This is a genomic window from Pseudomonas fluorescens (genome assembly GCF_000967965.1).
Classification (GTDB): Bacteria; Pseudomonadota; Gammaproteobacteria; order Pseudomonadales; family Pseudomonadaceae; genus Aquipseudomonas; species Aquipseudomonas grandcourensis.
In genome coordinates this window covers 57,046-105,334 of the sequence record NZ_LACC01000004.1, presented here as the reverse complement: position 1 = coordinate 105,334, position 48,289 = coordinate 57,046, and the positions used below count along the sequence as shown (strand labels likewise).

At 59.9% G+C, this 48,289-nt stretch carries 48 protein-coding genes and 1 riboswitch; of the genes, 37 read left to right on the top strand and 11 right to left on the bottom strand.

Features of this window, described 5'->3' with window-relative positions; genetic code table 11:
* Nucleotides 1-429: 429 nt before the first annotated feature.
* Nucleotides 430-1,719, bottom strand: a complete 1,290-nt coding sequence (gene gltA, locus VC35_RS02865) for a citrate synthase (RefSeq protein ID WP_007977501.1) — start codon at nucleotides 1,717-1,719, stop codon at nucleotides 430-432.
* A gap of 364 nt (nucleotides 1,720-2,083) precedes the next feature.
* Here gltA and sdhC point away from each other — a divergent pair, with 364 nt between their 5' ends.
* The 12 genes from sdhC (at nucleotide 2,084) to VC35_RS02805 (ending at nucleotide 16,570) form a co-directional block, all read left to right on the top strand.
* Entirely contained in the window at nucleotides 2,084-2,458 is a 375-nt protein-coding gene (sdhC, locus tag VC35_RS02860) for a succinate dehydrogenase, cytochrome b556 subunit (RefSeq protein ID WP_032829628.1), read from the top strand.
* A complete protein-coding gene (gene sdhD, locus VC35_RS02855; protein WP_046037653.1) occupies nucleotides 2,452-2,820 on the top strand; it encodes a succinate dehydrogenase, hydrophobic membrane anchor protein in 369 nt (122 codons plus the stop codon). Before sdhC ends, sdhD begins: the two co-directional genes overlap by 7 nt.
* Before the next feature lie 3 nt (nucleotides 2,821-2,823).
* Nucleotides 2,824-4,596 carry a succinate dehydrogenase flavoprotein subunit gene (sdhA, locus tag VC35_RS02850; protein ID WP_046037652.1) on the top strand — a complete coding sequence of 591 codons (1,773 nt, stop codon included), beginning with the start codon at nucleotides 2,824-2,826 and terminating at the stop codon, nucleotides 4,594-4,596.
* A gap of 11 nt (nucleotides 4,597-4,607) precedes the next feature.
* On the top strand, nucleotides 4,608-5,312 hold the full coding sequence (locus tag VC35_RS02845) for a succinate dehydrogenase iron-sulfur subunit (protein WP_008063297.1): 705 nt from the start codon (nucleotides 4,608-4,610) through the stop codon (nucleotides 5,310-5,312).
* A gap of 253 nt (nucleotides 5,313-5,565) precedes the next feature.
* Nucleotides 5,566-8,397: a 2-oxoglutarate dehydrogenase E1 component gene (locus VC35_RS02840; protein WP_046037651.1), complete on the top strand. Its 2,832-nt coding sequence runs from the start codon at nucleotides 5,566-5,568 to the stop codon at nucleotides 8,395-8,397.
* Nucleotides 8,398-8,439: 42 nt separating this feature from the next.
* A complete protein-coding gene (odhB, locus tag VC35_RS02835) occupies nucleotides 8,440-9,657 on the top strand; it encodes a 2-oxoglutarate dehydrogenase complex dihydrolipoyllysine-residue succinyltransferase (RefSeq protein WP_046037650.1) in 1,218 nt (405 codons plus the stop codon).
* Between the two features lie 105 nt (nucleotides 9,658-9,762).
* The gene (lpdA, locus tag VC35_RS02830) at nucleotides 9,763-11,199 is read left to right on the top strand and encodes a dihydrolipoyl dehydrogenase (RefSeq protein ID WP_046037649.1); all 1,437 of its coding nucleotides are present in this window, start codon (nucleotides 9,763-9,765) and stop codon (nucleotides 11,197-11,199) included.
* Between the two features lie 198 nt (nucleotides 11,200-11,397).
* Nucleotides 11,398-12,564 (top strand): ADP-forming succinate--CoA ligase subunit beta, encoded by a 1,167-nt coding sequence (gene sucC, locus VC35_RS02825; protein ID WP_007919879.1) that lies wholly within the window; start codon nucleotides 11,398-11,400, stop codon nucleotides 12,562-12,564.
* Nucleotides 12,564-13,445, top strand: coding sequence for a succinate--CoA ligase subunit alpha (gene sucD / locus VC35_RS02820; RefSeq protein ID WP_007919877.1), 882 nt, complete (start codon nucleotides 12,564-12,566; stop codon nucleotides 13,443-13,445). The genes sucC and sucD overlap by 1 nt, the downstream gene beginning before the upstream one ends.
* Nucleotides 13,446-13,924: 479 nt before the next feature.
* A complete protein-coding gene (gene brnQ, locus VC35_RS02815; protein WP_046037648.1) occupies nucleotides 13,925-15,238 on the top strand; it encodes a branched-chain amino acid transport system II carrier protein in 1,314 nt (437 codons plus the stop codon).
* Nucleotides 15,239-15,431: 193 nt separating this feature from the next.
* Entirely contained in the window at nucleotides 15,432-16,169 is a 738-nt protein-coding gene (locus VC35_RS02810) for a DUF599 domain-containing protein (protein ID WP_046037647.1), read from the top strand.
* Nucleotides 16,169-16,570 (top strand): MAPEG family protein, encoded by a 402-nt coding sequence (locus tag VC35_RS02805; protein ID WP_046037646.1) that lies wholly within the window; start codon nucleotides 16,169-16,171, stop codon nucleotides 16,568-16,570. Before VC35_RS02810 ends, VC35_RS02805 begins: the two co-directional genes overlap by 1 nt.
* Nucleotides 16,571-16,637: 67 nt before the next feature.
* Here the strand turns inward: VC35_RS02805 and VC35_RS02800 are convergent, their stop codons facing one another.
* Nucleotides 16,638-16,907, bottom strand: a complete 270-nt coding sequence (locus VC35_RS02800; protein WP_046037763.1) for a hypothetical protein — start codon at nucleotides 16,905-16,907, stop codon at nucleotides 16,638-16,640.
* 158 nt (nucleotides 16,908-17,065) lie between these two features.
* On the opposite strand from VC35_RS02800, the gene VC35_RS02795 reads away from it, so the two are divergent.
* From VC35_RS02795 to VC35_RS02780, 4 genes are all read left to right on the top strand, one after another.
* Nucleotides 17,066-17,542, top strand: coding sequence for a PaaI family thioesterase (locus VC35_RS02795; protein WP_046037645.1), 477 nt, complete (start codon nucleotides 17,066-17,068; stop codon nucleotides 17,540-17,542).
* Complete coding sequence (locus VC35_RS02790; protein WP_046037644.1) at nucleotides 17,539-17,991, top strand: PaaI family thioesterase; 453 nt, start codon at nucleotides 17,539-17,541, stop codon at nucleotides 17,989-17,991. The genes VC35_RS02795 and VC35_RS02790 overlap by 4 nt, the downstream gene beginning before the upstream one ends.
* A gap of 81 nt (nucleotides 17,992-18,072) precedes the next feature.
* Nucleotides 18,073-19,977: a molecular chaperone HtpG gene (gene htpG, locus VC35_RS02785; RefSeq protein ID WP_046037762.1), complete on the top strand. Its 1,905-nt coding sequence runs from the start codon at nucleotides 18,073-18,075 to the stop codon at nucleotides 19,975-19,977.
* Between the two features lie 67 nt (nucleotides 19,978-20,044).
* A complete protein-coding gene (locus tag VC35_RS02780; RefSeq protein ID WP_046037643.1) occupies nucleotides 20,045-20,773 on the top strand; it encodes a dienelactone hydrolase family protein in 729 nt (242 codons plus the stop codon).
* Between the two features lie 132 nt (nucleotides 20,774-20,905).
* Here VC35_RS02780 and VC35_RS02775 read toward each other — a convergent pair whose 3' ends face one another.
* Both VC35_RS02775 and VC35_RS02770 read right to left on the bottom strand, forming a co-directional pair.
* Complete coding sequence (locus VC35_RS02775; RefSeq protein WP_046037642.1) at nucleotides 20,906-21,766, bottom strand: pirin family protein; 861 nt, start codon at nucleotides 21,764-21,766, stop codon at nucleotides 20,906-20,908.
* A gap of 62 nt (nucleotides 21,767-21,828) precedes the next feature.
* The gene (locus tag VC35_RS02770) at nucleotides 21,829-22,245 is read right to left on the bottom strand and encodes an OsmC family protein (RefSeq protein ID WP_046037641.1); all 417 of its coding nucleotides are present in this window, start codon (nucleotides 22,243-22,245) and stop codon (nucleotides 21,829-21,831) included.
* A gap of 237 nt (nucleotides 22,246-22,482) precedes the next feature.
* Here VC35_RS02770 and VC35_RS02765 point away from each other — a divergent pair, with 237 nt between their 5' ends.
* Nucleotides 22,483-24,108 (top strand): methyl-accepting chemotaxis protein, encoded by a 1,626-nt coding sequence (locus VC35_RS02765; protein WP_046037640.1) that lies wholly within the window; start codon nucleotides 22,483-22,485, stop codon nucleotides 24,106-24,108.
* A gap of 53 nt (nucleotides 24,109-24,161) precedes the next feature.
* Here the strand turns inward: VC35_RS02765 and VC35_RS02760 are convergent, their stop codons facing one another.
* The 3 genes from VC35_RS02760 to purM are packed head-to-tail and all read right to left on the bottom strand — an operon-like array spanning nucleotide 24,162 to nucleotide 26,604.
* The gene (locus tag VC35_RS02760; protein WP_046037639.1) at nucleotides 24,162-24,875 is read right to left on the bottom strand and encodes a DUF3108 domain-containing protein; all 714 of its coding nucleotides are present in this window, start codon (nucleotides 24,873-24,875) and stop codon (nucleotides 24,162-24,164) included.
* An 8-nt stretch (nucleotides 24,876-24,883) separates the two neighbouring features.
* Nucleotides 24,884-25,534, bottom strand: a complete 651-nt coding sequence (gene purN, locus VC35_RS02755; protein WP_046037761.1) for a phosphoribosylglycinamide formyltransferase — start codon at nucleotides 25,532-25,534, stop codon at nucleotides 24,884-24,886.
* Nucleotides 25,535-25,545: 11 nt separating this feature from the next.
* The gene (purM, locus tag VC35_RS02750; RefSeq protein WP_046037638.1) at nucleotides 25,546-26,604 is read right to left on the bottom strand and encodes a phosphoribosylformylglycinamidine cyclo-ligase; all 1,059 of its coding nucleotides are present in this window, start codon (nucleotides 26,602-26,604) and stop codon (nucleotides 25,546-25,548) included.
* Nucleotides 26,605-26,990: 386 nt separating this feature from the next.
* On the opposite strand from purM, the gene VC35_RS02745 reads away from it, so the two are divergent.
* From VC35_RS02745 to VC35_RS02720, 6 genes are all read left to right on the top strand, one after another.
* The gene (locus tag VC35_RS02745) at nucleotides 26,991-28,043 is read left to right on the top strand and encodes a DUF2066 domain-containing protein (protein WP_046037637.1); all 1,053 of its coding nucleotides are present in this window, start codon (nucleotides 26,991-26,993) and stop codon (nucleotides 28,041-28,043) included.
* A gap of 35 nt (nucleotides 28,044-28,078) precedes the next feature.
* On the top strand, nucleotides 28,079-29,152 hold the full coding sequence (locus VC35_RS02740) for an AI-2E family transporter (RefSeq protein ID WP_046037636.1): 1,074 nt from the start codon (nucleotides 28,079-28,081) through the stop codon (nucleotides 29,150-29,152).
* 230 nt (nucleotides 29,153-29,382) lie between these two features.
* Complete coding sequence (gene hda / locus VC35_RS02735) at nucleotides 29,383-30,087, top strand: DnaA regulatory inactivator Hda (RefSeq protein ID WP_046037635.1); 705 nt, start codon at nucleotides 29,383-29,385, stop codon at nucleotides 30,085-30,087.
* A 221-nt stretch (nucleotides 30,088-30,308) separates the two neighbouring features.
* Nucleotides 30,309-30,941 (top strand): C40 family peptidase, encoded by a 633-nt coding sequence (locus tag VC35_RS02730; protein WP_046037634.1) that lies wholly within the window; start codon nucleotides 30,309-30,311, stop codon nucleotides 30,939-30,941.
* Nucleotides 30,942-31,106: 165 nt separating this feature from the next.
* On the top strand, nucleotides 31,107-31,643 hold the full coding sequence (locus tag VC35_RS02725) for a C40 family peptidase (protein WP_046037633.1): 537 nt from the start codon (nucleotides 31,107-31,109) through the stop codon (nucleotides 31,641-31,643).
* 18 nt (nucleotides 31,644-31,661) lie between these two features.
* Complete coding sequence (locus tag VC35_RS02720; protein ID WP_046037632.1) at nucleotides 31,662-32,324, top strand: class I SAM-dependent methyltransferase; 663 nt, start codon at nucleotides 31,662-31,664, stop codon at nucleotides 32,322-32,324.
* A gap of 25 nt (nucleotides 32,325-32,349) precedes the next feature.
* Here VC35_RS02720 and VC35_RS02715 read toward each other — a convergent pair whose 3' ends face one another.
* Together VC35_RS02715 and VC35_RS02710 are read right to left on the bottom strand one after the other, a co-directional pair.
* Nucleotides 32,350-33,663 carry a PQQ-dependent sugar dehydrogenase gene (locus VC35_RS02715; RefSeq protein WP_046037631.1) on the bottom strand — a complete coding sequence of 438 codons (1,314 nt, stop codon included), beginning with the start codon at nucleotides 33,661-33,663 and terminating at the stop codon, nucleotides 32,350-32,352.
* Between the two features lie 66 nt (nucleotides 33,664-33,729).
* Nucleotides 33,730-34,314 (bottom strand): hypothetical protein, encoded by a 585-nt coding sequence (locus tag VC35_RS02710; protein ID WP_046037630.1) that lies wholly within the window; start codon nucleotides 34,312-34,314, stop codon nucleotides 33,730-33,732.
* Between the two features lie 153 nt (nucleotides 34,315-34,467).
* A riboswitch (cobalamin riboswitch) is annotated at nucleotides 34,468-34,700 on the top strand.
* A gap of 82 nt (nucleotides 34,701-34,782) precedes the next feature.
* Between VC35_RS02710 and cobO the strand changes: the two genes are divergently transcribed.
* The 14 genes from cobO to VC35_RS02645 all read left to right on the top strand — a co-directional run bounded on the left by cobO (nucleotide 34,783) and on the right by VC35_RS02645 (nucleotide 46,265).
* The gene (gene cobO / locus VC35_RS02705; protein ID WP_046037629.1) at nucleotides 34,783-35,394 is read left to right on the top strand and encodes a cob(I)yrinic acid a,c-diamide adenosyltransferase; all 612 of its coding nucleotides are present in this window, start codon (nucleotides 34,783-34,785) and stop codon (nucleotides 35,392-35,394) included.
* Nucleotides 35,391-36,728, top strand: coding sequence for a cobyrinic acid a,c-diamide synthase CobB (locus VC35_RS02700; RefSeq protein WP_046037628.1), 1,338 nt, complete (start codon nucleotides 35,391-35,393; stop codon nucleotides 36,726-36,728). Before cobO ends, VC35_RS02700 begins: the two co-directional genes overlap by 4 nt.
* Entirely contained in the window at nucleotides 36,725-37,375 is a 651-nt protein-coding gene (bluB, locus tag VC35_RS02695; RefSeq protein WP_046037627.1) for a 5,6-dimethylbenzimidazole synthase, read from the top strand. The genes VC35_RS02700 and bluB overlap by 4 nt, the downstream gene beginning before the upstream one ends.
* Nucleotides 37,372-38,280, top strand: a complete 909-nt coding sequence (cbiB, locus tag VC35_RS02690; RefSeq protein WP_046037626.1) for an adenosylcobinamide-phosphate synthase CbiB — start codon at nucleotides 37,372-37,374, stop codon at nucleotides 38,278-38,280. Before bluB ends, cbiB begins: the two co-directional genes overlap by 4 nt.
* Entirely contained in the window at nucleotides 38,273-39,265 is a 993-nt protein-coding gene (cobD, locus tag VC35_RS02685) for a threonine-phosphate decarboxylase CobD (protein WP_046037625.1), read from the top strand. Before cbiB ends, cobD begins: the two co-directional genes overlap by 8 nt.
* Complete coding sequence (locus tag VC35_RS02680; RefSeq protein ID WP_046037624.1) at nucleotides 39,262-40,713, top strand: cobyric acid synthase; 1,452 nt, start codon at nucleotides 39,262-39,264, stop codon at nucleotides 40,711-40,713. Before cobD ends, VC35_RS02680 begins: the two co-directional genes overlap by 4 nt.
* Nucleotides 40,714-40,876: 163 nt before the next feature.
* On the top strand, nucleotides 40,877-41,398 hold the full coding sequence (gene cobU, locus VC35_RS02675) for a bifunctional adenosylcobinamide kinase/adenosylcobinamide-phosphate guanylyltransferase (RefSeq protein WP_046037623.1): 522 nt from the start codon (nucleotides 40,877-40,879) through the stop codon (nucleotides 41,396-41,398).
* The gene (gene cobT, locus VC35_RS02670; RefSeq protein ID WP_046037622.1) at nucleotides 41,395-42,450 is read left to right on the top strand and encodes a nicotinate-nucleotide--dimethylbenzimidazole phosphoribosyltransferase; all 1,056 of its coding nucleotides are present in this window, start codon (nucleotides 41,395-41,397) and stop codon (nucleotides 42,448-42,450) included. The genes cobU and cobT overlap by 4 nt, the downstream gene beginning before the upstream one ends.
* Nucleotides 42,447-43,022: an alpha-ribazole phosphatase family protein gene (gene cobC, locus VC35_RS02665; RefSeq protein ID WP_046037621.1), complete on the top strand. Its 576-nt coding sequence runs from the start codon at nucleotides 42,447-42,449 to the stop codon at nucleotides 43,020-43,022. Before cobT ends, cobC begins: the two co-directional genes overlap by 4 nt.
* Nucleotides 43,023-43,024: 2 nt before the next feature.
* Nucleotides 43,025-43,756: an adenosylcobinamide-GDP ribazoletransferase gene (locus tag VC35_RS02660; protein ID WP_046037620.1), complete on the top strand. Its 732-nt coding sequence runs from the start codon at nucleotides 43,025-43,027 to the stop codon at nucleotides 43,754-43,756.
* 117 nt (nucleotides 43,757-43,873) lie between these two features.
* Nucleotides 43,874-44,278, top strand: coding sequence for a MarR family winged helix-turn-helix transcriptional regulator (locus VC35_RS02655; RefSeq protein WP_046037619.1), 405 nt, complete (start codon nucleotides 43,874-43,876; stop codon nucleotides 44,276-44,278).
* A gap of 52 nt (nucleotides 44,279-44,330) precedes the next feature.
* Nucleotides 44,331-45,539, top strand: coding sequence for an MFS transporter (locus VC35_RS02650; RefSeq protein WP_046037618.1), 1,209 nt, complete (start codon nucleotides 44,331-44,333; stop codon nucleotides 45,537-45,539).
* Nucleotides 45,536-45,658 (top strand): hypothetical protein, encoded by a 123-nt coding sequence (locus tag VC35_RS29830; RefSeq protein ID WP_007977581.1) that lies wholly within the window; start codon nucleotides 45,536-45,538, stop codon nucleotides 45,656-45,658. The genes VC35_RS02650 and VC35_RS29830 overlap by 4 nt, the downstream gene beginning before the upstream one ends.
* A gap of 55 nt (nucleotides 45,659-45,713) precedes the next feature.
* Entirely contained in the window at nucleotides 45,714-46,265 is a 552-nt protein-coding gene (locus VC35_RS02645; RefSeq protein WP_046037617.1) for a glutathione peroxidase, read from the top strand.
* A gap of 89 nt (nucleotides 46,266-46,354) precedes the next feature.
* Here VC35_RS02645 and VC35_RS02640 read toward each other — a convergent pair whose 3' ends face one another.
* On the bottom strand, nucleotides 46,355-47,632 hold the full coding sequence (locus VC35_RS02640) for an OmpP1/FadL family transporter (protein ID WP_046037616.1): 1,278 nt from the start codon (nucleotides 47,630-47,632) through the stop codon (nucleotides 46,355-46,357).
* 146 nt (nucleotides 47,633-47,778) lie between these two features.
* Entirely contained in the window at nucleotides 47,779-48,261 is a 483-nt protein-coding gene (locus VC35_RS02635; protein WP_046037615.1) for a hypothetical protein, read from the bottom strand.
* Between the last annotated feature and the right edge of the window lie 28 nt (nucleotides 48,262-48,289).

Genomic DNA, 48,289 nt, shown 5'->3' with positions numbered 1-48,289 from the left:
GTGGTGAGAAGCGGCGCGGTGGGGGCTGCTCTGCCTTTGCTCTTCTGTGGGGGCGGGCTTGCTCACGAAGGCGGCCTGCCAGCCGACCAGGTACCTCACGGCCGAACGACCCCAGCAAACAGGCCGGCCGGTAGGCCGCCTCGGACGCTGTTGCGGTGTACGCCCCCTCGTGAGGCAGGACCGGAGCGAGGGCATGCCGAGCCTAGGCGAGGCACCGAATGTCAGGGGCAAGAGCGTTTGGTTACTTTGTGCTTTTTCAAAGTGACCCGCTGTAAGAGCGGAGCTCTAAGTGGCCGTTACCGAAGAAACGGATATGCGCTCGATCAAAAAAACGCGACAAAGCGCACAAACAAAAACGGCCTCCTGCTCTTTATATAAAAAGCAGAGGCCGTTCCCGGTACAACTCAACACCCTACAGCGAGACAGCTCTTACTTGCGGTCTTCCAGCTTGGTGATGTCACGCGACTCGTAGCCGGTGTACAACTGGCGCGGACGGCCGATCTTGTACGGGCTGGAGAGCATTTCCTTCCAGTGGGAGATCCAGCCGACGGTCCGCGCCAGGGCGAAGATCACGGTGAACATGCTGGTTGGAATGCCGATCGCCTTGAGGATGATCCCCGAGTAGAAGTCGACGTTCGGGTACAGCGAGCGCTCGATGAAGTACGGGTCGGTCAGGGCGATCTCTTCCAGGCGCATGGCCAGTTCGAGTTGCGGATCGTTCTGGATGCCCAGTTCCTTCAACACTTCGTCGCAGGTCTGCTTCATTACTGTGGCGCGCGGGTCGCGGTTTTTGTAAACGCGGTGACCGAAGCCCATCAGTTTGAACGGATCGTTCTTGTCCTTGGCCTTGGCGATGAACTTGTCGATGTTCGAAACATCGCCGATTTCATCGAGCATGGTCAGTACGGCTTCGTTGGCACCGCCGTGGGCAGGGCCCCACAGTGCAGCGATACCGGCGGCGATACAGGCGAACGGGTTGGCACCCGAAGAGCCGGCCAGGCGTACGGTGGAGGTCGAAGCGTTCTGCTCGTGGTCGGCGTGGAGGATGAAGATCCGGTCCATGGCCTTGGCGAGCACCGGGCTGATCGGTTTGATCTCGCACGGGGTGTTGAACATCATGTGCAGGAAATTTTCCGCGTACGACAGGTCGTTGCGCGGGTACATCATGGGTTGGCCCATGGAGTACTTGTAAACCATCGCGGCCAGGGTCGGCATCTTGGCAACCAGGCGGATCGCGGAGATTTCGCGATGCTGCGGGTTATTGATGTCCAGGGAGTCGTGGTAGAACGCCGAGAGGGCGCCGACTACGCCGCACATGACGGCCATCGGGTGGGCGTCGCGACGGAAGCCGTTGAAGAAGGTCTTCAGCTGCTCGTGAACCATGGTGTGGTTCTTCACGGTGCTGACGAACTGGGCCTTCTGTTCTGCGGTCGGCAGTTCGCCGTTGAGCAGCAGATAGCAGGTTTCCAGGTAGTCCGACTTTTCAGCCAGCTGTTCGATCGGGTAGCCGCGGTGCAGCAGGATGCCGTTGTCGCCGTCGATATAGGTGATCTTCGACTCGCACGAGGCGGTCGACATGAAGCCTGGGTCAAAGGTGAAACGGCCCGTGGCCGTCAGGCCCCGAACATCTATAACATCGGGACCAACGGTGCCGGTTAAAATGGGCAGCTCGACGGGGGCTGCGCCCTCGATGATCAACTGCGCTTTTTTGTCAGCCATGTGGCCTCCTATTTATGCTTGAAATCATCAGACAGACCCCCCACGCAGGGCCCGCACCACTATAGTGAGATAAATTCGAATGTCAATTTGCCTAAAGTCTTGCTCCAGAAGGCTTTAACCGGACTTTTTTCTCGAAATTGGCTGCCATTTACGCCTTTTATGTCAGTTGCGCAATCAGCTGTTTGGGTTAGGTGTTTGCGTTGTCATTAGTAGCCTAACTGTCTATACTCGGCCACCGACCGCCAAGGGCTTTTGGGCTTGCTTTCATTGGGGGTCGCATCCCTGGGTGGTGGTTACCTGACCAGTGCACTCCCCAACAACTTTGCCCTGATTGTTAGGGGCTCTTCAGTGTGAAAAAAAAGCCGTGAAAAGCCAACGACCTGTAAACCTAGACCTAAGGACCATCAAACTCCCAGTCACTGCTTACACGTCCATCCTTCACCGAATTTCCGGTGTCATCCTCTTCGTGTGCCTTGCCATCATGCTTTACGCATTGGACAAGTCGCTGAGTTCCGAGGAAGGCTTCGGTCAGGTGAAAGCGTGTCTGACCAGTCCGCTAGCCAAGCTAGTGACATGGGGCATCCTGTCCGCTCTGCTTTATCACCTGGTAGCCGGTGTGCGCCATTTGATCATGGACATGGGCATCGGTGAGACGCTGGAAGGCGGCAAGCTGGGCTCGAAAATCGTTATCGCCGTTTCCGTGGTGGTAATCGTTCTGGCAGGAGTTTGGATATGGTAACTAACGTCACGAACCTGTCGCGTTCGGGCCTCTATGACTGGATGGCGCAACGTGTGTCTGCGGTCGTTCTCGCGGCTTACTTCATCTTCCTGATCGGATACATCGTGGCCCATCCCGGCCTCGAGTACGCCCAGTGGCATGAACTGTTCGCCCACAACGGAATGCGTATCTTCAGCCTCCTGGCCCTCGTTGCCCTCGGCGCTCACGCCTGGGTCGGCATGTGGACCATCGCGACCGACTACCTGACGCCAATGGCGTTCGGCAAGTCCGCGACGGCTATACGTTTCCTTTTCCAGGCAGTATGCGGCGTTGCGATGTTCGCTTACTTCGTCTGGGGCGTGCAGATTCTCTGGGGTATCTGAGTCATGGCTAACATTCCAACGATTTCTTTCGACGCCATCATTATTGGTGGTGGCGGTGCAGGCATGCGCGCAGCGCTGCAACTGGCGCAGGGCGGTCACAAGACTGCCGTGATCACCAAGGTTTTCCCGACCCGTTCGCACACTGTATCCGCCCAGGGCGGCATCACCTGCGCAATCGCGTCCGCTGACCCGAACGATGACTGGCGCTGGCACATGTACGATACCGTCAAGGGTTCCGACTACATCGGTGACCAGGACGCAATCGAATACATGTGTCAGGAAGGCCCGGCTGCCGTTTACGAGCTGGACCACATGGGTATGCCATTCTCGCGTACCGAGCAAGGTCGTATCTACCAGCGTCCATTCGGCGGTCAGTCCAAGGACTACGGTAAAGGCGGCCAGGCTGCGCGTACTTGCGCTGCGTCCGACCGTACCGGTCACGCTCTGCTGCACACCCTTTATCAGGGCAACCTGAAAGCCGGTACCGTGTTCCTGAACGAGTACTACGCTGTCGATCTCGTGAAGAACGGCGAAGGCGAGTTCGTCGGCGTGATCGCCATCTGCATCGAAACCGGCGAAACCACCTACATCCGTGCCAAGGCCACCGTACTGGCTACCGGCGGTGCAGGTCGTATCTACGCTTCGACCACCAACGCCCTGATCAACACCGGTGACGGCGTTGGCATGGCGCTGCGTGCCGGCGTACCGGTGCAAGACATCGAAATGTGGCAGTTCCACCCGACCGGTATCGCCGGCGCTGGTGTACTGGTTACAGAAGGTTGCCGTGGTGAAGGTGGATACCTGATCAACAAGCACGGCGAGCGTTTCATGGAGCGTTATGCTCCGAACGCCAAAGACCTTGCCGGTCGTGACGTTGTTGCCCGTTCGATGGTTAAAGAGATCATCGCCGGCAACGGTTGCGGTCCGAACGGCGACCACGTAATGCTCAAACTCGACCACTTGGGCGAGGAAGTGCTGCACAGCCGTCTGCCAGGCATCTGCGAACTGTCGAAGACTTTCGCACACGTTGACCCGGTTGTTGCTCCGGTTCCGGTTGTTCCGACCTGCCACTACATGATGGGCGGTGTTCCGACCAACATTCACGGTCAGGCGATCACCCAGAACGGCGAAGGCGTCGACGAAATCATCCCTGGCCTGTTCGCAGTGGGTGAAGTGGCTTGCGTGTCGGTTCATGGTGCCAACCGTCTGGGCGGCAACTCGCTGCTCGACCTGGTGGTATTCGGCCGTGCTGCCGGCCTGCACCTTGAAAAGGCACTGACCGACGGCATCGAATACGACGACGCTACCGAAGCCGATATCGAAGCTGCCCTGTCGCGCCTGAACGCTCTGAACAACCGTACCGAAGGCGAAGACGTGGCTACCCTGCGTCGCGAGCTGCAAAACTGCATGCAGAACTACTTCGGTGTATTCCGTACCGGTGAATACATGCAGAAGGGTATTGCCCAGTTGGCTGACCTGCGCAAGCGCATCGCCAACGTGAAGATCAGCGATAAGTCGCAGGCGTTCAACACTGCACGTATCGAAGCTCTGGAGCTGCAGAACCTGCTGGAAGTGGCCGAAGCCACCGCCATCGCTGCAGAAGTACGTAAAGAGTCCCGCGGTGCCCACGCCCGTGAAGACTTCGAAGATCGTGACGATGAAAACTGGCTGTGCCACACCCTGTACTTCCCGGGTGACAAGCGCGTGACCAAGCGTGCCGTGAACTTCTCGCCGAAGACTGTTCCGACTTTTGAACCTAAGATTCGGACTTATTAAGGGTGGCCGCCATGTTGCAAGTCAGCGTTTATCGTTACAACCCTGATCAGGACGCCGCGCCGTTCATGCAGGAATTCCAGGTTGATACCGGTGGTAAAGACCTGATGGTGCTGGACGTGCTGGCCCTGATCAAAGAGCAGGACGAGGGTTTCTCCTATCGTCGCTCTTGCCGTGAAGGTGTTTGCGGTTCCGACGGCATGAACATCAACGGCAAAAACGGCCTGGCGTGCGTCACGCCGCTGTCCGCTGTCGTAAAAGGTAACAAGTTGATCGTTCGTCCTCTGCCAGGTTTGCCGGTTATCCGTGACCTGGTCGTCGATATGAGCATCTTCTACAAGCAATACGAAAAGGTTAAGCCATACCTGCAGAACGACACGCCGGCTCCGGCCATCGAGCGTCTGCAGTCCCCTGAAGAGCGTGAAAAGCTGGACGGTCTGTACGAGTGCATCCTGTGCGCTTGCTGCTCGACTTCCTGCCCATCCTTCTGGTGGAACCCGGACAAGTTCCTGGGTCCAGCTGCCCTGCTGCAAGCGTACCGCTTCCTGGCAGACAGCCGTGACACCAAGACGTCCGAGCGTCTGGCTTCGCTGGATGACCCGTTCAGCGTATTCCGCTGCCGCGGGATCATGAACTGCGTCAACGTATGTCCGAAAGGCCTGAACCCGACTAAGGCCATCGGTCACATCCGTAACATGTTGCTCTCAAGCGGCGTGTGATTCGGCTGCTGTACCCGTTGTACCCGTAGATGCTACGGCGCAGGCTTCAACCGGCGCCGTAGTTTTAACCTGAGCAGCAGCTTAAAAGGCTGCGGCTCTTATTTTGAAGAAATGAGACAAGCAGGGGCATCCGGGCTGGTACCCGGACTATCAGTGTGATCCTAGTGGCTTGTTTTGGTCGCTGCATTCGGACTTCTGCAAGTTTGCTCGGTGTCGACACCGGTGGTGTTCCCCTAACCGAGGGTGACCAAGCATGCAAGAAAGCGTGATGCAGCGCATGTGGAACAGTGCCTACCTATCCGGTAGTAACGCTGCCTATGTGGAAGAGCTTTACGAGCTCTACCTGCACGACCCTAACGCTGTGCCAGAAGAGTGGCGCACCTACTTCCAGAAGTTGCCTGCTGACGGCAACTCTGCCACCGATGTTTCGCACTCCACAATTCGCGATCATTTCGTCTTGCTGGCAAAGAACCAGCGCCGCGCCCAACCGGTTTCCGCCGGCAGCGTGAGCAGTGAGCACGAGAAGAAGCAAGTTGAAGTGCTGCGATTGATCCAGGCCTACCGTATGCGTGGCCACCAGGCAGCCCAGCTTGACCCGCTGGGACTGTGGCAGCGTCCTGCACCTGCAGACCTGTCGATCAATCATTACGGCTTGACCAATGCCGATCTTGATACGACCTTCCGTGCCGGCGACCTGTTCATCGGCAAAGAGGAAGCGAGCCTACGCGAAATTCACGAAGCGTTGCAGCAGACATATTGCCGCACCATCGGCGCTGAGTTCACGCACATCACCGATTCCGAGCAGCGCCAGTGGTTCCAGCAGCGTCTGGAAAGCGTGCGCGGTCGTCCGACGTACTCCGCCGACATCAAGAGCCACCTGCTCGAGCGCGTGACCGCCGGCGAAGGCCTGGAAAAATACCTGGGCACCAAATACCCGGGTACCAAGCGTTTCGGTCTGGAAGGCGGCGAAAGCCTGATTCCGATGCTCGACGAGCTGATCCAGCGTTCCGGTTCCTACGGCACCAAGGAAATCGTCATCGGCATGGCCCACCGTGGCCGTCTGAACGTGCTGGTCAACACCTTCGGCAAGAACCCGCGCGAGCTGTTCGACGAGTTCGAAGGCAAGAAGAAGGTCGAGCTGGGTTCTGGTGACGTGAAATACCACCAGGGCTTCTCGTCCAACGTGATGACTTCCGGCGGTGAAGTTCACCTGGCCATGGCGTTCAACCCGTCCCACCTGGAAATCGTTTCCCCGGTGGTCGAGGGTTCGGTTCGCGCCCGTCAGGACCGTCGTAACGATCCGACCGGCGAGAAGGTTCTGCCGATCTCCATCCACGGTGACGCTGCATTCGCAGGTCAGGGCGTGGTCATGGAAACCTTCCAGATGTCGCAGACCCGCGGTTTCAAGACCGGCGGTACCGTGCACATCGTGATCAACAACCAAGTCGGTTTCACCATCAGCAACCCGCTGGACTCGCGTTCCACCGAGTACGCGACCGACGTTGCGAAAATGATCCAGGCGCCGATCCTCCATGTGAATGGTGATGATCCGGAAGCCGTATTGTTCGTGACCCAGCTGGCCATCGACTACCGCATGCAGTTCAAGCGTGACGTGGTGATCGACCTGGTCTGCTACCGTCGTCGCGGCCACAACGAGGCCGACGAGCCTAGCGGTACCCAGCCTCTGATGTATCAGAAGATCACCAAGCAGCGCACCACCCGTGAGCTGTATGCCGATCGTCTGACCCAGGGCGGTGTGCTGGACGCAGAGCGTGTTCAGGCGAAAGTCGACGAATACCGCAATGCGCTGGACAACGGTCTGCACGTAGTGAAAAGCCTGGTCAAAGAACCGAACAAAGAGTTGTTCGTGGACTGGCGTCCGTATCTGGGCCACGCCTGGACCGCGCGTCACGACACTCGCTTCGACCTCAAGACCTTGCAGGAACTGTCCGCCAAGCTGCTGGAAATCCCGGAAGGCTTCGTGGTTCAGCGCCAGGTTGCCAAGATCTACGAAGACCGCCAGAAGATGCAAGCCGGCGGCCTGCCGATCAACTGGGGTTACGCCGAAACCATGGCGTACGCGACCCTGGCGTTCGAAGGTCACCCGATTCGCATGACTGGCCAGGACATCGGCCGCGGTACGTTCTCGCACCGCCATGCTGTCCTGCACAACCAGAAGGACGCGGGCACCTACATCCCGCTGCAGAACCTGTACGACGGTCAGCCGCGTTTCGACCTGTACGACTCGTTCCTGTCCGAAGAGGCGGTACTGGCGTTCGAATACGGTTACTCGACCACCACGCCTGATGCGCTGGTGATCTGGGAAGCCCAGTTCGGCGACTTCGCCAACGGTGCCCAGGTAGTTATCGACCAGTTCATCACCAGTGGCGAGCACAAGTGGGGCCGTCTGTGCGGTCTGACCATGTTGCTGCCGCACGGTTACGAAGGTCAGGGGCCGGAGCACTCCTCGGCGCGTCTGGAGCGTTACCTACAGCTGTGCGCCGAGCACAACATTCAGGTAGCCGTGCCGACTACGCCGGCACAGATCTATCATTTGCTGCGTCGTCAGGTGATTCGCCCGCTGCGCAAGCCTTTGATCGTTCTGACACCGAAGTCGCTGTTGCGCCACAAGCTGGCCATCTCGACGCTGGAAGATCTGGCTGAAGGTTCGTTCCAGACCGTCATCCCGGAAATCGATGCCCAAGACCCGAAAAAGGTCGAGCGCGTTGTTCTGTGTAGCGGCAAGGTCTACTACGACCTGCTGGAAAAACGCCGTGCCGAAGGTCGTGACGACATCGCTGTCGTGCGTATCGAGCAGCTGTACCCATTCCCTGAGGACGACTTGAAAGAAGTCCTGGCGCCTTACACCAACGTCAAAGCTGCCGTTTGGTGTCAGGAAGAGCCGATGAACCAGGGTGCGTGGTACTGCAGCCAACACCACATGCGTCGCAGCATCAGCAACCTCAACAAGTCTCTCGTACTCGAGTACGCGGGCCGTGAGGCTTCTGCTGCACCAGCATGCGGTTACGCATCGATGCACGCCGAACAGCAGGAAAAACTGCTGCAAGACGCCTTTACTGTTTAACGCCTTCGCGCACCTGAAACCGAATTTAAGGAACCACAGACAATGGCTATCGAGATCAAAGCCCCCACTTTCCCGGAATCGGTTGCCGATGGCACCGTTGCCACCTGGCACAAACAACCGGGCGACGCGGTCAAGCGCGACGAACTGATCGTCGACATCGAAACCGACAAAGTCGTGCTGGAAGTGTTGGCTACTGCTGACGGCGTGCTGGGCGCTATCGTCAAGAACGAAGGCGAAACCGTTCTGTCCGACGAAGTCCTGGGCTCCATCGTTGAAGGCGGCGCCGCTGCCGCTGCTCCAGCCGCTGCTGCTCCGGCCGCTGCTACCGCTGCTCCAGCTGCCGGTGCTGACGAAGACGCTATCGCAGCTCCAGCTGCTCGCAAGCTGGCCGAAGAAAACGGCATCAACCTGGCTTCCGTCAAAGGCACCGGCAAAGATGGTCGTGTAACCAAGGAAGACGTGGTTGCCGCTGTCGAAGCCAAGAAAGCTGCTCCGGCTGCCGCACCTGCCAAGGCTGCTGCTCCGGCTGCCGCTGCTCCTGTGTTTGCTGCCGGCGATCGCATCGAGAAGCGCGTACCGATGACCCGCGTTCGTGCCACCGTGGCCAAGCGTCTGGTTGAAGCTCAATCGAACATGGCGATGCTGACCACTTTCAACGAAGTCGACATGACCGAAGTCATGGCCCTGCGTTCGAAGTACAAGGACCTGTTCGAGAAGTCCCACAACGGCGTGCGCCTGGGCTTCATGTCGTTCTTCGTGAAAGCGGCCACCGAAGCGCTGAAACGCTTCCCGGCTGTCAACGCGTCGATCGACGGCGGCGACATCGTTTACCACGGCTACGCTGACGTCGGCGTTGCAGTTTCCAGCGATCGCGGCCTGGTTGTACCGGTTCTGCGTAACGCCGAACTGATGAGCCTGGCTGAAATCGAAGGCGGCATCGCCACCTTCGGCAAGAAAGCCCGCGACGGCAAACTGTCGATGGACGAAATGACCGGTGGTACTTTCACCATCACCAACGGTGGTACTTTCGGTTCGATGATGTCGACCCCGATCGTCAACCCGCCACAAGCAGCCATCCTGGGCATGCACAACATCATCCAGCGTCCGATGGCCATCAACGGTCAGGTCGTTATCCGTCCGATGATGTACCTGGCACTGTCCTACGATCACCGTCTGATCGATGGCAAAGAAGCTGTGACCTTCCTGGTGACCATCAAGAACCTGCTGGAAGATCCGGCTCGTCTTCTTCTGGATATCTAAAAAGCAGCGGCAAGCTGCAAGCTGCAAGCCCCAAGCTCAAAGCGAGCGAGCGGGCTTCATGCTTGCAGCTTGCGGCTTGTAGCTTGTTGCTAAAAGGAACCTTTTATGACTCAGAAATTTGACGTAGTAGTGATCGGCGCCGGCCCTGGCGGCTATGTGGCTGCCATCAAGGCCGCTCAGCTTGGTCTTTCGACGGCCTGCATCGAGAAGTACACCGACAAGGAAGGCAAACTGGCTCTGGGCGGTACTTGCCTGAACGTCGGCTGCATTCCATCCAAGGCGCTGCTGGACAGCTCCTGGAAGTACAAGGAAGCCAAAGAAGGCTTCGCGATCCACGGTATCAATCACGCTGGCGTGACCATGGACGTGCCAGCGATGGTCGGCCGTAAAGCCAACATCGTCAAAGGCCTGACCTCCGGCGTTGCGACCCTGTTCAAAGCCAACGGTGTGACCTCGATCCAGGGTCACGGCAAGCTGCTGGCCGGCAAGAAAGTCGAAGTCACCAAGCCAGACGGCTCGGTAGAAATCATCGAAGCCGAAAACGTCATCCTGGCTCCAGGTTCGCGTCCGATCGACATTCCGCCAGCTCCGGTTGACCAGAATGTGATCGTCGACTCGACTGGCGCCCTGGAATTCCAATCCGTTCCCAAGCGTCTGGGCGTGATCGGCGCTGGCGTGATCGGTCTGGAACTGGGTTCGGTCTGGTCGCGTCTGGGTGCAGAAGTGACTGTGCTGGAAGCCCTGGACACCTTCCTGATGGCAGCGGATACCGCTGTTTCCAAGGAAGCGCTGAAAACCCTGACCAAACAGGGTCTGGACATCAAGCTGGGCGCTCGCGTAACCGGTTCCAAAGTGAACGGCGACGAAGTCGTTGTTAACTACACCGATGCCAAGGGCGAACAGAACATCACTTTCGACAAGCTGATCGTAGCCGTTGGTCGCCGTCCGGTGACCACTGATCTGCTGGCTGCCGACTGCGGCGTGACCCTGGACGAGCGCGGTTTCGTGCACGTTGACGATCACTGCGCCACCACCGTACCGGGCGTCTACGCCATCGGCGACGTGGTTCGCGGCATGATGCTGGCGCACAAGGCCTCGGAAGAGGGCATCATGGTTGTCGAGCGCATCAAGGGCCACAAGGCCCAGATGAACTATGACCTGATCCCTTCGGTTATTTATACTCACCCGGAAATCGCATGGGTTGGTAAAACCGAGCAGGCCTTGAAAGCTGAAGGCGTTGAAGTTAACGTCGGCACCTTCCCGTTCGCAGCCTCTGGCCGTGCCATGGCTGCCAACGACACCGGTGGTTTTGTCAAGGTCATCGCAGATGCCAAGACAGACCGCGTACTGGGCGTCCACGTGATTGGCCCAAGCGCTGCGGAACTGGTTCAGCAGGGCGCGATCGGTATGGAATTCGGCACCAGCGCTGAAGACCTGGGCATGATGGTTTTCTCCCATCCGACCCTGTCTGAAGCCTTGCACGAAGCTGCTTTGGCTGTGAATGGCGGCGCCATCCACATCGCCAACCGCAAGAAGCGTTAAGACATAATAAGAAACCACGGCGGTTTGGCCCGTCGTGAGCCTTGCATGCAAGACTCACCGCGGAATATCCGCTGGACGCAGTCTTGCATAGCTGCACCGGGTATCCGGAAAGGCTATGCAAGCAGCAGTCACAGGTGGTGCGGCACTTGAATGAGTGCAGCACCGAATGCGCAGTACCTAACGAAGACGGTAAAAAGCATGAATCTTCACGAGTATCAGGGTAAGCAGCTGTTCGCTGAGTACGGCCTGCCAGTTTCCACCGGTTACGCGGTAGACACCCCGGAAGCAGCAGCAGAAGCTTGCGACAAAATCGGCGGCAGCGAGTGGGTTGTCAAAGCCCAGGTCCACGCCGGTGGTCGCGGTAAAGCGGGCGGCGTAAAGCTGGTTCGCAGCAAAGAAGACGCCAAAGCCTTCGCACAGCAGTGGCTGGGCAAGCGTCTGGTGACTTACCAGACTGACGCCAATGGCCAGCCAGTCACCAAGATCCTGGTTGAATCGTGCACTGATATCGCTAAAGAGCTGTACCTGGGCGCTGTCGTTGACCGTTCGAGCCGTCGCATCGTGTTCATGGCTTCCACCGAAGGTGGCGTGGACATCGAGAAAATCGCTCACGACACTCCAGAAAAAATTCTGAAGGCCACTATCGATCCACTGGTTGGCGCTCAGCCATTCCAGGGTCGCGAGCTGGCATTCCAGTTGGGCCTGGAAGGCAAGCAAGTTGCCCAGTTCGCCAAGATCTTCGTAGGTCTGGCCAAACTGTTCAAGGATCACGACCTGGCCCTGCTGGAAGTGAACCCACTGGTGATCAAGGCTGACGGCGATCTGCACTGCCTCGATGCCAAGATCAACATCGACGCCAACGCCATGTACCGTCAGCCTAAGCTGAAGACTTTCCACGATCCGTCGCAGGACGATCCGCGCGAAGCGCACGCTGCCAAGTTCGAACTGAACTACGTAGCGCTGGAAGGCAACATCGGTTGCATGGTCAACGGTGCTGGCCTGGCCATGGGTACCATGGACATCGTCAACCTGCATGGCGGCAAGCCAGCCAACTTCCTCGACGTAGGTGGTGGCGCTACCAAAGAACGCGTAACTGAAGCGTTCAAGATCATCCTGTCCGACACTAACGTCGCTGCAGTACTGGTCAACATCTTCGGCGGCATCGTTCGTTGCGACATGATTGCCGAAGGCATCATCGGCGCTGTGAAAGAAGTCGGCGTGAAAATCCCGGTTGTTGTTCGCCTTGAAGGCAACAACGCTGAGCTGGGCGCTAAAGTACTGGCAGAAAGCGGTTTGAACATTATCGCTGCTACCAGCCTGACCGACGCTGCTCAACAAGTTGTCAAAGCTGCGGAGGGCAAATAATGAGCGTCCTGATCAATAAAGACACCAAAGTTATCTGCCAGGGTATTACCGGTTCGCAAGGTAGTTTCCACACCCAGCAAGCCATCGAGTACGGCACCAAGATGGTTGGTGGTGTAACTCCAGGCAAAGGCGGCACCGAGCACCTGGGCCTGCCAGTGTTCAACACCGTGAAAGACGCTGTAGCTGCCACTGGCGCCACCGCCAGCGTGATCTACGTTCCGGCTCCTTTCTGCAAAGACTCGATCCTGGAAGCTGCCTTCGGCGGCATCAAACTGATCGTGTGCATCACCGAAGGCATTCCTACCCTGGACATGCTGGACGCTAAAGTTAAGTGCGACGAGCTGGGCGTAGTCCTGATCGGCCCTAACTGCCCAGGCGTGATCACCCCAGGCGAATGCAAGATCGGCATCATGCCAGGTCACATTCACTTGCCAGGCAAGGTCGGTATCGTTTCCCGTTCCGGCACCCTGACCTACGAAGCTGTGAAGCAGACTACTGACGCCGGTTTCGGTCAGTCGACTTGCGTCGGCATCGGTGGTGACCCGATCCCGGGTTCGAACTTCATCGACATCCTGAAGCTGTTCCAGGAAGACCCGAAGACCGAAGCGATCGTGATGATCGGTGAGATCGGCGGTTCGGCTGAAGAAGAAGCGGCTGCCTACATCAAGGCACACGTGACCAAGCCGGTTGTTTCCTACATCGCTGGTGTGACTGCTCCTCCGGGCAAGCGCATGGGCCATGCTGGCGCAATCATCTCTGGCGGCAAAGGCACTGCAGACGAGAAATTCGCTGCTCTGCAAGACGCAGGCGTTAAAACCGTGCGTTCGCTGGCAGACATCGGCAAGGCCCTGGCCGAGCTGACTGGTTGGGCTGTCAAGTAAGCCTCGTGCTTGGCTGACGCTTCACCAAACAAAGGCCACCTTCGGGTGGCCTTTGTCGTTTCCGGGGTTTCAGTTGTCCGCAGGGCTTTTGTGGCGAGGGGGCTCGTCGGACCGCCGCATCGCCCCGTTGGGTTGCGAAACGACCCCAAAAACCTGCAATCGCGTGATGTCAGGCGAACCGCGTTTGCCTGATTGACGACTGCTGCGCAGTCGAACGGGGGCAAGCCCCCTCGCCACAGAGGTCCGCGTAAATAAATTAGATATGTAAACGCGACACAAAAATGTCGTGCATCGGAATGTTCGCCCTCTAACAGTGCGTTTCTGATCCAAATTCGTTAGGCTACTCGCCATTTTTGCGTCTGCGGCCCACAAGGCGGCAACGCGCTAAAAGGGTCGGTCTTATACGGACTGACAGCATTTCCCTCACCCATAGGGAAATCCCTCTCTAAATTCCGATTCAGTAGTGTGGTATTTCCTTAATGAAAGTGTTGAAAGGCCAGGACATCCTGGCACTTGGTTTTATGACGTTTGCCCTGTTCGTCGGGGCTGGCAACATCATCTTCCCGCCTATCGTCGGTTTGCAGTCCGGGCCTAATGTCTGGATGGCGGCGATGGGTTTCCTGGTCACGGCAGTTGGTCTGCCGGTGATCACCGTTGTGGCGCTGGCCAAGGTCGGCGGTGCAATGGATGCCTTGAGCAGCCCGATCGGTAAAGTCGCCGGTGGCCTGCTGGCAGCGGCTTGCTACCTCGCTGTTGGCCCGCTGTTCGCGACGCCACGTACCGCGACGGTATCTTTCGAAGTGGGCCTGGCGCCGCTGACCGGGGAGAGCCCGTTGGCGCTGTTCCTCTACAGTTCGGTGTACTTCCTGCTGGTGTTCTTCATCTCGCTGTATCCAGGCCGTTTGCTGGATACCGTAGGGCGCTTCCTCGCGCCGCTGAAGATCATTGCCCTGGCCGTGCTGGGCATTGCAGCATTCGCCTTGCCGGCCGGTGACATTGGCCAAGCCACGCCTGAATACGTGGCGGCGCCGTTTTCCCAAGGCTTCATCAATGGTTACCTGACCATGGATACCCTGGGCGCCCTGGTGTTCGGCATCGTAATCGTCAACGCCATCCGTTCCCGCGGCGTTGAGTCGCCAGCATTGATCACCCGTTATGCGATCATCGCCGGCCTGATCGCCGGTGTCGGCCTGGCACTGGTGTATGTCAGCCTGTTCCGTCTCGGTTCGGGCAGCCATGAAGTGGCCGCTGGCGCTACCAATGGCGCGGCGGTATTGCACGCTTACGTGCAGCACACCTTCGGTTCGCTGGGTAGCGGCTTCCTTGCCGTGCTGATCTCCTTGGCGTGCCTGGTGACCGCGGTCGGCCTGACCTGTGCCTGCGCCGAGTACTTCAGTCGTGTGGTGCCGCTGTCCTACAAGACACTGGTGATCATCCTCGCTGCGTTCTCGCTGCTGGTGTCCAACCTGGGCCTCACCAAGCTGATTGCGTTCTCGATCCCGGTGCTCACCGCGATCTACCCACCGTGCATCGTCCTGGTGGCGTTGAGCTTCTGCAAGGACTTCTGGCATGAGCAGGGTCGTATCCTCGGCCCGGTCATGCTGGTGTCGTTCATCTTCGGTCTGATCGACGCCCTCAAGGGTGCAGGCCTGGCGGACTGGATGCCGACGCAAATGGCCCACCTGCCGCTGAGCGAGCAGGGCCTGGCCTGGCTGGTGCCATCGGTGATGACACTGGTGGTCGCGGTGGTTTGCGATCGCCTGCTGGGCAAACGCGCCGAAGCCTTGGCTTAAGTCGCTTCGAGGCTCGCCACAAGCGGGTCTTGAGCAGAAACAGAAATGCCCCGTATCAATCGATACGGGGCATTTTTTTGTGAGGGATGCGGTGTCTTTTCCGTTGAGCTAACGTCGAAGCACTGCAACACCCTTTGTGGGAGCGAGCTCCCACAGGGTCTGTGTAATCCGCATTTACATCACAAGGACCTGCATGTCGTTCATCCAAGCCAACCTGATCCACATTCTTGCCGCCGTCTGGTTCGTTATCTGCTGGGGCGGGTACACCCGCTATGCCACATGGAAAGGCCGTGACACCGCGTGCCTGGCCAGTGTGCTGCACCTGTATCGTGAAGACTGGATGCGCCGCATGCTGCTGCGCGACAACCGCATCGCCGATGCCAGCGTGATCGGCAATCTGGAGCGCAATGCTTCGTTCTTCGCCTCCAGTACGCTGATTATCCTGGCCGGCATTCTCACGGTGCTCGGGGCTTCGGAGCGGGCGGTATCGTTGCTGGCGGATATCCCGATGGTGCAACAGGCGTCCCAGGGCATGTCGGAAATCAAGTTGCTGTGCCTGGCGCTGGTGTTTGTCTATGCGTTCTTCACGTTCAGCTGGTGCATGCGCCAGTACAACTTTGCGGCGGTACTGGTGGGTTCGGCGCCGATGGTCGGCGAGCGCCATGTGTCGGAGCAGGAACGCAAGGCGTTCGCTTTACGCGCCGCCCGCGTCATCTCCATGGCTGCCAACCAGTTCAACTTCGGGCTGCGTTCCTACTACTTCGGTATGACCATGCTGGCCTGGTTCGTCAGCCCATGGCTGTTCATGTTGATGAGTGCCGGCGTCGTGTTCGTGTTGTACCACCGCGAGTTTCATTCCGACGTACTCGACGTGATGGTCTATACCCCTACAGAGGCGCCGTTGCCGGAGGTAATCAAAGAGGCTGCTTGATGAGTATTCCATTCTGGTGCGTGTTTATCAGTGCGGTGTTGATTTATCTGGCACGAATGCCCGTGACCAGGGCCATGAAAGAGCAGGGTGGTTACGATAACCACCTGCCGCGCCAACAGCAGATGCAACTCACTGGCCTGGGTGCCCGCGCGCTGGCGGCGCATCAGAATAGTTTCGAAGCCTTCATATTGTTCGCTGTGGGTGTGTTGATGGCGCATACCACGCAGACGGCGGGCTGGCTGATCGACGGCCTGGCGATCATCTTCGTGATCACGCGGGTTATTTACCTGGTGTGTTACTGGAAGGACTTGGCCTGGCAGCGCAGTCTGGTTTGGCTGGTGGGATTAATCTGTTCGCTGTTGTTGATGATTAGTCCGACTTTTCGAACGATTTTGCTCTAACCGATTTTTTCAAGGTAAAAGAAAACCCGCACTTGGCGGGTTTTCTTTTGCCACTCTAAAAACCGTATTAGTTCTTAGGTGCTTCCGGAGCGGCCGGAGCGGCCGGAGCAGCCGGAGCGGCTGGAGCGGCTGGAGCGGCCGGAGCAGCCTGATCTTTGGCGGCTTCGGCGTTTTCTTTCGCCGCGTCGTTCACTTTATCCTGAGCTTCGTTCATTTTTTGCTGGGCTTGCTCAGCATGTTGGTTAGCATCTTGAGCTTTGTCCTCGGATTTTTTATCGCAGGCAGCGAGACCGAGGGAAGCGGTCAACATCAAGGCAATAGCTAAAGTCTTACGCATGGGGTGTTTCTCCTGATGAAAAGCATCTACTGGCATTAAGAGCCCAGGCATCAGGGTTAAGTTCCTTAAGTCTTTCAGATATATAAGTTTGTTCTAATGCGGAACTTTTACCCGGACCGCCACCGCACAGTACGGACATAAACAAGAGTTTTTATCAAATGGCCGAAAACCCCGTTTTTGAGCGCGCGAAGCGCTTTTTGTCGGCGCTGCGACATTGCCAGGTACTTGGACTAAGTGTTCATAGCGCCAGCAACGAAGGGCTGACGATTGTGCTGCCGTACAGCCCGCAGATCGTCGGTAATCCGCAAACCGGTGTGATTCATGGTGGAGCGCTGACCTCACTGATGGACACCGCCTGTGGCATGGCGACCCTCTGCGTGCTCCCGGAATTCGAAGTCTGCCCGACCCTCGACCTGCGCATCGACTACATGCACGCCGCCGAGCCGCATAAGGATGTCTACGGCTTTGCCCAGTGCTATCGGGTCACCACCGATGTGATTTTTGCCCGTGGCTTCGCCTATCAGGATGACCCCGGGCAACCCATTGCCCATGTGATGGGCACTTTCATGCGCATGGGCAAGAACATCAAGGGCACCAAGGGCTTTGGTGGCGCCGTCGCCGGAGGTGCGCAATGAGCGAGTCGTTGAAGGAGCAATTGCAAAAGGCCCATGAGCAGGGCGATTACGCCTCGCTGCTGGATTTGATTCCCTATGCCCGGTTGATCGGCGTCGAATGTTCACGGGTGGGGGATGAGTTGCTGTTCAAGCTGCCAGCGAACAAGGACAACATTGGGAACCCGTTGTTGCCGGCGATTCATGGCGGTGTGATCGCCGGTTTCATGGAATTGGCCGCGGCGCTGCACCTGTTGGTGTTCACCGGATCGCCCGGGGTGCCGAAGATCATCGACTTCTCCCTGGATTACCTGCGAGCCGGGCAGTTTCGCGATACCTGGGCCCGATGCCAGGTCTGGCGCCAGGGTCGGCGGGTCGCCAATGTGGCGATTACCGCCTGGCAAAGCACCGAAGCCGAACCCATTGCCACGGCCCGTGCACATTTCAAACTCGAAGAGCCCTTGAAATCCTGAACTCAGCCCCAAACTCTGAGGACAACCCGCCGTCGACCCTCAAGGTCGCGGCTTATGCCATCTGATTGGAGTTTGATGACCATGAGTGTGGAAACTCAAAAGGAAACCCTGGGCTTCCAGACCGAGGTGAAGCAGCTGCTGCACCTCATGATCCATTCGCTGTATTCCAACAAGGAAATTTTCCTTCGCGAATTGATCTCGAACGCCTCTGACGCTGTCGACAAATTACGTTTCGAAGCCCTGGCCAAGCCCGAGCTGCTGGAAGGTGGCGCCGAACTGAAAATCCGCGTTAGCTTCGACAAGGACGCTAAAACCGTCACCCTCGAAGACAACGGTATCGGCATGAGCCGCGAAGACGCGATCACCCACCTGGGGACCATCGCCAAGTCCGGCACCGCCGATTTCATGAAGCATCTGAGCGGCGACCAGAAGAAAGACTCGCACCTGATCGGCCAGTTCGGTGTCGGTTTCTACTCCGCATTCATCGTCGCTGACAAAGTCGATGTGTACAGCCGTCGTGCCGGCAGCGCTGCCAGCGAAGGCGTGCACTGGTCGTCCAAGGGCGAAGGCGATTTCGAAGTTGCGACCATCGACAAGGCCGAACGCGGCACTCGCATCGTCCTGCACCTGAAATCCGGTGAAGACGAGTTCGCCGACGGCTGGCGCCTGCGCAACATCATCAAGAAGTACTCCGACCATATCGCCTTGCCGATCGAGCTGCCGAAAGAAGTGGCCGCTGCCGAAGGCGAAGAGCAGCCGGCCGTTGAGTGGGAAACCGTCAACCGCGCCAGCGCCCTGTGGACCCGTCCGCGTACCGAGATCAAGGACGAGGAATACCAGGAGTTCTACAAGCACATCGCTCACGATTTCGAAAACCCGCTGAGCTGGAGCCACAACAAGGTCGAAGGCAAGCTCGAATACAGCTCGCTGCTGTACGTGCCGACCCGTGCGCCGTTCGACCTGTACCAGCGTGAAGCGCCGAAAGGCCTGAAGCTGTACGTGCAGCGCGTGTTCGTCATGGATCAGGCCGAGTCCTTCCTGCCGCTGTACCTGCGCTTCATCAAAGGCGTGGTCGATTCCAACGACCTGTCGCTGAACGTGTCGCGGGAAATCCTGCAGAAAGACCCGATCATCGACTCGATGAAGTCGGCGCTGACCAAGCGCGTCCTGGACATGCTGGAAAAACTGGCGAAGAACGAGCCTGAGCAATACAAGGGCTTCTGGAAAAACTTCGGTCAGGTCATGAAAGAAGGCCCGGCAGAAGATTTCGCCAACAAGGAAAAAATCGCCGGCCTGCTGCGTTTTGCTTCGACCAATGGCGACGATGGCGAGCAGGTTGTTGGCCTGACCGAGTACCTGGCGCGCGCCAAGGAAGGTCAGGACAAGATCTACTACCTGACCGGCGAAACCTACGCTCAGGTCAAGAACAGCCCGCACCTGGAAGTCTTCCGTAAGAAAGGCATCGAAGTGCTGCTGTTGACCGACCGTATCGACGAGTGGCTGATGAGCTACCTCAGCGACTTCGACGGCAAGAGCTTCGTCGACGTGGCGCGCGGTGACCTGGACCTGGGCAACCTGGACTCGGAAGAGGACAAGAAAGCCGCGGAAGAAGTCGCCAAGGCCAAAGAAGGTCTGGTCGAGCGTCTGAAGACCGCCTTGGGTGAATCCGTTGCGGAAGTGCGGGTGTCCCATCGCCTGACCGATTCGCCGGCGATCCTGGCCATCGGCGAGCAGGACCTGGGCTTGCAGATGCGCCAGATCCTGGAAGCGAGCGGCCAGAAGGTTCCGGATTCGAAGCCGATTTTCGAATTCAACCCGGCTCACCCGCTGATCGAGAAGCTCGACAACGAGCAGAGTGACGAGCGCTTCGGCGACCTGTCGCACATCCTCTTCGATCAGGCGGCCCTGGCGGCCGGCGACAGCTTGAAAGACCCGGCGGCCTATGTGCGCCGTCTGAACAAGCTGTTGGTCGAGCTATCGGCCTGACTGTGTTGTAGAAAAACCCGCTTCGGCGGGTTTTTTCATTTCGGTGCTAAAACATCAGGAGTCAGAAATGAGCCAAATCACTGTACGTTCCGTTGCCTATCAGATTGACGGCCAGGCTTACGTAAGCCGTCTGGCCTTCGATGCCGACCATAAAGGCCCGCGCCCGGGTTTGTTGATGGCGCCGAACTGGATGGGCGTCAGTGCCGGTGCCGAGGAGATCGCCAAGTCGGTGGCGTCCAAGGGTTATGTGGTACTGATCGCAGACCTTTACGGTCAATCGGTTCGTCCGACGAACAATGATGAGGCCGGCGCGGCCATGATGCCGTTGAAGAATGACCGCCCATTGCTGCGCAAGCGCATGCAGGTGGCGTTCGAACAGCTGCAAAGCCAGGGTGAAGTGGCTGTCGATACTTCAAAACTGGCCACTTTCGGTTTCTGCTTCGGCGGTTGCTGCGCCCTGGAGTTTGCTCGTACCGGCGCGCCGGTGAAAGCCGCGGTGTCGTTCCACGGCACGCTGGACACACCGAATCCGGCTGATGCGAAAAACATCAAGGGTAAGGTGTTGGTATTGCACGGTGCTTCCGATCCATTGGTGCCGAAGGAGCAGTTGCCGGCGTTCGAAGATGAAATGAACACGGCGGGTGTGGACTGGCAGTTGCTGAGCTACGGCGGTGCGTTCCACTCGTTCACCGACCCGCACGCCAATGTGCCGGGGATGATGATGTACGACGCGAAGGTGGCTGTCCGGGCCTTCACGTCGATGCATAACTTGCTGGATGAAGTGTTCAAGGGCTGATAGCTGGTTTCAGTTCTGGTTAGTCGGTGACTCTACCGGCCCCATCGCGAGCAGGCTCGCTCCTGCAGTTGACCGTGTTCCAATGTGGGAGCGAACCTGCTCGCGAAGACTGACTGATCGGCAATGCATCGCTCAGGGCAATTCGATCCTCTCAACTTCCCCCGGCACCTTCGGCCAGTCCCCGGCCGCCCAACGTCGGCGTGCCTCATCGATAGCAGCCGGATCGCTCGCGACAAAATTCCAGTTGATCCGCCGTGGCCCGTCAAGCGGTGCTCCGCCAAACAACACGGCGTGACTGTCGCTCTCGGCAAACAGGGTCATCTCTTCCCCCGCAGGCAGTACCACCAGCGAGTACGGCTCTATCAGCTCGCCATCCAGCTGCACCTCACCGCTCAACACATACAACGCACGTTCTTCATGCTCGGTGGGGATCAGCAATGTCGTCGCTGTTTGCAGGTGTAGCTCCGCATACAGCGTAGGAGAAAGCACCGGCACTGGCGATTCCAGGCAAAAGCCTGACCCCGCAATCATGCGAATCTTCACCCCCAGGTTTTCGCTGACCGGCAATGTGGAAGCCGGATGGTGGCTGTAATGCCCCGGACCCTGTTCTTTATCCTTGGGTGAAGCCAGCCAGATCTGCAAGCCGTGCATGGTGAAGCCGCTTTCTCTCAGGGCCTCGGGCGTGCGTTCGACGTGGGCGATGGCACTGCCGGCCGTCATCCAGCTGACGTCGCCTGTCCCGACCACTTGATCGGAACCGAGACTGTCCTTGTGCTGGATCTGCCCCTGGAACAAGTAGGTGAGGGTGGACAGGCCAATGTGCGGATGCTGGCGGATGTTCATGCCTTTGCCCGGTGGATAACGGGTTTCCAGCATGTGGTCGAAAAACACGAATGGCCCGACGCTGCGGCACTTGGCCGATGGCAGCGGGCGGAGAATAGGCTGGCCCTCGACATCTTCGGTGCGGGGGCGGATCACGAGCGGAGTGTTCATGGTGCGTTCCAGGCTGAGCGGGTAATGCGTTCGAGCATAACCCGCTTGCGCAGCCCTTGCCGCTATTGGCTGAACGCGCCTTCGGACAAATGCGTTTCGATGCTGACTTCAGAGGTGGTCATCAGCTTGTGGATCGGGCAGCGATCGGCCACGCGGTGCAGTTCATCGCGCTGGGCGTCGGTGAGTACGCCCTTGAGGGTCAGTTTGACGTGCAACGCGTACTGGCCTTTCTGTTCCAGGCTGTTGTCGCGCTTGACCTCGACGCCGACACCGGTCAGCGGGATGTCCTTCTTCCTGGCATAAAGCTTCAGGGTCAAGGCTTTGCAGGCACCCAGCGCGGCATCGAAATAATCGTGCGGCTCCGGCGCCGAGCCCTCTCCGCCAGCCGTGACGGGCGCGTCGGCGAAGAGTTCATGGTCATCGATCTGGACGCTGTGGCGCAAACCTTCGGCAGAAACAGTGTTGACAGTAACGGTCATGGGAAACCTCGCAAGCAGCAGGATATTTATTCGATCAAAAAAGACCTTGAAGGTATAGAGCATGGTGCCGGATGTGCGTTCCGGTTTTCTTGTATCGGTGAGTCTTTTGGCTGAATCGTTACCGTAGCAGTAATGGTGTTTTGATATCACGTTTTCGTCTTACGCAAATTTTCAACAGTCCGATACCGTCTAAAGGATCTGCTGCCTGACGCAGCGCTTTTGGAAGGAACCAGGGGAATGAGCATCAGAAGTCTCAATATTGCGCCACGCGCGAGTCTCGGTTTTGGCCTGTTGGCGTTGATGGTTTTTGGCCTGGGGGCGTTCGCCCTGCTGCAAATGTCGAATATGCGGGCGCAGTCCGATCAAATCGATGACAACTGGCTGCCCAGTGTGATGGCGGTCGGTGATATGAGTCAGGACATGTTGCGGTTGCGGGCATTGACCATGCGTTTGCTGATCAATCGCGATCCACAGGCACAGACGCAGAACGTCGGCAAAATCAACGATCTCAAAAGTGTTCTCGACCAGGCCCAACAACGTTATGACAAGTTGATCGCGCTGCCTGAAGAGCGGGTGTTGTTCGATCGCTTCAAGGCTGCCAAGAGCAAATACCTGCAGTTTCAGAGTCAGGTGATGGCCCAGGCTACCCAGGGACGGGTGGAAGAGGCGGCGGCCATTCTCAATGGCGAGATGAATCCGTTGGCCGATGAGATCACGGTCACCCTCAGGGAGTTGGTCGAACTCAACAGGCACAACGCCAATCTGGCGACTGAGGCAGGACGCCTGGTGTTCAACCAGTCGCGGGTCTGGGTCGGGGTGATGATCGGTGTGACAGCGCTGATCACCATTGGCCTGGCACTGCTGCTGACGCGCAGTATCGTGTTGCCGCTGTCACAGTCTTTGAAAGTGGCCGAGGTGGTCGCCGGTGGCGACCTCACCGCAGCCATCAGCATTACAGGCAAGGACGAACCCGCGCGGCTGCTGCACGCGCTCAAGAGCATGCAACAGAGTTTGCGTGAAACCATTCAACGTATATCCGATTCATCCCGTCAATTGGCCTCGGCTTCGGAGGAGCTCAGTTGCGTCACGGAAGACGCCACCCGTGGCCTGCATCAACAGAGTCTGGAAATCGAGCAGGCCGCCACGGCGGTCAACCAGATGACCGCCGCCGTGGAAGAAGTGGCGAGCAATGCCGCCGCAACGTCGCAAGCTTCCCGCGAGTCCGACCGCATTGCCCAGCACGGTCGCGAACAGGTGCATCAGACGGTGCTGTCGATCGAGTCGCTGGCAGAAGATGTCACCACCAATGTGTCTCAGGTCGAAGACCTGGCGCAGAAGGTGTATGGCATCACTACCGTGCTGGACGTGATTCGCGCGATTGCCGAGCAGACCAATCTACTGGCCTTGAACGCGGCCATCGAAGCCGCGCGGGCCGGGGACGCCGGGCGCGGGTTTGCGGTAGTGGCCGATGAGGTGCGGGCTCTGGCGCATCGCACCCAGCAATCGACCCGGGAAATCGAACAGATGATTACCGGTATCCAGCAGGGCACCGATCTGGCTGTCAGCTCGATGCAGCAAAGCAACACCCGGGCGCGCTCGACACTTGAGGCGGCGAAAGCGGCGGGCGTTGCCCTGGAGGATATCGCCTCGGCATTCACCATGATCAATGAGCGCAACATCGTGATTGCCAGTGCCTCGGAGGAGCAGGCAGCGGTGGCGCGGGAGGTGGATCGCAACTTGATGAATATCCGTGACCTGGCGCAACAGAGCTCGGCCGGGGCAAACCAGACCAGTGCGGCGAGTCAGGAGTTGTCGCGCCTGGCGGTGGACCTGAATACCTTGGTGGCGCGGTTTTCGGTCTGAATGACAGACGAAAAAAAGCCCCGCGACTGCGGGGCTTTTCATATCGATCCGGATCAGCTGCCTTTGACTGACTTGCCGTTGACCGTGCCGTCCAGGAGCATGATGTTGTATTCCTTGCCATCGGTTTCGACTTGTTGCAGGCGGACCAGCAGGTAGTCCCAATCCTTGGCGAACCACATCACGGTGATGCGTTTGTTCTGTGTCGGGTCGCGTACACGTTCAACCTTGATCGCATCGATCTTGCCGGCCTTGGTGTCGACCTTTTCAGCGCCCAGCACGCGGAAGTCATAGGTATCGACTTCACTGCCGTCGACCACCTGATAACTCATGCTTTTTTTGCCGGCGGCGACGTCGTGTTGCAGGGCCAGTTGGTAGCTGGATTTGTCGAGCATACCGCGGTTCAGCGGAACCTTGACCGCGTCGCCGCGATCGGTACCGGTGACCATCTTGGTATTCCAGTCGAAATCCAGATCCGATTTCTTGGCCTTGCCCAAGCCGCCACGTTCAAAGTGGTACGACTCTGGAAGAAGCGTGTCCTTGTCCAGGGTCAGGGTGCTTTCCTCGGACAGGCTGGCGATCATCATCGACGCCTTGAAACTCAGTTTCCATTTGCCGTCGCTGGTTTTTTCGAGGCTGCGCTCGGCAGTGCCGCTCATGGGCAGCTGTTTCCAGTCGGCGGTGTAGCTGGCGGAGAAGGGTTGAAGGTCTGCCGCCTGGGCGAAGGGCAAGGCGAGCAGAGCGCAAGCGAAGAGCAGGGCGCGACGCATAAAATCTCCTAGTTTCGAATCAAGTGGCCGCTGGCCGCGAGTAACTGTCCATCCAGTAAAGCACCTTGCTCGCCGAGGGCCAGACGACCTTCGGCAAACCAGCGTGCGGCCATCGGGTAGATCAGGTGTTCCTGAACATGAACCCGCTGCGCCAGACTCTGCGGCGAATCCTGTAACTCTACCGGTATTACAGCCTGTACGACCAGTGGTCCGCCATCGAGTTCCTCGGTGACGAAGTGCACGGAGCAGCCGTGCTCGGTGTCGCCGGCCTCCAGCGCGCGCTCATGAGTGTGTAACCCTTTGTATTTGGGTAGCAGCGAGGGATGGATATTGAGCAGGCGACCCTGATAGTGGCGTACGAAACCGGCGCTGAGAATGCGCATGAATCCGGCCAGTACCACGAGTTTGGGATTGAAGGCGTCGATCAGTTCGATCAATGCGGCATCGAAGGCCTCGCGACCTTCGAAAGCCTTGTGATCAAGGGCGCGGGTGTCGATACCCGCGTCCCTGGCGCGTTGCAGGCCGTAGGCGTCGGCGCGGTTGGAAATCACCGCAGCGATGCGGACCGGGCTGTCGCCGGTCCGCGTGCTGTCGATCAGGGCCTGCAAGTTACTGCCGGTGCCGGACAACAGCACCACCACATCACAGGTCTGAGACATCCGCTCTTGCATTAGTGTGCCTTGAGGTTGTTCAGTACAACCGAAGCCGCGCCTTCGGCAGCGGTGGAGATCTGGCCGATGACCCAAGGCTGCTCGCCAGCTTCGCGCAGAACGTTCAGGGCGGCTTCGACGTGCTCCTGAGCCACGCAGATGACCATGCCCACGCCGCAGTTCAGCACGCGGTGCATTTCGTTTTCGTCAACGTTGCCTTTCTCTTGCAGCCAGTCGAACACTGCCGGGCGGGTCCAGCTTGCCACGTCAACCACGGCTTGAGCGCCTTTTGGCAGCACGCGCGGGATGTTGTCCAGCAGGCCGCCACCGGTGATGTGGGCCATGGCTTTGACCGCGCCGGTTTCCTTGATCAGCTTGAGCAGCGGCTTCACGTAGATACGGGTCGGGGCCATCAGCAGGTCGGTCAGCGGCTTGCCGTCGAGCTGGATGTTCTCGATGTCGGCGCCGGACACTTCGATGATCTTGCGGATCAGCGAGTAGCCGTTGGAGTGCGGGCCGGAGGACGGCAGGGCGAGCAGGGCGTCGCCGGCAGCCACTTTGGAACCGTCGATGATTTCGGACTTTTCTACCACGCCGACGCAGAAACCGGCCAGGTCGTAGTCTTCACCTTCGTACATGCCAGGCATTTCAGCGGTTTCGCCGCCGACCAGGGAGCAGCCGGACAGCTCGCAGCCAGCGCCGATGCCGGTCACCACCTGGGCGGCGGTGTCGACGTTCAGTTTGCCGGTGGCATAGTAGTCGAGGAAGAACAGCGGCTCGGCGCCGCAGACGACCAGGTCGTTGACGCACATGGCAACCAGGTCGATGCCGATGCTGTCGTGCTTGTTCAGGTTCAGTGCCAGGCGCAGCTTGGTGCCGACGCCGTCAGTACCGGAAACCAGCACAGGCTGCTTGTAGCCGGCCGGGATTTCGCAGAGGGCGCCGAAACCGCCCAGGCCGCCCATGACTTCCGGGCGCGCAGTGCGCTTGGCGACGCTCTTGATGCGTTCGACCAATGCTTCACCGGCGTCGATGTCTACACCGGCGTCCTTGTAGCTCAGGGAGGGTTGCTTGCTCATGATCCAGGCCTTTAGGGGGGGATTTCTGGGTAACGACCGAGTCCGTCGGGAGCGCCGAAACTGCGTAGGAGAGAACCATGCGCGCTATTCGGACACTACCCGGCTGTTGCCGGTCTGCGAAGGCGCGCGATTTTATCAGGCTTGAGCCGCAGCGGCCATCCTCAGGCCGACAGCAGGGCCATATACGGTCAAAAAAAACCGTTAATGCGCAGTGTTGGTGGCATCCTGCATGGCTGTATAAGGTATCGCGATTAACCGTCTATCGTTATGACAGTGCGAAAACTTACCCGGAGCGTGTGAATGTTTTGCGTCGGGCAACGGTCACAGTCTTGCTCGATCGTCTTCATGCGGTCTGTTCCAGCCGCTCTTGTCGTCAGGAATCTTCCATGCGTTTTTGTAAATTCTTGCTTGTGAGTTGTTTGTCAGTGGTCAGCCTGGTCAGTCAAGCCGAAACCGTCAAAGGCCTTTACCTGGTGCGCGAGCCGGTGAATGGCCAGTCGCCCGAGGAGCGCGATCAGGCGACTCAGCGTGCGTTGGATACACTGGTTTTGCGCCTGACCGGCGACCCCAAGGCCGCTCAAAGTCCGGGGCTGGCGGCGATTCGCAAAGATCCGCAACAGATCATCAGCCAGTACGGCTTTGAGGCCGGGCCGCCGGAAGTCCTGAAGGTCGATTTCGATCCGGGTACCACCGAGCAGGCCTTGCGCCGCGCCGGCCTGGCCATGTGGGGGGCCAATCGGCCGTCGATCCTCGGCTGGTGGTTGAATGATTCCACCGAAGGTTCAAGCCTGGTGGGCGACGGTCAGGCCAGCGCGGCACCGTTGCGTCGGGCTGCCCAGCACCGTGGCTTGCCATTGCGTTTGCCGTTGGCGGATTTGAATGAGCAGATCGTCGCGACCGCGCCGAATCTGGAGGGCGTAGATCCCGCGCCTTTGCAAGCGGCATCGGAACGCTACAACGCCGACGCCCTGCTCGCGGTACACGCCAAGGAAGAGGGCGGGCAGTGGCAAGCCAAGTGGCAATTGTGGCTGGGGGATAAAAAAGAGGCGGGCAGTGTGCAGGGCGCCGATCAGGCCGCCCTGGCCGATGCGGTGATGCTGGCGGTCAATGAACGCCTGGCGCCGCGGTTTGTCGCCAAACCTGGTGCGTCGAGTGAGCAATTGCTGGAAGTGCAAGGTATGAATCTTGAGCACTACGCGTCACTCGGGCGTTTGCTGGAGCCGTTTGGCGGGCGTGTGCAAAGTGTCGAGGGCGACCGGATTCTCTATCGGGTCAATGGCAGCGTCGATCAACTGCGTGCGCAATTGTCTCTGGCGAGGCTGCAGGAAGCGCCGGCGGGTCAGGCCCCGGCCCCGGTAGCGCCCGTTCAGCCAGCCACTGGCGGCGCGGTACCAGTCGCAGCGCCGGCCCCGACACCGCAACTGCGTTATCGCTGGTAGTTTTTTTTCTTTATATAGAAGCAATGGAGTGGTTCATGGCCGATACGCGGCGTTGGTTCTGGCTCGGTGGGGTGGTCCTGCTGTGTGTGTTTGTCTGGTTGTTGCATCCGATCCTGACGCCGTTCCTGGTGGCGCTGCTGTTGGCCTACCTGTTCGACCCGCTGGTGGATCGGCTGGAGAAGGCAGGCTTGTCCCGAACCTGGGGTGTCGTGGCGGTGTTTACCCTGTTTACATTGATCTTCACCGCGCTGCTGTTGGTGTTGGTGCCGTTGCTCGCCAGGCAGTTGTTTCGTTTGTATGAACTGGCCCCGCAGATGCTCGACTGGCTGCAACACACGGCGTTGCCTTGGGCGCAATCGAAGTTCGGCCTGTCGGACGGTTTCTGGAAGTTCGACAAGCTGAAGGCCGCCATCAGCGAGCATATGAGTCAGACCTCTGATGTTGTCGGCGTGGTGCTGAGCCATGCCACGGCCTCGGGGCTGGCGTTGATCGGCTGGCTGGCGAACCTGGTGCTGATTCCGGTGGTGAGCTTCTACCTGTTGCGGGACTGGGACCTGATGATGGCCAAGGTCCGCAGCCTGCTGCCCCGTGACCGTGAAGCGCGCGCGGTGTCGCTGGCGGGTGAATGCCATGAAGTGCTCGGCGCGTTCGTGCGCGGACAGTTGCTGGTGATGGTGGCCTTGGGTGTGATCTACGCAGCAGGCCTGATGCTGGTCGGGTTGGAACTGGGTCTGCTGATTGGCCTGATTGCCGGCCTGGCGGCGATCGTGCCGTACATGGGGTTTATCATCGGCATTGGCGCGGCGCTCATTGCGGGGCTGTTCCAGTTCGGTGGTGATCTTTACCCGATGCTCGGCATTGTCGCGGTGTTCATGGTCGGCCAGGCGCTGGAGGGTATGGTGCTGACCCCCATGCTGGTCGGTGACCGGATTGGCCTGCACCCGGTGGCGGTGATTTTCTCGATCCTGGCCGGTGGTGAGCTGTTTGGCTTTACCGGTGTGCTGCTGGCATTGCCGGTCGCCGCGGTGATCATGGTGCTGGTGCGGCATGTGCATGATTTGTATAAGGATTCGGAAATCTACGGAGGAGCCGACGAGCCGCAGGTGTAAGGGATGTCGATAGGTGATGGCAGGCTGCCCCGGTTCGTACCAGGTCAGCCTGCTGGCGTCGCCCGACTGTCACATGCACCGCCAAAGAATCTGCCACAAAACCGGTGCATTAACGCAAACCTTTGATTTTGCTTGTGGTCTGTCGCATTGTGCGGTCCGCTTCACGGGTATAAACTTCGCAAACTTTACACAGAGGCCACTAACGGTTCCTTTGGAACTGTTCAGTCAGCATGAAACCGATTCAGCTGCCCCTAGGTGTGCGTCTGCGTGACGACGCCACCTTTATCAACTACTACCCAGGCGCCAATGCCGCTGCACTCGGCTATGTCGAGCGGCTGTGCGAAGCCGACGCCGGCTGGACCGAAAGCCTGATCTACCTCTGGGGTAAGGACGGGGTAGGGCGTACGCACCTGTTGCAGGCCGCCTGCCTGCGCTTCGAGCAAATGGGGGAGCCTGCGGTGTACCTGCCGTTGGCCGAGCTGCTCGATCGCGGCATTGAAATCCTCGACAACCTCGAACAGTACGAACTGGTCTGCCTGGATGATTTGCAAGTGGTTGCCGGGCGAGCGGACTGGGAAGAGGCGCTGTTCCATCTGTTCAATCGCTTGCGTGACAGCGGTCGACGTTTGCTGATTGCCGCATCGACATCCCCGCGTGAGCTGCCAGTGAAGCTGGCGGATCTCAAATCCCGCCTGACCCTGGCCTTGATCTTCCAGATGCGCCCGCTGTCCGATGAGGACAAATTGCGTGCCCTGCAATTGCGCGCATCTCGTCGCGGCCTGCATCTGACCGATGAAGTCGGGCATTTCATTCTGACTCGCGGTACCCGCAGCATGAGCGCACTTTTCGAGCTGCTCGAGCGTCTCGACCAGGCCTCCCTCCAGGCTCAGCGCAAGCTGACAATCCCGTTTTTGAAAGAAACCCTCGGCTGGTAAACCCGCTGAAACCGGGGCTTTTAGCCGGTTCGGTATCTTTCAGGCGCCAGAAATCCCGCTTTCCTGCCAGGTTGCAGGCCGCGTGTATGTTTTAAATGGGCTTAAGCGCTTAGATGTAAACGAGAAACGGATAAGTCACAAAAAGATCGATTGAATTTGCAAATGAGGTTGATAGCGGGCATAGTCTCGGCTTCTTTACAACTTCAGCCACGGTCGTGCCCATGCTAAATCGCTTCGCACCCCTCGTGCCTCTCGCACTCGTTACCCTGTTGTTCGGTTGCGCTGCCCACACTCCAGTGGCCCAGCAAACTCCGCAACAGCAGGTTCAAAACTCGGCCACTGCCCAGTCTTCCGCTCTCTTTCAAGAAGAGCTGGCTACCGAAAAAGAACTCGCAGACTTCGCTGGCGGCAAGTCCTACCAGCTTCCAGTCCTGGCCGACAGCATCCTCGAACGTGGCATGTCCCTGATCGGTACCCGTTACCGTTTCGGCGGTACTTCTGAAGCCGGCTTCGATTGCAGTGGTTTCATTGGTTACCTGTTCCGCGAAGAAGCGGGCATGAACCTGCCACGCTCCACCCGCGAAATGATCAACGTGGACGCTCCGCTGGTCTCGCGCAGCAAGCTTGAGCCGGGCGACCTGCTGTTCTTCGCAACCAACGGTCGTCGTGGTCGCGTCAGTCACGCCGGGATCTACCTGGGCGACAATCAGTTCATCCACTCCAGCAGCCGCCGCAGCGGTGGTGTGCGCATCGATAGTCTGGGCGACAGCTACTGGAGCAAGACCTTCATCGAGGCCAAGCGCGCCCTGGCAATGGCGCCTAACGCGTCGCCAATCGTCACTGCACGAAAATAAGCTGACAATTTGTAGGGCGAACTTAAAGTCTTACTTGAAGTTTGTCGTGTAGCCGCTAGAATCTTGATCTACAAATGATGGCAAACCGCCTGCGTCCAACGCAGGCGGTTTTCTTTTCTGCGCTCCCCGCAGAAAAAGCCGCAGCCAGATCAGGATGTTCTGCTTATGACGACGTCGGCCCGCCTCGCAATCATGTTCTTCGCAGCGCTGCTCAGTGCCTGCGCCAGCCGCACACCGCCGCCTGCGCCGGTGGTTCGCGCTCCTATCGTATTTGGTTCCCCACAAGCTTTTTCGCCTGAAGCGGAAGACGTGCTGTTTCGCGCGCTCGGGCTGGTGGGCACGCCTTATCGCTGGGGTGGCAATACGCCGGATTCCGGATTTGATTGCAGTGGCCTGATCGCTTATGTGTACCGTGATGTCACCGGTATTGCCTTGCCGCGCACCACTCGCGAGATGATCTCCATGCAAGCGGCGAATGTGGGCAAGGAAGGCCTGCAGACGGGCGACCTGCTTTTCTTCGCCACCAATGGCGGCTCCCAGGTCAGTCATGCCGGCATCTACGTGGGAGAAGGGCGCTTCGTCCACGCGCCGGCCACCGGCGGCACTGTGAAGCTCGACAGCCTGTCCAAGGCGTATTGGCAAAAGGCTTACCTGAGCGCCAAGCGTGTTCTGCAGCCTGAACATCTGGCGCGCAATCCGTAACTTCCGGAGCTAGTGGTCATGACTGCTCGTACGCTCAATCTCGACGACGACCTGTACCAATACCTGCTTGATGTTTCCCTGCGCGAAACACCACTGCTCAAGCGCTTGCGTGATGAGACCCAGGCGCTGCCAATGGCCCGCTGGCAGGTGGCGCCTGAGCAGGGGCAGTTTCTTGCTTTGCTGGTGAAACTGACGGGGGCCAGGCGCTTGCTCGAAGTCGGCACCTTTACCGGTTACAGCGCACTGTGCATGGCGGCGGCATTGCCCGCTGACGGTTCGCTGATTTGCTGTGACATCCCCGGCGACTACAACGCTATCGCACGGCGCTACTGGCAAGAGGCGGGGCTCGCCGGGCGGATTGACCTGCGACTGGCTCCGGCGCTGGAAACCCTCGCCGAGCTTGAGCGGCAAGGGCAGGGCGGGCAGTACGACCTGGTGTTCATCGATGCCGACAAGGCCAACTACCCGGCTTATCTGGAACACGCCCTGCAATTGCTGCGGGTCGGTGGGCTGGCGGTGTTTGATAACACCTTGTGGAGCGGGCGCGTGCTTGAGGCCAGTCCCGAGAGCGCGGACACCCGGGCGATCCAGGCACTCAACCGGGCCTTGAAAGACGATGTGCGGGTGGATCTGTCGTTGTTGCCGTTGGGTGACGGGCTCACACTCTGTCGCAAACGCTGAGCCCCGCTCCCACAGGTCAAGTGACTTACTTGACTGCCGACACCCGCCACACCTTGTTCCCCACATCATCGGCCACCAACAGGTCACCCTGTCGGTCGATCACCACGCCCACCGGGCGGCCCATGGCTTGGTCCTTGTCGTTGAGAAAGCCGGTGAGCACTTCAATGGGTTTTCCGACAGGTTTGCCTGCGCTGAACGGCACGAAAATCACTTTGTAGCCACTGTGGGGGTTGCGGTTCCATGAGCCGTGCTGCCCGATGAATGCCCCTTGGGTGAACGGCGGCGGCAACTTGCTGTTTTCGGCGAAGGTCAGGCCCAGTGACGCCGTGTGCGGGCCGACGGCGTAGTCCGGAGCGATAGCCTTGGCCACCAGGTCCGGGTTTTGCGGTTCAACGCGCATATCGACATGTTGGCCGTAGTAACTGAACGGCCAGCCATAGAACGCGCCGTCCTTCACCGAGGTGATGTAGTCAGGTACCAGATCGCCGCCGATTTCATCCCGTTCGTTGACCGCGGTCCACAGCGCGCCACTGTGCGGTTCCCAGGCCATGCCGTTGGGGTTGCGCAGACCAGAGGCGAAGATCCGGTGCCGGCCCGTGGCACGGTCCACTTCCCAGATCGCTGCGCGACCTTCTTCCTTGTCCATGCCGTTTTCGGCGACGTTGCTGTTGGAACCCACGGAGACGTACAGCTTGCTGCCGTCCTTGCTGGCAATGACGTTTTTGGTCCAGTGGTGGTTCAGAGGGCCGCCCGGCAGGTCAATCACCTTGATGGCTGGTGACTTGATCTGCGTATCGCCGTTTTCATAATGGAATCGCAGCAGGCTGTCAGTGTCGGCCACGTACAGGTCGTTGCCGACCAGCGTCATGCCGAAGGGGGAATTGAGGTTTTGCAGAAACACTGTGCGGGTTTCCGCGAAGCCATCGTGATCCTTGTCCCGCAGTAACGTGATGCGGTTCGGGCTGGGCACGGTAGAGCCGGCACGCCCCATGACTTTCTTCATGACCCAGCCGCGAATGCCATTGCCGTCTTCGGGTTTGGGTGGCGCGGCGGTTTCCGCCACCAGCACGTCGCCATTGGGCAGCACATAAAGCCAGCGGGGGTGATCCAGGTCTTCGGCAAAAGCGGTCACTTGAGTGCCCGTGGCGGCGACGGGTTTCGCACCTTGTGGCCAGCCGATGGCCGGGGCGATGTTCACGGTCGGAACCAGTGTCTTGTTGGGTTCTGGTAGTTGGGGTGACGGGCCGGTACCGTCGGAGACTTGCAGGCGGGAGGTCTCGCCACAAGCGGCGAGCCCTCCGCAGAGCGCGATAACGAGAGCGAGCGGGGGCGTGCGCATGCTGGTCTTCCCTATGAATGCCTTGTTCTAATCATAGAGAAGCATTGTCGTCCGATGGTTCAACCCTCAGCCGCGAGCTTCCTTGAGCAGCACCGCAATGCCGGGGTAATAGTTGCCGGCCTCGTTGCGCAACTTGCGGTAGGCATAAGGGAAATACCAGGCGACAGCGCAGGTGTGTTCCTTTTGCAGGTCGTCGACCATGTCCTGGAGTTCTTCCGGTGTTGCGCTTTGCTGGGCTTTTTGCGGGGCGACGAACAGGCAGCCGAGTTTCAGGTCGCTGGCGTGGCTCAGCCGCTTCGCATCGCTGGCGATGTCGAGCAGGGCCTGGGTCAGGTTGAGGCTGTTGACCCGTGGCCAGCGCTGGCTGGTCTGGATGTAGGCGCGGGTTTCGGGGGAGGCCAGGAGCAGGTCGGCGCGGCCGTTGCGTTCGCCTTCTTCGGTCTGCTTGCGGGTGGGCGTCTGTTGCAGCGTGACCATCTCGGCCATCCAGGCGGCGGCGGACAGCAGGCCGAGATTGGCCTTTTCGTCGTGCCAGTACGGTGTGTCGCCATCACCGCGGACGGCGTTGTAACGGTCGATGCATTCGAACCAGTGCTCGAGCACCGGGCGCAGGAATTCCAGCTTTGGATTGCTGATGATCATGCCTTGCATGGGCTCACCCTTGTTGTTGTGTTGTGAGGTTGTGGCTATTTGATATCACTGCTGAGAGCGTGGCACAAGATTGACGTCAGTTTATTGATGGATAGCAGTTATTCGGTCGATGGCCTCCCGGCTTTAATTGACGCTCCACCCCCAACCCTCTAACCTTCGCGGCTTGTTTCAGGTGCTCTGTGGCTTGGGTCGACAGAGTGAAACAGGGAAGCCGGTGAGTGAGTCCTTCTGTTGGTCGAAGGCCCGCAATTCCGGCGCTGCCCCCGCAACGGTAAATGAGTGAAAACTGTGTCTGATGCCACTGTGTCGAATCGATGCGGGAAGGCGCACAGTCCGGCCCTGCGCCACTCATGAGCCCGGAGACCGGCCTGATTCATCCAGCGGCATCACGGTGGGCGATGCCAGGCTTTTTGCCTTCTATTCTTGTGCCTGCCCGCCGTTATTCCTGCCTCAACGGAGAGCTCCCCCATGACTGATACCCCCGATCGTGACGAACGCCACCTGGCGCGCATGCAGCGCAAAAAAGCCGTGATCGACGAGCGCATCGCCAATTCCCCGAACGAGTGTGGCCTGCTGCTGGTGCTGACCGGCAACGGCAAGGGCAAGAGCAGTTCGGCCTTCGGCATGCTTGCCCGCGCCATGGGGCACGGCATGCAATGCGGCGTGGTGCAGTTCATCAAGGGCCGCAACAGCACGGGCGAAGAGTTGTTCTTCCGGCGCTTTCCCGAGCAGGTGCGCTTTCATGTGATGGGCGAAGGCTTTACCTGGGAAACCCAGGACCGCCAGCGCGACATCGCCGCCGCTGAAGCCGCCTGGGTGGTGTCGCAGCAATTGCTGCGCGATCCGTCCATCGGCCTGGTGGTGCTCGATGAGCTGAACATCGCCCTCAAGCACGGCTACCTCGATCTCGATCAGGTGCTCAGCGACTTGCAGGCCCGACCGCCGATGCAACACGTGGTGGTCACCGGACGTGCCGCCAAGCCGGAAATGATCGAGATGGCTGACACCGTCACCGAAATGGGCGTGATCAAACACGCCTTTCAGGCCGGGATCAAAGCGCAGAAAGGCGTCGAATTGTGAGTCAGCCTCGGCACTGTCCGGCGGTACTGATTGCCGCGCCGGCTTCCGGTCAGGGCAAGACCACCGTCACCGCGGCGCTGGCCCGATTGCATCGCAATCAGGGGCGCAAGGTCCGTGTGTTCAAGTGCGGCCCCGACTTTCTCGATCCGATGATCCTCGAACGCGCCAGCGGTGCGCCGGTGTATCAACTGGACATGTGGATGGTCGGCGAACAGGAGAGTCGCCGGTTGCTGTGGGAAGCCGCTGCTGAAGCGGATCTGATCTTGATCGAAGGCGTCATGGGACTGTTCGACGGTACGCCGTCGAGCGCCGATCTGGCGCGGCATTTCGGTGTGCCGGTGCTGGGTGTGATCGATGGCACCGCCATGGCCCAGACCTTCGGCGCGCTGGCCCTGGGGCTGGCGCGTTATCAGCCGGATTTGCCGTTCGCCGGCGTGCTGGCCAATCGTGTCGGCACGCTGCGTCACGCGCAACTGCTCGAAGGCAGCCTGACTGAAGGCTTGCGCTGGTACGGCGCGCTGTCCCGGGAAACCGGGATCGAATTGCCGAGCCGGCACCTGGGGCTGGTGCAGGCCAGTGAGTTGAACGATCTCGACCTGCGCCTCGATGCGGCCGCCGATGCCCTGGCCAGCAGTTGCGAGGTCGCACTGCCGCCGGCAGTCGAGTTCGCTGCCCCTGATGTCATCGCAGTCGAACCGCTGCTGGCCGGTGTGCGAATTGCCGTCGCCCGCGATGAAGCCTTTGCGTTCACCTACGGCGCGAGCCTGGATCTGCTGCGGGCGATGGGCGCCGAGTTGTCGTTCTTCTCGCCGATCCGCGACCCAGCGTTGCCGGAGGCGGACAGCCTGTATCTGCCGGGTGGTTACCCGGAACTGCACCATGTTGCGCTGGCGCAAAACACCGCAATGCTCGACGCGATCCGCGCCCACCACCGGGCAGGCAAACCCTTGCTCGCCGAGTGTGGCGGCATGCTGTATCTGCTCGACTCCCTGACCGATGTCGAGGGCACTCGCGCCGAACTGGTTGGCTTGCTGGCTGGTGATGCGGTGATGCAAAAGCGTCTGGCAGCGCTGGCGTTGCAAGCGGTGGAATTGCCGGAAGGTTCGCTGCGCGGGCACACCTATCACCATTCGCTGACCACCACCGAACTGGCGCCGATTGCCCGGGGCTTGAGCCCTAACGGCGGGCGCGGAGCGGAGGCGGTCTACCGTGAGGGGCGGATGACTGCCTCGTATGTGCACTTTTATTTTCCGTCGAACCCCTCGGCGATTGCCGCACTGTTTGCGCCGGACCAAAACCCTGTGGGAGCGGGCTTGCTCGCGAAGAGGCCATGAGCGACAACGCATTCTCTGAAACCGAACGCGCAGCGGTCTATCGTGCCATCGCCGAACGCCGCGACATGCGCCACTTCAGCGGCGGCACCGTAGAGCCCGAATTACTGCGGCGCCTGCTCGAAGCCGCGCATCAGGCGCCCAGTGTCGGCCTGATGCAGCCTTGGCGCTTCATTCGCATCAGCGATCGCGCCTTGCGCGGGCAAATCCAGGCCCTGGTGGAAGAAGAACGCATCCGCACCGCCGAAGCACTCGGCGAGCGCAGCGATGAGTTCATGAAGCTCAAGGTCGAAGGCATCAACGATTGCGCCGAGGTACTGGTCGCCGCGCTGATGGACGACCGCGAGCAGCATATCTTCGGCCGCCGCACACTGCCGGAAATGGACATGGCTTCGTTGTCTTGCGCGATCCAGAACCTGTGGCTGGCGTCTCGCGCCGAAGGGCTGGGCATGGGCTGGGTGTCGCTGTTCGAGCCTCAGGCACTGGCGGACCTGTTGAGGTTGCCGCCGGGAGCCAAGCCGCTCGCCGTGCTGTGCCTCGGACCCGTCAAAGAGTTCTACCCGGCGCCGATGCTGGTGCTCGAAGGCTGGGCACAGGCGCGTCCGCTACATGAATTGCTGTACGAAAATTATTGGGGAGTGAGTCAATGAGTGTGGCGTTGTTGAGTGTCGCCGCGGTTGCGCTGGATGCGCTGCTGGGTGAACCCAAACGCTGGCATCCGCTGGTGGCGTTCGGCCGTTTTGCCGAGCGCATCGAGCAACGTTTCAACGGCGGCGGTCGCGGCTGGCGCAGCCATGGCGTCACCGCGTGGGTGATCGCCGTGTTGCCGCTGACGCTGTTGGCCACGGCATTCTCCTGGGCGCCTTATGTCGGCTGGATCGTCGAGATTCTTGCGCTTTATTGCGCCCTCGGCATGCGCAGCCTCGGTGAGCACGTCACGCCTGTGGCCAAGGCCCTGCGCAGTAATGACCTGGAAGCTGCGCGCACGAGGGTGAGCTATCTGGTCAGTCGCCAGACCAGCGAACTGGATGAAACCGAGGTCGCCCGTGCCGCTACCGAGTCGGTGCTGGAAAACGGCAGCGATGCAGTATTCGCGGCGTTGTTCTGGTTTGCCGTGGCAGGCGCGCCGGGCGTGGTGCTCTACCGCCTGAGCAACACGCTGGATGCGATGTGGGGTTATCGCAATGAACGCTTCGAACGCTTCGGCTGGGCGGCGGCGAAGGTCGACGACGTGCTCAATTACATTCCTGCGCGCCTGGTGGCGCTGACATATGCGCTGCTGGGCAAAACCCGGTTGGCGTTGAAATGCTGGCGCACCCAGGGCCCGACCTGGGACAGCCCGAACGCCGGCCCGGTGATGGCGGCAGGGGCGGGTGCCCTTGGCGTCGAGTTGGGCGGTGCGGCGATTTATCACGGCGAACTGCATCAGCGTCCGCAGTTGGGCGAAGGCGTGCCGGCGGATGCCGACTCCATTGACCGAGGCTGGCAATTGGTCCAGCGCGGGGTATGGTTATGGCTGCTGATTCTCTGCCTGGGGGCCGAATTTTATGCTTGAGCACGGTGGGCGACTGCGCAAGGCGGCGCTCGAATACGGCATAGATGAAGCCGACTGGCTGGACCTGTCCACGGGGCTTGCACCCTGGCCGTTCTCGGTGCCGGATATTCCGCTGCGAGCCTGGGCCCGTTTGCCGGAGGCGGACGACGGCCTTGAGCTGGCCGCCTGTGATTACTACGGCACCCTGCAGGCATTGCCGGTGGCCGGCTCGCAAATGGCGATTCAACTGCTACCGCGATTGCGTCGGGCGGGCAAGGTCGGCGTGCTGTCACCCTGTTACGCCGAACACGCCGAAGCGTGGCGTCGCAACGGCTACATCGTGCGTGAAGTGCTGGAGCAGGAAGTCGACTTCTTTATCGACAGTTTCGACGTGCTGGTGGTGGTCAATCCGAATAACCCCACGGGCCTGAGCCTCACCCCCAGTCGCCTGCTCGACTGGCACACGCGACTGGCCCAGCGCGGTGGCTGGCTGGTGGTGGACGAAGCGTTCATGGATAACACGCCGCAACTGAGCCTGGCGCCGTTTGCCCATCAAGTCGGATTGATCGTCTTGCGCTCGTTCGGCAAGTTTTTCGGTCTGGCCGGTGTGCGCCTGGGGTTTGTGCTGGCCGAGCGCAAGTTGCTCAAGTTGCTGGCTGAACAAGTGGGTCCCTGGGCCGTGAGCGGGGCAACCCGGGTAGTGGGCCAGGCCTGCCTGCGCGATACCGAGGCGCAAACGGCGCAACGGGTGCGCACCGAGGAGGCCAGCGAGCGCCTTGAGTCGTTGCTGGCGCAACACGGCTTCGAGCCCCAGGGCGGTTGTGCGCTGTTCCAGTGGCTGATCACCGAGCGCGCCGAAGAACTGCATGAGTTCATGGCCCGGCGCGGCATTCTCCTGCGGTTGTTCACGCACAACAGCAGCCTGCGATTCGGCTTGCCCGGTGACGAAATCGCCTGGGTGCGACTGGCGCAGGCATTCGAAGAATTCCCGAAGGAAAACCAATGACCACGCTGATGGTGCAGGGCACCACATCGGATGCCGGCAAAAGCACGCTGGTGACTGCGCTGTGCCGTTGGGTCACGCGTCAGGGTGTAAGGGTGGTGCCGTTCAAACCGCAGAACATGGCCCTCAACAGTGCGGTGACCGCCGACGGTGGCGAGATTGGCCGCGCCCAGGCGGTCCAGGCCCAGGCCGCGAACCTTGAACCGCACACTGACATGAACCCGGTGTTGCTCAAGCCCAACAGTGACACCGGTGCCCAGGTGATCATCCATGGCCGCGCCGTCACGACCATGAACGCCGTCGCCTATCACGACTACAAAACCATCGCCATGCAAGCGGTGCTGGCCTCCCACGAGCGCTTGAGCGCGGCCTATCCGCTGGTGATGGTCGAGGGCGCAGGCTCGCCGGCGGAAATCAATCTGCGGGCCGGGGACATCGCCAACATGGGCTTCGCCGAAGCGGTGGATTGCCCGGTGCTGCTGATTGCCGATATCAATCGCGGCGGGGTTTTCGCCCATCTGGTCGGTACCCTCGAACTACTGTCGCCGAGCGAACAGGCGCGGGTCAAAGGGTTCGTCATCAATCGTTTTCGTGGCGACATCGCGTTGCTGCAACCCGGTCTCGACTGGCTCGAAGAGCGCACCGGCAAACCGGTGATCGGTGTGCTGCCGTACGTGATGGACCTGCACCTGGAGGCCGAGGACGGCATCGATCAACGCCAGACCGACAAAGCCGAACAGGTGCTGAAGGTGGTGGTGCCGGTGCTGCCGCGCATCAGCAATCACACCGATTTCGATCCGCTGCGCCTGCATCCGCAAGTGGACCTGCAATTCATCGGCCCCGGCCAGGCGATTCCGCCCACCGACCTGATCATTCTTCCCGGCTCGAAAAGTGTGCGCAGCGACCTCGCGTACCTGCGGGCCAACGGCTGGGACACCGCCATCGCCCGGCACCTGCGTTACGGCGGGAAACTGCTGGGGATCTGTGGCGGCCTGCAGATGCTCGGTGAGCAGGTGCATGATCCGCTGGGTCTTGAAGGTGCGCCGGGTTCCAGTGCCGGTTTGGGGCTGCTGGCGTTCCAGACCCGGCTCGAACAAGAGAAGCAGTTGCGCAATGTGCGTGGTCGCCTGGCGCTGGAAGATGCGCCGGTGGCGGGTTATGAAATTCATGCCGGCGTGACCACCGGGCCGGCGCTGGAAAACGCCGCCGTGCAACTGGATGACGGCCGCTGTGATGGTGCGCAAAGTGCTGACGGGCAGATTTTCGGCACCTACCTGCACGGGCTGTTCGAATCGCCGGCGGCGTGCAGTGCGCTGCTGCGCTGGGCGGGTTTGCAGGAGGTGCAGGACGTGGATTATCACGGGCTGCGCGAGCGCGATATCGAGCGGCTGGCGGATCTGGTGGAGAAGCATCTGGATACCGGGCTTTTGCGGCATCTCTGCGGGATTTGAGGTGTCTGCAATGGCCTCATCGCGGGCAAGTCGGATCGCCGCATCGCCGCTCCCACAGAGATTTGGGTTGACCATGAAATTTGAGTACACCTCGTAACCCTGTGGGAGCGGGCTTGCCCGCGAAGAGGGCAGTCGCCTCACCGAAAATTCTAGGGAAACAACCATGCTCCAACTGATCCTCGGCGGCGCCCGCTCCGGCAAGAGTCGCCTGGCTGAAAAGCTCGCCATCGACAGCGCCCTGGCCGTGACCTACATCGCCACCAGCCAGCCACTGGACGGAGAAATGAGCGAGCGGGTGGCCCATCACCGCGCCCGTCGTCCTGCCGAATGGGCGTTGATCGAAGAACCGCTGGAACTGGCCCGGGTGCTGTGCGAATCCACCCGTGCCGACCGCTGCCTGCTGGTGGATTGCCTGACCCTGTGGCTCACCAATCTGCTGATGCTCGACGATGCCGAGCGCTTGCAAGCCGAGCGTGATGCCTTGCTGGACTGCCTGGCGTCGCTGCCGGGTGAAATCATTTTTGTCAGCAACGAGACCGGAATGGGTGTCGTGCCGCTGGGCGAATTGACTCGCCGCTATGTCGATGAAGCCGGTTGGCTGCATCAAGCTCTGGCTGAGCGTTGTCAGCGTGTCGTCCTGACCGTCGCCGGCCTGCCCCTGACTCTGAAAGGAACTGCGTTATGACTCAATCCTGGTGGCTGAACCCGTGTAAGCCGGTCGATACCCAAGTGGTGGAACAGGCTCAGGCGCGGCAACAGCAACTGACCAAACCGGCTGGCTCCCTTGGCCAGCTGGAAGCGGTGGCGGTGCAACTGGCGGGCTTGCAGGGGCGGGTCAAGCCAAGCCTGGAGCAGGTGTGGATCGCGATTTTTGCCGGTGACCACGGCGTCGTCGTTGAGGGCGTGTCGGCGTTTCCCCAGGAAGTGACCGGGCAGATGCTGCTCAACTTCGTCAGCGGTGGTGCGGCGATCAGCGTATTGGCGCGGCAACTGGGCGCTTCCCTTGAGGTGGTTGACCTTGGCACGGTAACGCCGTCGCTGAACCTGCCGGGTGTACTTCACCTGAATGTCGGCCCGGGCACGGCAAATTTTGTACAGGGACCGGCCATGACCGAAGCCCAGGGGCAACTCGCCCTGCAGGCCGGCCGTGACAGCGTTCAGCGGGCAATTGCCACTGGTGCGCAGTTGTTTATCGGTGGCGAAATGGGCATCGGTAACACCACCGCCGCCAGCGCCCTGGCGTGCGCGCTGCTCGATTGCCCAGTGGTGCATTTGACCGGGCCTGGCACCGGGCTCAATGCCGAAGGTGTCAGCCACAAGGCCCAAGTGATCGAGCGCGCCCTGGCATTGCATGGCGCGCAACGTGGCGATGCCTTGCAGACCCTGTTCAACCTCGGCGGTTTTGAGATCGCCGCGTTGGTCGGTGCCTATCTCGCCTGTGCCCAAGAAGGTGTCGCGGTGCTGGTGGACGGCTTCATTTGCAGTGTCGCGGCGCTGGTCGCAGTACGCTTGAATCCTGAGTGCCGTCAGTGGTTGTTGTTCGGTCATCGTGGCGCCGAGCCGGGGCATCGTTATGTGCTGGAAACCCTGAATGCGCAGCCGTTGCTCGATCTTGGTCTGCGGCTTGGCGAAGGCAGTGGCGCGGCATTGGCAGTGCCGCTGCTGCGCCTGGCGTGCGACCTGCACGGGCAGATGGCGACCTTCGCCGAAGCCGCCGTGGCAGATCGTCCGGCATGACCTTGCGCGTGGATCTGTTGCGTCACGGTGAAACCGAACTCGGTGGCGGCTTGCGTGGCAGCATCGATGATGCGTTGACCGACACGGGCTGGGCGCAGATGCGCGCCGCCGTGGTCGGGCAAGGGCCGTGGGATCGGCTGGTCAGTTCGCCGTTGCAGCGTTGTGCACGGTTTGCCGAGGAACTCGGTGCGCAATTGGGCGTGCCGGTGCAACTGGATAAAGACCTGCAAGAGCTGCATTTCGGCGCCTGGGAAGGGCAGAGCGCGGCAGCGTTGATGGAAACCGACGCGCAGGCCCTGGGTTTGTTCTGGGCCGATCCATATTCGTTCACGCCACCTCAAGGTGAGCCGGTTGCAGACTTTTCGACACGGGTGCTGGCAGCGCTGAAGCGTTTGCACGCGACCTGTGCCGGTGAGCGCATTCTGCTGATCAGCCATGGCGGTGTGATGCGCCTGTTGCTGGCACAAGCGCGCGGGCTGCCACGGGAGCAACTGCTCAACGTTGAGGTCGGGCATGGCGCGCTGTTTTCGCTGACAGTGGAGCCTGCGGGCGTGTTGAAGGAAGTGCCCTGACCATGCTGCCATTCTGGATCGCCCTGCAATTTCTCAGCAGCCTGCCGATTCGCCTGCCTGGTATGCCTGAGCCCAGGGAACTGGGGCGGTCGCTGCTGTTTTATCCGCTGGTGGGATTACTCTTTGGCGCGATTCTGTGGGCGGTCAACTGGCTGTTGCTAGGCACGCCGACCTTGTTGCACGCGGCACTTTTGCTGAGCCTTTGGGTGCTGCTCAGCGGCGGCTTGCATCTCGATGGCCTGGCGGACAGCGCTGATGCCTGGCTTGGTGGTTTTGGCGACCGCGAGCGTACGCTGACGATCATGAAAGACCCGCGCAGCGGGCCGATCGCTGTGGTGACGCTGGTGCTGGTGTTGTTGCTCAAGTTCACCGCGCTGCTGGCGCTGATCGAACAGCCGCATTCACTGGCATTGATCATCGTGCCGTTGATCGGTCGTAGCGCATTGCTCGGCTTGTTCCTGACTACGCCGTATGTGCGTGCAGGTGGCCTGGGCCAGGCATTGGCCGATCATCTCCCGCGTTCGGCGGGCAAGCAGGTGTTGGCGGTCAGTGCGCTGGCTTGTGTGTTGATTGCAGGCGTCAGCGGTGCGCTGGCGGTGGTGTTGGCGGCGCTGGGGTTTGTCTGGCTGCGCCAGGTGATGTTGCGGCGCCTGGGCGGCACGACAGGGGACACGGCGGGCGCGATGCTGGAGTTGCTGGAAGTTGCAGTGCTGGTAGGCTTGGCGCTGGCCTGATCGGGTTGTGTTGAGCGTTCCGGCCTGCTCGCGATAGCGATCTTCGGGGCACAGCCCATTCACTGAACAAGCCCCATGCCACTTGATTTAACCGACTCGCGGGTATATACACGCACCATGCTCGATTCCCAATGTTTATGCATCAACCTGCGTCGCGCCGCCCGTGGCGTCAGCAGGCACTACGACGGCGCTCTCGATGGCTTCGGGATCAACGTTGCGCAGTATTCTTTGCTGTGCAACCTGCAACGTCTGGACCAGCCGAGCATCTCGACCCTGGCCGAGGCCATGGGCCTGGATCGCAGCACCCTGGGGCGCAATTTGCGGGTGCTGGAGGGTGATGGCCTGGTGACGCTGGTCGAAGGCGAGGACATGCGCAACCGCATCGTTCTGCTGACCGAGGCCGGGGCTGAGCGCCTCAAGGCTGCCTTGCCGGCCTGGGAAGCCGCACAGCAACGCTTGATCGATCGCCTTGGCGCCGAGAAGCGCGAAACCTTATTGAAGCTGCTGGACGAACTGGCATGATGCCGGTTTTTCCGATCATAAGCGGGTATATACCCGCTACCGGAGAACAACAATGACATCGATGTGGCGTACATGCGGCTGGGTTCTGTTGGGGAGTGCGCTGATCCTTGCGTTGTCGCTGGGCGTTCGACATGGCTTCGGGCTGTTTCTGGCGCCGATGAGCGCCGAGTTCGGTTGGGGGCGTGAAGTCTTTGCCTTCGCTATCGCCCTGCAGAACCTGATCTGGGGGCTCGCACAGCCGTTCACCGGTGCCCTGGCCGACCGCTTCGGTGCGGCAAAAGTGGTGCTGATCGGTGGCGTCCTGTACGCGGCCGGGCTGATTTGCATGGGGCTCTCCGACTCAGCAATGACCCTGTCCCTGAGCGCGGGCCTGCTGATCGGCATCGGACTGTCCGGTACGTCGTTCTCGGTGATCCTGGGGGTGGTCGGCCGCGCGGTGCCGCCGGAAAAACGCAGCATGGGCATGGGGATCGCCAGTGCGGCCGGTTCGTTCGGCCAGTTTGCGATGTTGCCCGGCACACTCGGTTTGATCGGATGGCTTGGCTGGTCCGCGGCGTTGCTGGCGCTGGGCTTGCTGGTGGCATTGATCGTGCCGCTGGTGAGCATGCTCAAGGACAAGCCGCTGCCCGTCCTGGGCCACGAACAGACCCTTGGCGAAGCTCTGCGCGAAGCCTGCTCCCATTCCGGATTCTGGCTGCTGGCGTTCGGCTTTTTTGTGTGCGGATTCCAGGTGGTGTTCATCGGTGTGCACCTGCCGGCCTATCTGGTGGATCAACACCTTCCGGCGACGGTCGGCACCACGGTGCTGGCGCTGATCGGCCTGTTCAACATCTTCGGCACCTATACGGCCGGATGGCTCGGCGGGCGCATGTCCAAGCCGCGTTTGCTCACCGGTCTGTACTTGCTGCGGGCGGTTGTCATTGCGTTGTTCCTGTGGGCGCCGGTGACGACCACCACGGCTTACCTGTTCGGCATGGCCATGGGCTTCCTGTGGCTGTCGACGGTGCCGTTGACCAACGGCACGGTGGCGACCTTGTTTGGCGTGCGAAACCTGTCCATGCTCGGTGGGATTGTTTTCCTGTTTCACCAACTCGGCTCGTTCCTGGGCGGCTGGCTGGGTGGCGTGGTGTATGACCGAACCGGGAGTTATGACTTGATCTGGCAGGTGGCAATTCTCTTGAGTCTGTTGGCCGCTGCCCTCAACTGGCCGGTACGTGAGCGACCGGTAGAGCGTCTGCAATCACAAATGAGTGCGATATGAACAGTCTTTGGCCGCGGATCGCTGTAGCCGCCGTCTGCGCCTTATTGCTGGCGTTGTCGTGGTGGGGCTGGCATCAGGGCGGGCTAGCGCTGATGCAGTTGGGCATGGGTGCTTGCTAGCGAGCGGCGAGGGCGAGTAACGTCGCTTTTGACGAATTATCAAGGATGCACCGACATGCTGATGCGCTGGATTGCAGTCCCCGCGTTGCTGGTGACGTTTACCGGGCTGGCCTACGCGGCCGAGTGCCCGGAGCTTTTGCAAGGATCACTTCAAAAGCTGCGCGCCAAGGAATCCATTGACCTGTGCCAACGGTTTGAAGGTAAGCCGCTGGTGGTGGTCAATACTGCGAGCTTCTGCGGGTTCGCCCCGCAGTTCAAAAGCCTTGAGGCGCTGAACCAGCGTTACAAAGGGCAGGGGCTGGAAGTGCTGGGTGTTCCGTCCAATGACTTCAAGCAGGAGTCAAAGGATGGCGCCGAAACCGCCAAGGTTTGTTACGTCAACTATGGCGTGACTTTCACTATGACCGAGCCGCAGTCGGTACGTGGCGCCGACGCAACCCATCTGTTCAAGGTGCTGGCCGAACAGAGCAGTGCGCCAAAATGGAATTTCTACAAATACGTGGTTGATCGCAAGGGTAAGGTGATCGCCAATTTTTCCAGCCTGACCAAGCCCGATGATCCCGAGTTCATTGCTGCTGTGGAGCAAGCCCTGGCTTCAAAACCTTGATCCGCACCCACTAAAAAGCCCCGCCTCTGTACCAGAGAACGGGGCTTTTTTGATTCAGCGGGCGAGTGGTTCAGGCTCGCCATGAATCATCAGAAGCGGTAGGTCGCGCCGAGACCGAAACCGTTTGCCGAGTTTTCATACTTGGCGTCGTAGGTCTGGTTACGAGGGGCATCGTTGCGGTTGTGGATATTGACCGACTCTTCACGCAGGTACGAATACGCCAGGTCGATGGTCAGATCGTCGGTCGGGCTCCAGCCGGCGCCCACGCTGAAAATCTTGCGATCGCCAGTCGGGATGCGTGGGGAGCGGTTGACGTTGTTGGTCGGTGCCTGGTCAACGGACAGACCGGTACGCAGTACCCATTGCTTGTTCAACTGGTAGGACGCACCGATGGCGTGAGCCCAGGTGTCGTGCCAGTTCTGTTCTTCGGTGATGGTGCCGAACTGGCCGTTCAGAACAGCCGGAACACCTTTGTTTTCAACGGTGATTTCTTTCAGGCGGCTCCAGCGGGTCCAGGTGCTGCCTGCGTAAAGAGTCCACTTGTCGTCGAGCTGGTGAGTGACCGAGAAGTCCACCGATTCAGGCGTTGTCACGTCCAGCGAAGCGTCGTACTTCTGGTTCGGGTTCTGGCCGATCAGGCCCAGCAAGTTGTAGTTGACCTTGGTGTCACCCTCGAGCTCGTACTTTACTTTCGAGTGGTAGGTCAGGCCAACGCGAGTACTGTCGGTGGCTTGAACCAGCACACCGATGTTGTAGCCCAGCGCGGTGTCGTCGCCTTTGATCTTGACCTTGCCATCCGGCGGACCAGCGAGGATCGACAGGTTCGATTCCAGGGTGCCGTTGATGTGGTTGATGGTTGGGCCGAAACCGACCGAGACCTTGTCGTTGAAGGCGTAGCTGACGGTCGGTTGCAGGGTGACGACTTTAACTTCGCTCTTGCTACCGAAGTAACGACCGGCAAAGTTGTTTTCGTAGTCGGTTACCAGGCCGAACGGTGCGTACACGCCCACACCGAAGGTCCACTTGTCGTCGATTGGCTTGACGTAGTAGCCCATAGGGACGGCGATGAACGGAACCATGTCGCCGTCGTTGGTGCCGCTGTTCGGGCTGGAGCTTGCGTGGCTGATGTCAGTGTGTGCATCAAGCATCGCAACACCGCCGGTGACTTGTTCACGCTTGATGCGGGACATGCCGGCAGGGTTGCCAAAAATTGTACTTGCGTCATCGGCAGCGGAAGATCGCCCGGCAAAACCTGTACCCATCCCGCTGATGCTTTGTTCGTTGATGGCAAAGCCACTTGCGAAAATCTGGGTGGATGCCATGGCAACGGCGAGACTAAGGGTGGTTTTGAGCATTACTTTTTTCATTATTAGAACTCCTGGTGATCACCGGGGCGAAAATTACCAACATTTTCGTCCCGGCGCCATAGGCTGTATGCCTTGATTTAGAGCGGTTTTGTAGGACAATCCGACCAGATTCGCGGCGTGTTGCGCGATCTTTGGATCCAGAGGTGTCAGCAGGCTACCTGATTCAGCGGTGAAACACAGGTCTGCCAGGCGCAAGTGAAATCACGCAGACGTCCCTGGGGCTGAAATGTCTGGCGCCAGATCCTGGCCATACCCAGCAAATCATCAGGGGCGGGGAGGGGGGTATTCTGTTCTTCCACCAGCAGCCAGGCGATGGCGGTGGCGTAACGCAGGTTGACGGTCAATTCGAGGTGCGGGCCACTGAGAAACGCATGCTGGCTGGCCAGGCCGCGGACCAGGCTTGCACGGTCCGGATCAAGGGCCAGGTAGTGGTCCCAAAGGGCCTGGTGGCGGGGCTCGGCAATGCGGTACAAGCCGTGCCCACGGCGGTCATGCAGGGCGGAACCAAGGGCGGACTGGCTGGCGGCAATGCCCAGCAGCAGGGATTCGGCAGTAGCGCTATGACGTCCGAGGTAGATCAAGGTCGGACGAATCACATAACGGCACAGTTCGCTGGCAGCGATACCCATAAAACCCTCGAAACCTGAAATGGACGGC

Bases quoted from the DNA above. Each gene is read 5' to 3' on its own strand.
- gltA (WP_007977501.1), bottom strand. From the start codon at position 1,719: ATGGCTGACAAAAAAGCGCAGTTGATCATCGAGGGCGCAGCCCCCGTC.
- sdhD (WP_046037653.1), top strand. From the start codon at position 2,452: ATGGTAACTAACGTCACGAACCTGTCGCGTTCGGGCCTCTATGACTGG.
- sdhA (WP_046037652.1), top strand. From the start codon at position 2,824: ATGGCTAACATTCCAACGATTTCTTTCGACGCCATCATTATTGGTGGT.
- VC35_RS02845 (WP_008063297.1), top strand. From the start codon at position 4,608: ATGTTGCAAGTCAGCGTTTATCGTTACAACCCTGATCAGGACGCCGCG.
- VC35_RS02840 (WP_046037651.1), top strand. From the start codon at position 5,566: ATGCAAGAAAGCGTGATGCAGCGCATGTGGAACAGTGCCTACCTATCC.
- odhB (WP_046037650.1), top strand. From the start codon at position 8,440: ATGGCTATCGAGATCAAAGCCCCCACTTTCCCGGAATCGGTTGCCGAT.
- lpdA (WP_046037649.1), top strand. From the start codon at position 9,763: ATGACTCAGAAATTTGACGTAGTAGTGATCGGCGCCGGCCCTGGCGGC.
- sucC (WP_007919879.1), top strand. From the start codon at position 11,398: ATGAATCTTCACGAGTATCAGGGTAAGCAGCTGTTCGCTGAGTACGGC.
- sucD (WP_007919877.1), top strand. From the start codon at position 12,564: ATGAGCGTCCTGATCAATAAAGACACCAAAGTTATCTGCCAGGGTATT.
- brnQ (WP_046037648.1), top strand. From the start codon at position 13,925: ATGAAAGTGTTGAAAGGCCAGGACATCCTGGCACTTGGTTTTATGACG.
- VC35_RS02810 (WP_046037647.1), top strand. From the start codon at position 15,432: ATGTCGTTCATCCAAGCCAACCTGATCCACATTCTTGCCGCCGTCTGG.
- VC35_RS02805 (WP_046037646.1), top strand. From the start codon at position 16,169: ATGAGTATTCCATTCTGGTGCGTGTTTATCAGTGCGGTGTTGATTTAT.
- VC35_RS02800 (WP_046037763.1), bottom strand. From the start codon at position 16,907: ATGCGTAAGACTTTAGCTATTGCCTTGATGTTGACCGCTTCCCTCGGT.
- VC35_RS02795 (WP_046037645.1), top strand. From the start codon at position 17,066: ATGGCCGAAAACCCCGTTTTTGAGCGCGCGAAGCGCTTTTTGTCGGCG.
- VC35_RS02790 (WP_046037644.1), top strand. From the start codon at position 17,539: ATGAGCGAGTCGTTGAAGGAGCAATTGCAAAAGGCCCATGAGCAGGGC.
- htpG (WP_046037762.1), top strand. From the start codon at position 18,073: ATGAGTGTGGAAACTCAAAAGGAAACCCTGGGCTTCCAGACCGAGGTG.
- VC35_RS02780 (WP_046037643.1), top strand. From the start codon at position 20,045: ATGAGCCAAATCACTGTACGTTCCGTTGCCTATCAGATTGACGGCCAG.
- VC35_RS02775 (WP_046037642.1), bottom strand. From the start codon at position 21,766: ATGAACACTCCGCTCGTGATCCGCCCCCGCACCGAAGATGTCGAGGGC.
- VC35_RS02770 (WP_046037641.1), bottom strand. From the start codon at position 22,245: ATGACCGTTACTGTCAACACTGTTTCTGCCGAAGGTTTGCGCCACAGC.
- VC35_RS02765 (WP_046037640.1), top strand. From the start codon at position 22,483: ATGAGCATCAGAAGTCTCAATATTGCGCCACGCGCGAGTCTCGGTTTT.
- VC35_RS02760 (WP_046037639.1), bottom strand. From the start codon at position 24,875: ATGCGTCGCGCCCTGCTCTTCGCTTGCGCTCTGCTCGCCTTGCCCTTC.
- purN (WP_046037761.1), bottom strand. From the start codon at position 25,534: ATGTCTCAGACCTGTGATGTGGTGGTGCTGTTGTCCGGCACCGGCAGT.
- purM (WP_046037638.1), bottom strand. From the start codon at position 26,604: ATGAGCAAGCAACCCTCCCTGAGCTACAAGGACGCCGGTGTAGACATC.
- VC35_RS02745 (WP_046037637.1), top strand. From the start codon at position 26,991: ATGCGTTTTTGTAAATTCTTGCTTGTGAGTTGTTTGTCAGTGGTCAGC.
- VC35_RS02740 (WP_046037636.1), top strand. From the start codon at position 28,079: ATGGCCGATACGCGGCGTTGGTTCTGGCTCGGTGGGGTGGTCCTGCTG.
- hda (WP_046037635.1), top strand. From the start codon at position 29,383: ATGAAACCGATTCAGCTGCCCCTAGGTGTGCGTCTGCGTGACGACGCC.
- VC35_RS02730 (WP_046037634.1), top strand. From the start codon at position 30,309: ATGCTAAATCGCTTCGCACCCCTCGTGCCTCTCGCACTCGTTACCCTG.
- VC35_RS02725 (WP_046037633.1), top strand. From the start codon at position 31,107: ATGACGACGTCGGCCCGCCTCGCAATCATGTTCTTCGCAGCGCTGCTC.
- VC35_RS02720 (WP_046037632.1), top strand. From the start codon at position 31,662: ATGACTGCTCGTACGCTCAATCTCGACGACGACCTGTACCAATACCTG.
- VC35_RS02715 (WP_046037631.1), bottom strand. From the start codon at position 33,663: ATGCGCACGCCCCCGCTCGCTCTCGTTATCGCGCTCTGCGGAGGGCTC.
- VC35_RS02710 (WP_046037630.1), bottom strand. From the start codon at position 34,314: ATGCAAGGCATGATCATCAGCAATCCAAAGCTGGAATTCCTGCGCCCG.
- cobO (WP_046037629.1), top strand. From the start codon at position 34,783: ATGACTGATACCCCCGATCGTGACGAACGCCACCTGGCGCGCATGCAG.
- bluB (WP_046037627.1), top strand. From the start codon at position 36,725: ATGAGCGACAACGCATTCTCTGAAACCGAACGCGCAGCGGTCTATCGT.
- cbiB (WP_046037626.1), top strand. From the start codon at position 37,372: ATGAGTGTGGCGTTGTTGAGTGTCGCCGCGGTTGCGCTGGATGCGCTG.
- cobD (WP_046037625.1), top strand. From the start codon at position 38,273: ATGCTTGAGCACGGTGGGCGACTGCGCAAGGCGGCGCTCGAATACGGC.
- VC35_RS02680 (WP_046037624.1), top strand. From the start codon at position 39,262: ATGACCACGCTGATGGTGCAGGGCACCACATCGGATGCCGGCAAAAGC.
- cobU (WP_046037623.1), top strand. From the start codon at position 40,877: ATGCTCCAACTGATCCTCGGCGGCGCCCGCTCCGGCAAGAGTCGCCTG.
- cobT (WP_046037622.1), top strand. From the start codon at position 41,395: ATGACTCAATCCTGGTGGCTGAACCCGTGTAAGCCGGTCGATACCCAA.
- cobC (WP_046037621.1), top strand. From the start codon at position 42,447: ATGACCTTGCGCGTGGATCTGTTGCGTCACGGTGAAACCGAACTCGGT.
- VC35_RS02660 (WP_046037620.1), top strand. From the start codon at position 43,025: ATGCTGCCATTCTGGATCGCCCTGCAATTTCTCAGCAGCCTGCCGATT.
- VC35_RS02655 (WP_046037619.1), top strand. From the start codon at position 43,874: ATGCTCGATTCCCAATGTTTATGCATCAACCTGCGTCGCGCCGCCCGT.
- VC35_RS02650 (WP_046037618.1), top strand. From the start codon at position 44,331: ATGACATCGATGTGGCGTACATGCGGCTGGGTTCTGTTGGGGAGTGCG.
- VC35_RS29830 (WP_007977581.1), top strand. From the start codon at position 45,536: ATGAACAGTCTTTGGCCGCGGATCGCTGTAGCCGCCGTCTGCGCCTTA.
- VC35_RS02645 (WP_046037617.1), top strand. From the start codon at position 45,714: ATGCTGATGCGCTGGATTGCAGTCCCCGCGTTGCTGGTGACGTTTACC.
- VC35_RS02640 (WP_046037616.1), bottom strand. From the start codon at position 47,632: ATGAAAAAAGTAATGCTCAAAACCACCCTTAGTCTCGCCGTTGCCATG.
- VC35_RS02635 (WP_046037615.1), bottom strand. From the start codon at position 48,261: ATGGGTATCGCTGCCAGCGAACTGTGCCGTTATGTGATTCGTCCGACC.